49 protein-coding genes are annotated in these 57,671 nt (G+C 42.8%); 19 read left to right on the top strand and 30 right to left on the bottom strand.

The window, feature by feature from the left end:
- Positions 1-13 precede the first annotated feature (13 nt).
- Positions 14-718, top strand: a complete 705-nt coding sequence (locus Q6344_09760; protein WLG12892.1) for a DUF2059 domain-containing protein — start codon at positions 14-16, stop codon at positions 716-718.
- Positions 719-909: 191 nt separating this feature from the next.
- Here Q6344_09760 and dps read toward each other — a convergent pair whose 3' ends face one another.
- Positions 910-1,392 (bottom strand): DNA starvation/stationary phase protection protein Dps, encoded by a 483-nt coding sequence (dps, locus tag Q6344_09755; GenBank protein WLG12891.1) that lies wholly within the window; start codon positions 1,390-1,392, stop codon positions 910-912.
- Positions 1,393-1,756: 364 nt separating this feature from the next.
- On the opposite strand from dps, the gene uvrB reads away from it, so the two are divergent.
- The 4 genes from uvrB to Q6344_09735 all read left to right on the top strand — a co-directional run bounded on the left by uvrB (position 1,757) and on the right by Q6344_09735 (position 7,416).
- Positions 1,757-3,868, top strand: coding sequence for an excinuclease ABC subunit UvrB (gene uvrB / locus Q6344_09750; protein WLG12890.1), 2,112 nt, complete (start codon positions 1,757-1,759; stop codon positions 3,866-3,868).
- Positions 3,869-4,107: 239 nt separating this feature from the next.
- Positions 4,108-5,160: a histidinol-phosphate transaminase gene (locus Q6344_09745; GenBank protein WLG12889.1), complete on the top strand. Its 1,053-nt coding sequence runs from the start codon at positions 4,108-4,110 to the stop codon at positions 5,158-5,160.
- Between the two features lie 547 nt (positions 5,161-5,707).
- Positions 5,708-6,760: a histidinol-phosphate transaminase gene (locus tag Q6344_09740; GenBank protein ID WLG12888.1), complete on the top strand. Its 1,053-nt coding sequence runs from the start codon at positions 5,708-5,710 to the stop codon at positions 6,758-6,760.
- A 278-nt stretch (positions 6,761-7,038) separates the two neighbouring features.
- The gene (locus tag Q6344_09735; protein WLG12887.1) at positions 7,039-7,416 is read left to right on the top strand and encodes a hypothetical protein; all 378 of its coding nucleotides are present in this window, start codon (positions 7,039-7,041) and stop codon (positions 7,414-7,416) included.
- 133 nt (positions 7,417-7,549) lie between these two features.
- Here the strand turns inward: Q6344_09735 and Q6344_09730 are convergent, their stop codons facing one another.
- The 3 genes from Q6344_09730 to Q6344_09720 form a co-directional block, all read right to left on the bottom strand.
- Positions 7,550-9,214, bottom strand: coding sequence for an alkaline phosphatase D family protein (locus tag Q6344_09730; GenBank protein WLG12886.1), 1,665 nt, complete (start codon positions 9,212-9,214; stop codon positions 7,550-7,552).
- Positions 9,215-9,367: 153 nt separating this feature from the next.
- Positions 9,368-9,757: a hypothetical protein gene (locus Q6344_09725; GenBank protein WLG12885.1), complete on the bottom strand. Its 390-nt coding sequence runs from the start codon at positions 9,755-9,757 to the stop codon at positions 9,368-9,370.
- A 196-nt stretch (positions 9,758-9,953) separates the two neighbouring features.
- Complete coding sequence (locus tag Q6344_09720; GenBank protein WLG12884.1) at positions 9,954-10,205, bottom strand: hypothetical protein; 252 nt, start codon at positions 10,203-10,205, stop codon at positions 9,954-9,956.
- A gap of 204 nt (positions 10,206-10,409) precedes the next feature.
- Between Q6344_09720 and Q6344_09715 the strand changes: the two genes are divergently transcribed.
- Positions 10,410-10,724, top strand: coding sequence for a hypothetical protein (locus Q6344_09715; GenBank protein WLG12883.1), 315 nt, complete (start codon positions 10,410-10,412; stop codon positions 10,722-10,724).
- Positions 10,725-10,833: 109 nt separating this feature from the next.
- Here Q6344_09715 and Q6344_09710 read toward each other — a convergent pair whose 3' ends face one another.
- The gene (locus Q6344_09710) at positions 10,834-11,349 is read right to left on the bottom strand and encodes a hypothetical protein (protein ID WLG12882.1); all 516 of its coding nucleotides are present in this window, start codon (positions 11,347-11,349) and stop codon (positions 10,834-10,836) included.
- A gap of 313 nt (positions 11,350-11,662) precedes the next feature.
- Between Q6344_09710 and recJ the strand changes: the two genes are divergently transcribed.
- Positions 11,663-13,492, top strand: coding sequence for a single-stranded-DNA-specific exonuclease RecJ (gene recJ / locus Q6344_09705; GenBank protein ID WLG12881.1), 1,830 nt, complete (start codon positions 11,663-11,665; stop codon positions 13,490-13,492).
- Between the two features lie 73 nt (positions 13,493-13,565).
- Here recJ and Q6344_09700 read toward each other — a convergent pair whose 3' ends face one another.
- From Q6344_09700 to Q6344_09670, 7 genes are all read right to left on the bottom strand, one after another.
- Positions 13,566-14,231: a trimeric intracellular cation channel family protein gene (locus Q6344_09700; protein ID WLG12880.1), complete on the bottom strand. Its 666-nt coding sequence runs from the start codon at positions 14,229-14,231 to the stop codon at positions 13,566-13,568.
- A 101-nt stretch (positions 14,232-14,332) separates the two neighbouring features.
- Positions 14,333-14,968, bottom strand: a complete 636-nt coding sequence (locus Q6344_09695) for a trimeric intracellular cation channel family protein (GenBank protein WLG12879.1) — start codon at positions 14,966-14,968, stop codon at positions 14,333-14,335.
- 126 nt (positions 14,969-15,094) lie between these two features.
- Positions 15,095-16,249, bottom strand: coding sequence for a multidrug resistance efflux transporter family protein (locus Q6344_09690; GenBank protein WLG12878.1), 1,155 nt, complete (start codon positions 16,247-16,249; stop codon positions 15,095-15,097).
- Positions 16,250-16,310: 61 nt separating this feature from the next.
- Positions 16,311-17,042 carry a 7-carboxy-7-deazaguanine synthase QueE gene (gene queE / locus Q6344_09685; protein WLG12877.1) on the bottom strand — a complete coding sequence of 244 codons (732 nt, stop codon included), beginning with the start codon at positions 17,040-17,042 and terminating at the stop codon, positions 16,311-16,313.
- A gap of 241 nt (positions 17,043-17,283) precedes the next feature.
- The gene (dapD, locus tag Q6344_09680) at positions 17,284-18,105 is read right to left on the bottom strand and encodes a 2,3,4,5-tetrahydropyridine-2,6-dicarboxylate N-succinyltransferase (protein ID WLG12876.1); all 822 of its coding nucleotides are present in this window, start codon (positions 18,103-18,105) and stop codon (positions 17,284-17,286) included.
- Between the two features lie 143 nt (positions 18,106-18,248).
- Positions 18,249-19,205: an alpha/beta fold hydrolase gene (locus Q6344_09675; protein WLG12875.1), complete on the bottom strand. Its 957-nt coding sequence runs from the start codon at positions 19,203-19,205 to the stop codon at positions 18,249-18,251.
- A gap of 135 nt (positions 19,206-19,340) precedes the next feature.
- On the bottom strand, positions 19,341-21,080 hold the full coding sequence (locus tag Q6344_09670; GenBank protein ID WLG12874.1) for an amidohydrolase: 1,740 nt from the start codon (positions 21,078-21,080) through the stop codon (positions 19,341-19,343).
- Positions 21,081-21,609: 529 nt separating this feature from the next.
- Here Q6344_09670 and arsS point away from each other — a divergent pair.
- From arsS to Q6344_09650, 4 genes are read left to right on the top strand one after another with little or no spacing between them, the layout of a single operon-like run.
- Complete coding sequence (arsS, locus tag Q6344_09665) at positions 21,610-22,608, top strand: arsenosugar biosynthesis radical SAM protein ArsS (GenBank protein WLG12873.1); 999 nt, start codon at positions 21,610-21,612, stop codon at positions 22,606-22,608.
- A 12-nt stretch (positions 22,609-22,620) separates the two neighbouring features.
- On the top strand, positions 22,621-23,469 hold the full coding sequence (locus Q6344_09660; protein WLG12872.1) for a DUF547 domain-containing protein: 849 nt from the start codon (positions 22,621-22,623) through the stop codon (positions 23,467-23,469).
- 39 nt (positions 23,470-23,508) lie between these two features.
- Positions 23,509-24,234 (top strand): TIGR04283 family arsenosugar biosynthesis glycosyltransferase, encoded by a 726-nt coding sequence (locus Q6344_09655; protein WLG12871.1) that lies wholly within the window; start codon positions 23,509-23,511, stop codon positions 24,232-24,234.
- A gap of 34 nt (positions 24,235-24,268) precedes the next feature.
- A complete protein-coding gene (locus Q6344_09650) occupies positions 24,269-24,907 on the top strand; it encodes a TIGR04282 family arsenosugar biosynthesis glycosyltransferase (GenBank protein WLG12870.1) in 639 nt (212 codons plus the stop codon).
- Between the two features lie 113 nt (positions 24,908-25,020).
- Here the strand turns inward: Q6344_09650 and mtnP are convergent, their stop codons facing one another.
- Entirely contained in the window at positions 25,021-25,920 is a 900-nt protein-coding gene (mtnP, locus tag Q6344_09645) for an S-methyl-5'-thioadenosine phosphorylase (GenBank protein ID WLG12869.1), read from the bottom strand.
- Positions 25,921-26,430: 510 nt separating this feature from the next.
- Here mtnP and Q6344_09640 point away from each other — a divergent pair.
- The 3 genes from Q6344_09640 to Q6344_09630 are packed head-to-tail and all read left to right on the top strand — an operon-like array spanning position 26,431 to position 30,035.
- The gene (locus Q6344_09640) at positions 26,431-27,450 is read left to right on the top strand and encodes a TAXI family TRAP transporter solute-binding subunit (GenBank protein ID WLG12868.1); all 1,020 of its coding nucleotides are present in this window, start codon (positions 26,431-26,433) and stop codon (positions 27,448-27,450) included.
- Positions 27,431-27,973 (top strand): DUF1850 domain-containing protein, encoded by a 543-nt coding sequence (locus Q6344_09635; GenBank protein WLG12867.1) that lies wholly within the window; start codon positions 27,431-27,433, stop codon positions 27,971-27,973. The genes Q6344_09640 and Q6344_09635 overlap by 20 nt, the downstream gene beginning before the upstream one ends.
- On the top strand, positions 27,945-30,035 hold the full coding sequence (locus Q6344_09630; GenBank protein ID WLG12866.1) for a TRAP transporter permease: 2,091 nt from the start codon (positions 27,945-27,947) through the stop codon (positions 30,033-30,035). The genes Q6344_09635 and Q6344_09630 overlap by 29 nt, the downstream gene beginning before the upstream one ends.
- A 127-nt stretch (positions 30,036-30,162) precedes the next feature.
- Here the strand turns inward: Q6344_09630 and lipA are convergent, their stop codons facing one another.
- Positions 30,163-31,206, bottom strand: a complete 1,044-nt coding sequence (gene lipA / locus Q6344_09625) for a lipoyl synthase (GenBank protein WLG12865.1) — start codon at positions 31,204-31,206, stop codon at positions 30,163-30,165.
- Between the two features lie 174 nt (positions 31,207-31,380).
- The gene (locus Q6344_09620) at positions 31,381-31,791 is read right to left on the bottom strand and encodes a carboxymuconolactone decarboxylase family protein (protein ID WLG15192.1); all 411 of its coding nucleotides are present in this window, start codon (positions 31,789-31,791) and stop codon (positions 31,381-31,383) included.
- Positions 31,792-32,276: 485 nt separating this feature from the next.
- On the opposite strand from Q6344_09620, the gene acnB reads away from it, so the two are divergent.
- The 3 genes from acnB to Q6344_09605 all read left to right on the top strand — a co-directional run bounded on the left by acnB (position 32,277) and on the right by Q6344_09605 (position 36,165).
- On the top strand, positions 32,277-34,880 hold the full coding sequence (acnB, locus tag Q6344_09615; protein ID WLG12864.1) for a bifunctional aconitate hydratase 2/2-methylisocitrate dehydratase: 2,604 nt from the start codon (positions 32,277-32,279) through the stop codon (positions 34,878-34,880).
- A 180-nt stretch (positions 34,881-35,060) separates the two neighbouring features.
- Positions 35,061-35,516 (top strand): DUF805 domain-containing protein, encoded by a 456-nt coding sequence (locus Q6344_09610; protein ID WLG12863.1) that lies wholly within the window; start codon positions 35,061-35,063, stop codon positions 35,514-35,516.
- A 205-nt stretch (positions 35,517-35,721) separates the two neighbouring features.
- Positions 35,722-36,165 (top strand): PACE efflux transporter, encoded by a 444-nt coding sequence (locus Q6344_09605; protein ID WLG12862.1) that lies wholly within the window; start codon positions 35,722-35,724, stop codon positions 36,163-36,165.
- A 126-nt stretch (positions 36,166-36,291) separates the two neighbouring features.
- On the opposite strand, the gene Q6344_09600 is transcribed toward Q6344_09605, so the two are convergent.
- The gene (locus Q6344_09600) at positions 36,292-37,089 is read right to left on the bottom strand and encodes an enoyl-CoA hydratase-related protein (GenBank protein WLG12861.1); all 798 of its coding nucleotides are present in this window, start codon (positions 37,087-37,089) and stop codon (positions 36,292-36,294) included.
- A 472-nt stretch (positions 37,090-37,561) separates the two neighbouring features.
- Between Q6344_09600 and Q6344_09595 the strand changes: the two genes are divergently transcribed.
- Entirely contained in the window at positions 37,562-38,374 is an 813-nt protein-coding gene (locus Q6344_09595; protein ID WLG12860.1) for an alpha/beta fold hydrolase, read from the top strand.
- A gap of 165 nt (positions 38,375-38,539) precedes the next feature.
- Here the strand turns inward: Q6344_09595 and Q6344_09590 are convergent, their stop codons facing one another.
- The 7 genes from Q6344_09590 to Q6344_09560 form a co-directional block, all read right to left on the bottom strand.
- Positions 38,540-39,604, bottom strand: a complete 1,065-nt coding sequence (locus tag Q6344_09590; GenBank protein WLG12859.1) for an HpcH/HpaI aldolase/citrate lyase family protein — start codon at positions 39,602-39,604, stop codon at positions 38,540-38,542.
- A gap of 224 nt (positions 39,605-39,828) precedes the next feature.
- Positions 39,829-41,025 (bottom strand): tellurite-like stress resistance cysteine protease StiP, encoded by a 1,197-nt coding sequence (locus Q6344_09585; GenBank protein ID WLG12858.1) that lies wholly within the window; start codon positions 41,023-41,025, stop codon positions 39,829-39,831.
- Between the two features lie 63 nt (positions 41,026-41,088).
- The gene (locus Q6344_09580) at positions 41,089-41,916 is read right to left on the bottom strand and encodes an HAD hydrolase family protein (protein WLG12857.1); all 828 of its coding nucleotides are present in this window, start codon (positions 41,914-41,916) and stop codon (positions 41,089-41,091) included.
- A gap of 82 nt (positions 41,917-41,998) precedes the next feature.
- On the bottom strand, positions 41,999-43,321 hold the full coding sequence (locus Q6344_09575) for a phosphoribosyltransferase domain-containing protein (GenBank protein WLG12856.1): 1,323 nt from the start codon (positions 43,319-43,321) through the stop codon (positions 41,999-42,001).
- A gap of 46 nt (positions 43,322-43,367) precedes the next feature.
- Positions 43,368-44,441 carry a J domain-containing protein gene (locus Q6344_09570; GenBank protein WLG12855.1) on the bottom strand — a complete coding sequence of 358 codons (1,074 nt, stop codon included), beginning with the start codon at positions 44,439-44,441 and terminating at the stop codon, positions 43,368-43,370.
- A 398-nt stretch (positions 44,442-44,839) separates the two neighbouring features.
- Complete coding sequence (locus tag Q6344_09565) at positions 44,840-46,084, bottom strand: trypsin-like peptidase domain-containing protein (GenBank protein ID WLG12854.1); 1,245 nt, start codon at positions 46,082-46,084, stop codon at positions 44,840-44,842.
- A gap of 87 nt (positions 46,085-46,171) precedes the next feature.
- Positions 46,172-47,335, bottom strand: a complete 1,164-nt coding sequence (locus Q6344_09560) for an ATP-grasp domain-containing protein (GenBank protein WLG12853.1) — start codon at positions 47,333-47,335, stop codon at positions 46,172-46,174.
- Positions 47,336-47,640: 305 nt separating this feature from the next.
- Here Q6344_09560 and Q6344_09555 point away from each other — a divergent pair, with 305 nt between their 5' ends.
- Entirely contained in the window at positions 47,641-48,930 is a 1,290-nt protein-coding gene (locus Q6344_09555; GenBank protein ID WLG12852.1) for a TerD family protein, read from the top strand.
- 136 nt (positions 48,931-49,066) lie between these two features.
- On the opposite strand, the gene Q6344_09550 is transcribed toward Q6344_09555, so the two are convergent.
- The 7 genes from Q6344_09550 to Q6344_09520 all read right to left on the bottom strand — a co-directional run bounded on the left by Q6344_09550 (position 49,067) and on the right by Q6344_09520 (position 57,663).
- Positions 49,067-49,675 (bottom strand): TerD family protein, encoded by a 609-nt coding sequence (locus tag Q6344_09550; GenBank protein ID WLG12851.1) that lies wholly within the window; start codon positions 49,673-49,675, stop codon positions 49,067-49,069.
- 109 nt (positions 49,676-49,784) lie between these two features.
- Positions 49,785-50,537 carry a TIGR00266 family protein gene (locus Q6344_09545; protein WLG12850.1) on the bottom strand — a complete coding sequence of 251 codons (753 nt, stop codon included), beginning with the start codon at positions 50,535-50,537 and terminating at the stop codon, positions 49,785-49,787.
- Between the two features lie 171 nt (positions 50,538-50,708).
- Complete coding sequence (locus Q6344_09540) at positions 50,709-51,284, bottom strand: TerD family protein (protein WLG12849.1); 576 nt, start codon at positions 51,282-51,284, stop codon at positions 50,709-50,711.
- A 469-nt stretch (positions 51,285-51,753) separates the two neighbouring features.
- On the bottom strand, positions 51,754-52,818 hold the full coding sequence (locus tag Q6344_09535; protein WLG12848.1) for a DUF475 domain-containing protein: 1,065 nt from the start codon (positions 52,816-52,818) through the stop codon (positions 51,754-51,756).
- Between the two features lie 274 nt (positions 52,819-53,092).
- A complete protein-coding gene (locus Q6344_09530) occupies positions 53,093-53,668 on the bottom strand; it encodes a TerD family protein (GenBank protein ID WLG12847.1) in 576 nt (191 codons plus the stop codon).
- Between the two features lie 275 nt (positions 53,669-53,943).
- A complete protein-coding gene (gene rlmKL, locus Q6344_09525) occupies positions 53,944-56,247 on the bottom strand; it encodes a bifunctional 23S rRNA (guanine(2069)-N(7))-methyltransferase RlmK/23S rRNA (guanine(2445)-N(2))-methyltransferase RlmL (GenBank protein ID WLG12846.1) in 2,304 nt (767 codons plus the stop codon).
- Positions 56,248-56,475: 228 nt separating this feature from the next.
- Positions 56,476-57,663 (bottom strand): mechanosensitive ion channel family protein, encoded by a 1,188-nt coding sequence (locus Q6344_09520; GenBank protein WLG12845.1) that lies wholly within the window; start codon positions 57,661-57,663, stop codon positions 56,476-56,478.
- Between the last annotated feature and the right edge of the window lie 8 nt (positions 57,664-57,671).

Genomic DNA, 57,671 nt, shown 5'->3' with positions numbered 1-57,671 from the left:
AAGAGAAACCAATATGAAACTAAGTCTTCAGTCTGCTATAGAGAGCCCTGTTGGGCGTTCAATCATGGTTCGCTCATTAAGTATGGCCGTTGTCACTATTAGCGCAGTAGCCAGTCTGACTCAAGCACAAGCTGAGCTGGTAATTCATAGTGAGCCTGCTCAACAGCAAAGCGTAAGTATCAATAGAATAAGTGCGAATAGCGCTTCTATTAATAATAATACTTTTATTAATAATATCTCCCCAACAGATACGTCTATTGTGAAGCTGATGGAAGTGATGCATATTGATGAGCAAATAGAATCTATCGTTAACGGGCAACAAGCGGCTATCGATGCTATCAATGTACAAACGCAAAATCGTACTGAGTCAGTAGGTGATGGTAACTTAAATAAACGCCAACAGGCGCTACAAGAGCAGATTCAAAAAGTGCTAGGTCAATATGCCAAGATAATGACCAATGGTATAGGCAATGCTACTGACAAGCAGACGTTGACGCAAGCATATATTAACGCAGCAAAAACTTACTATACGCAAGCGGAAGTTGATGCTCAAATTGATTTTTATGATACGGTAATGGGTCAAAGTATCTTGTCGAAACAGCCACAGATTACAGCGGCATTTCTAAAGCAATCTTTGCCTGAGGATACCAGTGAGACAGAGGCGCAGCTGGGTGAGCTTTTACCGCAGATGCAACAAATAATCCAAGGTGTTTTTTAACTAATAACTGACAATTTAGCTACTTTAAAGCCCGTTTCTGAGCGCGAATCTTAAAGTTATTACACATAAATCATTACACATAAATTAGTACGCACAAAAAAGGTCACTATAAAAGTGACCTTTTTTGCTGATATAGACTGTCTTATTGATATACCTGTTTTATTGGTATAACTGGTTTGAGTACAAAGATATTATTTCTTTGGTGCATTGGCACCGATGAACCATGCATCTTTATCGACAGTACGGCTTATTTCCGTTAATAGGTCAGCGGTGTCTTCGTCACCCGCGTCACCAGCAGTATTAATCCCTTCACGCAATGATGCCGCAATGGTCTTATAACGATTGGTAAGCTCACGAACATGCTGATCGACTTCAGTGATATCAGTAGGGTAAGTCTCTAGGATAGAGTCCTCAACGACGCGTTTAGAGATACCATTGGCTTTACCGCCAAGGATAACAATACGCTCAGCGACCGTATCATAAGCTTCAGTCAAGCGACCATAAGTATCATCTAATAACTGATGAACACCGATAAAGCCAGTACCTTGCAAATTCCAATGACATTGCTTACTGTCCATACTCAAATCAATGAGATTCGCTAGATTAGCGTTCAATAAGTCGATCATTTTCTTTGCGGTTGCATCATCTATTCCACTTGCGTAACGTTCTCTCATGTTCTACTCCGTCATGTGTATTATTTTAATGAAAATCTCATTTGTTGTTATTGGTATCTTACTAATTTGTTGATTCGTTATAAATAATACCAGCTTAAATGAAGATTGAAAGCCTCAAGCGTTAGGCTTTATTAGGTGGTCGTGTAATGAGTTTGTTAATCATGAAAATCTTTGTAAATTTAGTAGTTGCTGTGTGCGTTTTTTATAACGAAGGTACTATTTATTCGTTATAAATAGGGCGTGTGACGTCATATCTAGATGCTAATATTGTAAGAGAAGGTGACAAGATAAAACCCTTAATTACCTTTAAAAAGCCTAGCTTAGACCCCACATTGTTATAAACCTTCAGAAGAAGAAAGCCATTATGCGAATGCCTGAACTGCGCTCGTCGAGTCAGTTAAATCAATTGGCCACTCAGCTACAGGGCGAAGCTGAAATTAGTGGTGTCAATGCGTCTGGGACGCAAATATCAAGTCGTGCTTTTGAGATGGTCACAGAATTTGAGCCAGCAGGCGATCAACCGCAAGCAATTGAAAAGCTCGTCAACGGTATTAATTCTGGCATGGATGAGCAGTTACTGCTGGGTGTAACGGGTTCGGGTAAGACCTATACCATGGCAAAGGTCATCTCTGAGACACAGCGTCCAACCATTATCATGGCACATAACAAAACGCTTGCCGCGCAGTTATATGGTGAGTTTAAGTCGTTTTTTCCAAACAATGCCGTTGAGTACTTTGTCAGCTATTATGACTATTATCAGCCAGAAGCTTACGTTGCTGCCAGCGATACCTTTATTGAAAAAGACAGCGCTATTAATGATCATATCGATCAGATGCGCCTGTCGGCGACGCGAGCACTCCTAGAGCGCCGTGATGCGATTATTATCGCCTCGGTATCGTGCATTTATGGTTTGGGTGATCCAGAAAGTTATTTAAAAATGCTGCTGCACGTCGTTGTTGGGGACAAAATCGATCGCAATGCTACCATTAAGCGTCTCGTTGAAATGCAATATACGCGCAATGAGCTAGACTTTGGCCGCGGTACGTATCGGCTGCGTGGCGAGCTGTTAGATATTTATCCTGCTGAGTCTGAGCAGCTGGCGGTACGTGTGCATTTATTTGACAATGAAGTGGAAAAAATCACTTGGTTCGATCCATTAACGGGTAAGACGGTACGTAGCGTGCCGCGTATAACCATTTATCCAAAATCGCACTATGTGACGCCGCGAAATAAACTAGAAGCTGCCAGTCACACCATTCGCGCGGAGCTAGAGCCGCGTTTAGAATACTTCCGTGATAATAATAAGCTCATAGAAGCGCAACGTCTCAAAGAGCGTACCCAATATGACCTTGAGATGATTCAACAACTCGGCTACTGTAATGGTATTGAAAACTATTCGCAGCATCTCTCCGGTCGTCCATCAGGGGAAGCGCCGCCGACCTTATTTGACTATATTCCAGAAGACGCACTGCTGTTCCTTGATGAGTCACATGTCACTGTTTCGCAAATCGGTGCAATGTATAAAGGCGATAGATCGCGTAAAGAAAATTTGGTCAATTATGGCTTTCGTTTGCCAAGTGCGATGAACAACCGTCCGATGAAGTTTGAAGAGTGGGAGCGTATTAAACCTAAGACTATTTATGTCAGTGCCACGCCTGCATTGTATGAGCTTGAACACAGCGAGCAAGTGGTCGAGCAAGTCGTGCGTCCAACGGGTTTGATTGATCCTGAGATTGAGATTCGTCCTGTATTGACGCAGGTCGATGATGTGTTATCAGAGATTACTAAGCGCCGAGAAAAAGATGAGCGCGTGCTGATTACCACTTTGACCAAGCGTATGTCAGAGGATTTGACCAGTTATCTAAAAGAATACGATGTCAAAGTTGCTTATCTGCATTCGGACATCGATACGGTAGAGCGTATGCAGATTATTCATGAGTTGCGGACTGGCGTGCATGACGTACTGGTCGGTATCAACCTATTGCGTGAAGGTTTAGATATGCCAGAGGTATCATTAGTCGCGATATTTGATGCCGATAAAGAAGGCTTTTTGCGTTCTGAGCGCGCACTTATTCAGACCATTGGTCGTGCTGCGCGTCATATTAATGGTAAAGCCATTCTGTATGCGGATCGTATTACCAACAGTATGCAAAAGGCGATAGACGAGACCGATCGTCGCCGTGAAAAACAAGTGGCATTTAACCTTGAACACAACATCACGCCAAAAGGGGCACGTCGCAGTATCACCGATAAAATCGATACGGGTGACGATCAGAATGCCAATGACAATCAAGTGATTCCAATCAAGAGCAATCTGCCTGATGTTGATATTAGCATCTTACGCAGTCCTGATTTGCTGGCGAAAGAAATCAACCGTCTTGAAAAGCTTATGAAGCAAATGTCACGTGATTTGAAGTTTGAAGATGCGGCGAAAACGCGTGATAAAGTGCTAGAGTTAAAAGCGCATTTGATCTAATAGGTTATTTGAACTGCCGTTAATATCAGTTTGTATCTAACAAAAAGGGTGAGTTGCCAACGGTGCAGCTCACTTTTTTATGGTCTTCTTATGACCAAAATAGCCTCGCTTTTGTTCGAGATTATTAATAACTAATAATTGGTTATATCAAAACTTGTGTTTATACCAAATGCCCCTTAATATGATATCAATGAGCAATATGAACTTATAACAACGGACGTTGAGGCATATAATCCATCATGCAAAATAATAAATTCTTAGAATTAAATGCGAATGAAAACTCACTAGGCATGGCAGATTCTGCTAAACAAGCCATTATAGAGTCTTTAGGTGAGGGCTTTCGTTATCCAGATAATCCACGCGCAGCGCTCATTAGCAAAATTGCCACCATCCATGGTGTGGCAGAAAACCAAATCTCATTAGGCAATGGCTCGACTGAAAATATTCGAGCTACCTTACAAATGTTGCAAAACAAAGCATTAAAAGAGGGCAAGCAGTTTCAAATGGTGATTCCTGTGCCAACGTTTGATTGTGCAGAGATGTATGCAAATTCCATTGGCGTGCCTGTGGTCAAGATACCACTAACCGCTGAAAACTATGATTATGATTTTTATGAACTACAAAAAGTAGCTGACGATTTTGATGGCATCAGCCTGCTCTATATTTGCAATCCAAACAACCCAACTGGTATCATTACATCAACGCAAAAGCTCAAAAATTGGGTAAGTAATGCACCAGATAGCCATTACTTTTTATTAGACCAAGCTTACTTGGAGTACGTGTCAGACCCAAGTTTTGAGAGTGGTATTGAGTGGGTGAAACAAGGGTTATCAGACAACCTTATTGTTATTCATACTTTCTCAAAGTTATGTGCCTTAGCAGGTATGCGAGTGGGATACGCAGTTTCTAATCCGCAAGCAATCGAGGCTGTCGAAGCGTTTATGTCTATGGACAACACCAACTTGTCAGGTGCGGTTGCTGCTATTGCGACGTTAAATGATGCAGAGTTTTTAGCGCTCAGCTTACGCAATACCAATCAGTCGCGCCAGATGATTGAGACAGTATTAGACGATCTTGGATTGCGTTATTTACCCTCACAGACCAATTTTATTTTTCATGAAATAAAGGGTGATTTAAAAACATACATCGATAGAATGCGCGACCATGGCATCAAGGTTGGTCGCGAGTTTCCACCTATTACAGGCTTCAATCGCTTGACGCTTGGCACGCCTGACGAGATGGCAGCATTTATTAAAGTATTAAAGCTGTTCCGTGAAAAAGGCTGGGTCTAAGTAGTGCATTAAAAAATTGCTAATTTGAAATATCGATAAACTAGCAAGACTAAGGCGTGTCCTCAATTCAATCGATTACTTGCTAAATGGGCTAAAAATGGCTAAATTTTGCCAAACATCGTCAAATAGCTTCTTAATATCTCGCTATTATATGCGCTACTTTCCTTGTTTAACAGCAATTTACCTCATGTTTATCACCATTTTTGAAATGAGGACATGCCCTAGTATTAGCAAAAATGCTAAGAGTTTTACAAAGTGAGTTGCCTATAGGGTGGCTCTTTTTTATTTAACGGATACTATCAATAAATGAGCATCATACTCATAACAGCTGCTAACGAGTTTCATCGCTCAGAGCGCTTGTAATCAGGGTAAATGCCACTTACCATAACCATTATTATCCGAATGCATCTCACCATCCATATATAAACCCTACTAAATAATCAGAGTAGCAAAAAAGACGAGCGCAAGTGCTACGTCCGCTGGCTGAGCGAGTTTGACATTGTTCATCGCATATTTGGTATGGGTATCAATTAGGCGTATTACTATTGTGTTTACCAATCCATTAATAGAATTAAACTCTAACGAAAACTCACTGGGTATGGCAAAATCTGCCAAAAAAGCGGTTATCGATGCTTTAGACATCGGCTTTCGTTATCCAGATGACCAGCGTGCAGCCTTAATCAATAAAGTTGCGAAAATTAATGACGTGACTGAAAGTCAAATATCTCTAGGTAGCGGCTCCAGTGAGAATATCCGCACCGTCGTACAAATGCTGCAAAACAAAGCGTTAAGAGAAGGCAGAAACTTCCAAGTAATTGTGCCGCACCCAACCTTTGCTTATGCGGAACTATATGCAACATCTATCAATGTGCCCGTGGTAAAAGTAGCACTGATGCCTGAAAGCTATTCTTTTAATTTACAAAACATGCAAAAAGTGGCTGATGATTTTGATGGTATAAGCTTGTTTTATCTCTGCAATCCTAATAATCCAACAGCGACGATTACTGACACAGATGAGTTAAAAGCGTGGGTAGGAACGGCACCAGACCATCATTATTTCTTGCTAGATGAAGCCTACTCAGAATACGTCACTGACCCAAGTTTTGAGAGTGGGATTGCGTGGATAAGAGAGCAGCGCTCAGACAATATTATCGTGGTTCGGACTTTCTCCAAACTGTGTGCGCTAGCGGGTATGCGTGTCGGCTATGCAGTTGCCAGTCCGCAAATGATCACTGAGCTAGAGGCGTTTATCTCAGTAGATAATACGAATCTGTCTGGTGCTGTCGCAGCGATAGCAACTTTGAATGATGAGGCGTTTTTGGCGTTGAGTTTGCATACTGCCAATCAATCGCGTCAGCTGGTTGAGCAGACATTGGATGAGCTTGGACTACGCTACTTACCATCACAAGCCAGCTTTATATTTCACGAAATCAAAGGCGATGTACAAACCTATATCGATAGAATGTGCGACCATGGCATCGCTGTTGGTCGCGAGTTTGCGCCTATCACTGGCTTTAATCGCTTGACGCTTGGCAGAGCTGATGAGATGGCAGTATTTGTTGAGGTGTTGAAATCGTTTCGTGAGAAAGGCTGGGTGTGATTAAGCCAGATAGAGTAGTTCCATCATTAAAAAATGGGACACGCCCTAGTGCACAGCTTCCCTTTTTTATTGCAATAGGATAAAAGAGCCACAGCTAACATTCTATTTTTACCAACATCAAACGCAGTTTTACATATCCTGTCTTAAAAAATATCACGTCATCTTATAGTATTGATTCATAAAGCACGAATGAACAAGCAGCAGATTACATGCTGGACAGTGGCTGTAAAATCAGGTGTGCTAACGTATATTATAATTTTAAGGTCAGGGATATATCCATGTTTGATATCAAATCATTTTTTAAGAGAGAAGTAGAAAAAAAACTCATCAATGTAGACGATTATATTTTTATGCCTGAGCGAGTAGAGATGGAGCTGGAGGGCGGAGTATTAAATTGTGTACTCAACAGTGATGGACGAGTCGATATTTTTTATAGTAAGCAAGGCGTGACAGAGGTCGGCTCGGCATCACGTAAGCATCCCTTTACGGCATTCGAAACCGAACTATATCATGGTGTTTATGATGACGTTATTAATGATTTGATCAAAGAAGTAGATAAGATTATTGATGGCTCTTCTAAGTATTTTAGCCGCAGTAAAATACTGCCTTTTACAGCAGCTTTGTCACAGAATCCAGTTGACAAAAACAAGTTCTAAGCCAAAATAATAAGATAAGTGGATGGTACGAAGACTTAGCAATAAAAAGGGTGCGTTATTTATAACGCACCCTTTTAGTTTTTATTCTCAATGAACATTACTTTGATGCTTTAAATATCTACTGCAACGATACTTAGATTTTCACCCCGACAGCTTTATTTGCAGCAGCTAATACAGCGACGTTAGTGATAGGGCGAGATTGTTCACCCTCTATTAAATGATTCGCCTGTGCTTGAGTGAGCAAGCTTTTGGCAAATCTAGTACTGTCATCTCGTGTTTTTAAGGTATTAGTATAATACCATTCACACTGAAACGCCTGCTCGGTGATATCTAACAGCATATAGCCGTGCTCAGTTTGGTTATTGAACTTCTGATGTGGATTGGCTTCTGGCCCAGCACCTCTTTCAGGAAACGCGAGCGAGGTTAGAGCAGGGCAGACGAATTCTACAGCCAGTGATCCTGAACCTGTGCTTGGATTATAACTGTCCCCATCAAACGGATTTTTGCAGACATCAAATGCAAATGAAGCGTGATAATCGCCAGTTAGAACGACTGTATTATCGATATTATTGTTTTCAATGAAATTGAGCAGACGATCGCGAGCACTGGCGTAGCCATTCCATATGTCTCCCGAGTTGGTGGCAGATGCACCTCTGAATGGAGCTAAAATGACTTGCTGCCCCAGTATCTGCCATTTGGCATCGCGGCGTTTGCCTGCCAGCATGTTTAGATGAAGCCAGTTCTCTTGTTCGAGTCCTAATAGTTGGCGCTCAGGCTCATTACTGGCAGTAGCATCAAGCTTTTCACGGCCAAATATACGTGTGTCCAGCATATTCAAATCAAACAACTTACCAAACTCGAAGCGTCGATAAATCCGCAGCTGGCTGTCTAGCTCGTTGCTGCTATCATCACGGATAGGCATCCACTCGTGATAAGCTCGAACCGCTGACATCTTACGCTCTATATAGCTGCCTTTGCTTTCAGTATGGAACCCAGCGCCCCCTTTCCATGAGTTATCTGCAACCTCATGATCATCCCAAACGGCGATAAAAGGGTGCTGGCGATGGCATTCTTGTAAATCAATATCAGTGCGATAACAGGCATAGCGACGACGATAATCTTCTAAACTAATAATCTCATTTTTGGGGTCTATCGGACGTTCTTCTATTAAGGATTGATCACGATAAAACCCTTCTTGATATTCGTAGATATAGTCACCCAAATGCAGTACGGCTGATATATCGGCTTGCTTAGCGATATGTGCATAACCATTGAAGTAGCCAAATCCATAGTTCGAGCAAGAAACCACGGCCAAGCGCACACGGTCTACTTGGCTGGCTGGTAAGTTTGATTGCGGGATAGTACGAGTGCGACCAGTGGGCGAGATATAACCCAACGCTTGAAAGGTATAGTAATAGGTCGTATTGGGCTGTAGAGACTTGGGATCGACTTTGATAGTAAAGTCAGATTCAGAGGTGGCTAATGCTCTTCCTTGAGCAACGATTTTTTTCATCTCTGGGTCTGTTGCGATAGTATAGCCAACAGGGATGCTCGTGGCACTGATACTGCCGTCATTGGTAATTCGTGTCCACAGTATTACTCTATCCTGTAGAGGGTCACCACTGGCAATACCATGCTTAAAAGGTGAGGCGCCTTGATAACCCAAGTCATCTAAGACGTCCAATTTATCACTCTGGATATTTTCATCGTCGTCTGATGAACAGGCGCTCAGCTGGGTCAGTAGAGTGCCAGCCACAGTGACTTGACCACCTAATTTTATAAACGCACGTCTTTTCATTTGTCATCCTTGATATCAAGTGAATTCCATTTCATTTACACCTAATTTATACGAATAGGCTGGGTTAAGCAATCGCTAACCCAGCCTGTGTCAATATTAATATCAACGTCAAAAATACATTGTCAAAACTGTGCTTTGCTACTTATTACAAGTTTATTTCATAAAACTGGTATAGCAACTTTGTAGAGATTTTGCGACGACTTTCGTGACCAGCTGTGTGCGATATTGCGAATCTATAGCAGCATTGCCCAATTCAACGAGTGTCACTTGCTGCGGCGCTTGCTCACTGACACAGCCACAAACATTACTTTTTACAGCTTCTTGTTGTGTGTCGGTCATAGCCACGCTAGCCACACGCCAAGCAGTTTGCTTTTCAATCTGACTGCGGCATTGGTTATCAATCGCTGATTTAAAGACATTCATACCAATCTCATTGGCAGTACCGATAGCAGTACCTGCATTATTATTCATACCACCAGTCGTTGTGCATCCAGATAGAGCGAGGGTAGCGAGCATAGCCGTTGATATTAAGATTTTTTTCATGGGTCTGATCCTTTAAGATTTTTATTGGTTTTAAGGTTTATGCTTAATAGAAACTGGCATTTGGTACGAGTTGATGTTTGCTAATTGACATGTATTTTCTCCCAGCAGGTCGTATATTATCAGCAAAATTAGTGCATGACATCATTAACCACTACTAGCACAGAATTAAGCCATTTTTTATAAAGGATTGACATTATCAATCCAGCCACGCATAAGGGTGATAATATGCATAGGCTTTATAACCAATATAGCCGACAATCATCAATAAACCACCGACGATAAATAACCAAGTGGTGAGGTGTTCCCACGAACAAGCATCAAAATTGTCATTAAATGCCGCCGAAATACTGGCGATGAAAAGAATGATGCAACCTAGTAGCAGTGTCAGTGTCAGTGTCAGTGTCAGTGTTAAGGTTAGCTCATAACTATCTACGCTAAAGTGCAGCATACCAGAATCCATGAATAAAATTTATCTTACTTTAACGAGTTCATTAACTGAGAGAGGTGAAATATTCATGAAGTATTGCTATATTTGGGTAGCGTGTTTATTATTTTCCACTGTTAATGCTATGCATCGAGATATCATGAAACATGCATGGACAGGAATATTTATTTCATCAAAATAGGTTTCCTAAATTCAATTAGAGATTCAATGGATAAAAAGCTATCAATACCCTGTCTTTTAATTGCTTTGACACTCAGCCTGTTTTTTATCAGGAGTGTATATGTGATGTCTGATTATCACGTACAGCAGTGTCATTGGAAAGGAGCTGGATCTAAAGTTATGGGAGATGGATTTACTTTCAATGATGATGTTCGGCTTAAAGATGGCGTAATTCTCATAAACAACAAACCAGCGGCAAAAATAATGGTTAGAAAGTATCGTCCTTATGCCGATAACATTATTATAATTAGTGACATAGAGTATTCTGAGTTAGAGATGTATTATGAAAAAGGCTGTTATTAAATTGAAAAATTAAACCCATATATGCGTAGCTAAGCATAAAAAAACCAGCTAAGGCAATGGCTCTTAGCTGGTTTTATTTTATAAAGTTGATGTCAGTTTTTTAACTGTTTTAGACATTTTTACCGTGTTGCTTTTGCTGAATATCTTTTGCAAGCTTGTAACACTCATTGATGTGGTCATTGGCGATTTTTTTGAAAATCATATAGCCCATTGTAGCAGCAACCATTTGACCCCCTAGTGGGATGAATTTCGTTACTTGTTTGGCAGCGATACGACCACCAAAGCCTTGTACGGTCTTTTTAACAATACCACGAGTCGCCATCAACCCTGCAAAATCGACAGTACGATCTTTTAATGCGCCCCAATGAATGGCTCGTGATTCTAAGTCAACTGCCGCCTTACGGTCTTCAAGTAAGCCGAATCGCTCGCTAATGTCAGGTAATAGTTGAGTAAGCATACCTGCGTCTACTGCGACATCAAAAAATGGTACAGGAACGATGGCAACACCAGCAGAATATTTGGCGCGTTTTTTGACCAACTTTTGACATTCCTTTTTTACTTGTTCAAGATCCAAGCTAGGGTCAATGGTATTTGGTAGTTTTTCAGCCAGTGGTGTGGTTTTCATAAAGCATCCTTATAAATGGTTAAAATAAAAAATCAAATCTCAATAGATAGCAAGTATCTCAGTTGCTTACCATTTTATGGGTTTCTGAGCGGCATACAATCATTGCTTTGTAGCAAAATGCAGAAAAATGCAGTCGCTATGCACCGTTTTTGTAAATGAAATATTATGCATATTATATGCACAGCGTATGAATTATTTGCTCTATGCTAGTATTAAAATATGGCTTATCACAATGTACTGCAACAAAAAACGATAAACTAAGCCGCCAAAAATTGTCATTGTGACCCTCTACCAAAGCCAGTAGAATATGCACATGCTAAATTTAACCCCCCGTTATACCAGCACTCGTATCGACGAGTTGCCCGCCGCGCTGCAACCACTTGCCGCCCAATCATTGACGCTTGCCCGCTTATACGCAGGTCGCGGCATTACTCGACCTGATGAGCTAGAGACGCAACTCTCTGCGCTATTGCCAGCCGAAATGCTACATGGTGTCACCGAAGCAGTGCGTCTATTAGACGTCGCCATCGATGACGGTCAGCGCATCCTTATCGTGGGTGATTTTGACTGTGATGGTGCGACCAGTACCGCATTAATGATGCGTGCGCTTACAAAAATGGGCGCAGTCGTTGACTTTTTAGTGCCCGACCGTTTTAAGTACGGCTATGGTTTGACACCAGAAATTGTCGAATTGGGTATTGAGAAGTATCATCCTGAGGTGATAGTGACCGTCGATAACGGTATCTCAAGCCATGAAGGCGTGGCACGTGCGCAAGCCGATGGCATCACTGTGATTATTACTGATCATCATTTGACGACCAAAGAAACACCGCCTGCGGAGGCTGTGGTTAATCCCAATCAGCTCGATTGCCACTTTAGCAGTAAAGCGCTCGTAGGGGTGGGCGTGGCATTTTATGTGCTTGGACGCTTAGCCAAGCTGCGCCGCGAAGCCGGTAAATCTACCGTGCAAGTGAGTCAATATTTGGATTTGGTGGCATTAGGAACGATTGCTGACGTTGGGGTGCTTGATAAAAACAATCGCATTTTAGTGCATCATGGACTGGCGGCTATCCGCCAAGGGCGCTGCTCGCTCGGTATCTTGGCACTCCTTGAACAAGCAGGGCGAGATCCTAAGCAGTTGCAGGCACAGGATTTTGGGTTTGTCTTAGGACCCCGTATCAATGCCGCTGGTCGTATGGACAATATGCGCATCGGTATTGAGTGTTTATTGACGGATGACTGGAGTACGGCGCAGCGCTTGGCGCAAGAGCTTGAGCAGTTAAACCGGACGCGTCGGCAGGTAGAAGGTGAGATGCGCGCGCAAGCGGATAGCATCGTACAGGCATTAGCCGCTGCTGATACAGACATGGACGATGAGGCTACAGCAGATAATCATGACAGCGGCGATGTTATTGTTCAAAATAGATCTGAGAAAAAGACGAATAATAATCATAAACGCAGTATCGTTTTATACCAAGATGATTGGCATCAAGGCGTCATCGGCATCGTCGCTGGACGGTTAAAAGAAAGTCATTATTTGCCAAGTATCGTCTTTGCGCCCGCGGATACAAAGCGTACCAGTGACGATGACCTTATCAAAGGCTCGGCGCGTTCTATCGCTGGCGTGCACATTCGTGATGCGATTGAGCAGGTTGCCGAGCGCCATCCTGATTTAATCAGTCATTTTGGTGGTCATGCGATGGCAGCAGGCTTAACGATCAAACGCCGTAACTTTGATGGGTTTGTTATGGCTTTTAATGACGTCATGGCACAGATGGATAATGAGGTGTTTGCCGAGCAAAAATTCACTGATGGCGCGTTGCAGGCGAGTGACTTTAGCTTGTGGTTTGCTGAACACTTAGCTGATGCCAATATTTGGGGTCATGGCTTTGCACCGCCAATATTTGACGGGGTCTTTGAAGTGTTAAGCTTTAAGATATTAAAAGACAAGCACCTTAAACTGTCGCTGCGTTACCCTGATGTACAATATCCGATTGAAGCAATTTATTTTAACTTTGATAGCGAGATATGGGATTATCGTGCAGAAAAAGTGCATGTATTATTTCAGCTAGACATCAACGAGTGGAACGGCAAACAAAGTCTACAGTTGATGATAAGGGATTTAGCAGTCGTACAGGAATGATGGCATTATCTTATTATAAGATACTCAACCAGTAGCAAATATAGCGTCGACTTTGTTTAAGGTTGACGCTTTTTTAGTATTTCCATTCGATGGTTGGAAACTGCCAGTCATAACGAATGGCGAGCATGCGTAAGGTAAAAATCGTACCCATAGTAGCGATGTCAGCAATCCAAGCTGTCACACCCAGATTGTGTAGTGCAAAATAGAGGATGCCGCCAGCCAAGGCTGCCGAAATATAAATCTCTTGCTGCAACACCAGCGGAATCTCATTGCAGATCATATCGCGGATGATACCGCCGACAATAATGGTGATCACCCCAAGTAATAACGCCACGGGCACATTTGCACCCATACTATCGGCAACCTTGATACCGATTAAGGTAAAAACTGACAGTCCAATAGTATCTGAGAGTTTGAGGAACTTATTAACGCGTTTAGAGTTGGGGTGAAAGAATATTTGCATCACTAATGAAGAGATGGTAATAACAGTCAGGTAGCTCATATCTACCATCCAAAATAGTGGATGGCGATCTAAAATGACATCACGCACAGTGCCGCCACCGATAGCGGTGACAATAGAAACCAGTAAACAACCAAAAACATCGAAATTTTTGTGTTTTGCCAGTATCGTGCCTGAAATACTACAAGCGATAATACCAATCATATCAAAAAGATAAATGAGAGAGCGTGGGTCAAACGTAGTGATTAGTGCTGAAGGGTTCAATGCGATAGCCAGCATGAGCAAGTCTCACTAAGTTTGTATGATTATTTTTAGCTCATTTAAAAAGTAAACGATTGAATTGAGGACACGCCCTAGTGTTTAAACCATATGAATCGGTCTTATTTCACCAAACGTATAGAAGGCAGGTGCCAATCAAAACGCAATGCTAGCATCCGTACAGCAAAGATAACGCCCAGCATAATAAATTCATTCAATCCAGCATCTACACCCAAACGGTCAAGCAGCAGATAAGTGATCGAACCTACAATACTAGCAGAGATATAAATCTCGCGTTGAAGTAACAGTGGTATCTCATTACAGATGATATCGCGTAGCAGACCACCAATAATAGCCGTCCAAACCCCCATCATAATAGCGATAATAGCTGACATATCTTGTGTCAATGCTATCTTAAAACCAATCACGCTAAAAGCCGCCAACCCAATGGCATCAAACAGCTTCAATGCCTTATCAATCTTATGATACAGATGAAAGAATATTTGTAAAATAAGCGATGTCACTGTGATGACGATCACATAATTGAGGTCAGTCATCCAAAAGAGCGGATGACGGTCTAGCGCCATATCACGTAGTGTACCGCCGCCGATAGCATTGACCATCGCAACCAAGATACAGCCTGCAATATCAAAGCCTTTGTGCTGTGCCAGCAATGTACCTGCGATCGCACAAGCAATCACACCAACCATATCTAATAAATATAATAAAATATCAGGAAAAATTAAATCATTAACCATGATTATATTACCAATATAATGGCCATCAAAATAGATTGGCTGTACTGGGCTGGGTTAGATTAGGTTAGTTTTGAAGTTGTTTATATCAATAATTTAAATAGAGTTAACCTAACTTTAGGTAGTAGTTTAGCCGTCTTTTGCAAATAGAATAAGCCCAACAATAATCAGAGCAATACCTATTAAGCCCATCGCTGATGGCAAAGTATTATTGAGCAATAGCATACCGCCAATTAAGGCAAATATCACTTCACTTGCCTGAGTGGCATCAACCCCAGCCACTTCGCTTGAAGTTTCCGCTTTTTCACGGGCATATAAAAAGATACTGGTTGCCGCCACACCTGCCAATAAAGCCACAAGTAAGGTATTGAATACCTGTTTAGTATCAGGCAAATCCGGATGAACGACAAGACCCAAAACCAACCAAAATGGCAGACTGCCCAAGGTCATTAACCATACTTTGTTAAAGGCATTTTGTAGGAGGGTGGTTTTGATAGCAGGTATACGTGCGATTAAAGTTTGCAGCAAAGAGCTCGGCAAGGTTTGAGTAGGGTGGTTAAGGTTTAAGGAATCGACCGCGTCCGCCGTATAACTCATATCGGCTGACAATGCAGGTGCTTCTGTAATAAGTGAGGTGGTTTTTTTACTAATCTCGTTGGCTTGGATATCAATTTTTTGAGTGCTAGTAGGCTCGGTACTACGCTTGCGCGCATTGTAAGATACCTGCCAAACCAACTGGTTACCAATGGGATAGCTAAAGGCGGCTATTAGGGCAGGCACGGCACCATAAAGCAGCATATCTTTCATAGGCACTGCATCAGCATCTAGCAAAGAAGCAGCATGCAGTCCTTCACTGATATTGACCAGTACCACGCCAGCAAATACTAATAACGCATATGCAATGAATTTTTTATCAAAACGTTGTCCGAATGCTAGCAAAACGAGTAGACTTGCAACCACTGTAAACATAAAGGTCGCAGCGACTACCCAGCCTGCGACATGATCAGCCGCGTAGCATATTCCTGTATAAAAAATTCCAAAACCAATACTGCCCGTAATACACCAAAAGCCCCAATGTTGACGGAATATAGTCATCAGCTCTGTAATACGCCCAAAACCATGCTGCATAATTATAATAGCCGTGAGTATTAGCCACATAAATGCATAGCGAAGGCTAGCTGACCAAAACCAATGCCCACCAGCCGCACTCATAACTTCGTTTAACACAAACGTCGAGCTAAAAAATGCCCCCGATAATAAGCCCAATAAAATGAGTTTGACCATACCTATATTCCTATCCTTGGGTCGCTATTTATGTTGAATATCCATTTAGATGATTGGGCTATTATTTGCCTTTAGCATCTGCCCAGATGATTTTATGCAGTTGCAATTGGAAGCGTACGGGCAGCGCGTCAGCCAACATCCATTCTGCAAGTTCGCGCGCCAACACAGGTACATCAGGGCTGACTTCGTCGTCGATATCCTCTGCGACATTAAACATCGGCGAAAACCAAACCGTATCGACCAATTCATTTAATTTATGCTCAGACAGCTTGGTTTTCGCCCAGTCGTAATCTTCACGATTCATAATGACAAATTTAATTTGGTCATGCTGAGTGAGGTGGTCGAGATTTGACCATAGATTCTTATCGACTTCACCTGAGCTTGGCGTTTTGAGATCCATGACTTTACTGACCGCTTTTGGCACGTTTGCTACCGTGAGCGCGCCTGCGGTTTCAAGCGAGATTTCATAACCGTCGCTCAGTAAGCGCTTCATTAGTTCAATGGCGTTCGGCTGAGCTAAAGGCTCGCCGCCAGTCAGACAGATACGCTTGCAAGGATAGCTTTTGATGGTCTCTATAATGGTTTCTAGCGACTGCCGCTCGCCGCCAGTAAAGGCGTATTCAGTATCGCAATAGACACAGCGAAGTGGACAGCCGGTCAAGCGTACAAATATCGTTGGCAAGCCTGAGGTCAGCGCTTCACCTTGCAAAGAATAAAAAATTTCTGTCAAACGTAGACCTGCTTCAGGGTCAGTGACAGGAATGGCGGCGGTGCGTAATAGTGATTCACTCATAATATGTCAAATACAGTTAAAGATTGCTAATGGGATGAGGCATTTATCAATCGTAATAAAAAGGCAGGTTCTGGTATGGGCGTTTTGCGTTTAGATAAAGCCAAACCAAAAAAAGGGATTATAACGCACCACCCTTTATTAAGCTGCAAAAAAGACGCTGAAGTTTTCTTCAGCGTCTTTAATAAAGAGGATCTGTCGCTGTCCGTACGGTTTGGGTACGAGGCTCTAAGTATTAAAAATACTAGGCTAAACGCAATAGCTCATTGACTGATGTTTTAGCGCGGGTTTGTGCATCGACTTTTTTGACGATGATAGCAGCATATAAGCTATGCGTACCATCTTCTGACGGCAAGCTACCCGGTACGACAACAGAGCCTGCTGGTACACGGCCACGATGAATCTCACCCGTTTCGCGATCATAAATGCGCGTTGATTGACCGATAAATACACCCATCGAGATAACAGCACCTTCTTCGACGATTACGCCTTCAACGATTTCAGAACGTGCACCGATGAAGCAGTTATCCTCAATAATTGTTGGATTCGCTTGCAATGGCTCTAATACGCCGCCGATACCAACGCCACCTGATAAATGCACATTTTTACCAATTTGGGCACATGAACCCACGGTCGCCCACGTATCTACCATCGCGCCTTGATCGACATACGCGCCGATGTTGACATACGACGGCATCAATACCGCACCTGCTGCGATGAACGAGCCTTTACGAGCAACAGCGGGTGGTACAACACGTACGCCTGATTCTTTGAACTGTGCTTCGGTCCAGTTTGCAAACTTAGTCGGAACTTTGTCATAGAATTGCACATGTTCGCCCGCTGCCTGAACATAGTTATCGTTTAAGCGAAAAGAGAGCAAAACGGCTTTTTTTGCCCACTGGTTCACGACCCATTCGCCATCCTTTTTTTCTGCAACGCGCAATGTGCCGTTATCTAATTGCTCAAGCACTTGATTAATAGCATCACGCACGTCCTGTGGCATCGTGCTTGGGCTGTATTCGTTGCGTTTTTCAAAGGCTTGTTCGATGGTTTGTTGTAATGACATAAAGGTTCCTAAAGTTAGTGGAAGGTAAAGCATATATTATCGTTAAATAACTCGCATGACTTGGCGTAAAAACTTGCTTGCCGTATTGTCGCTAATTTGGCGACTTTTAGCAAACGAGTTAACCGCCAAGATGAGCGCTGCGGTTAATTGTCTGAGCTATGGCTTTCTATCCATTCTAAGATATCTTCATAAACGGTTTGGTGGTCTTTTTCATGCAAAGGCTCATGACGCATGTTTGGGTAGAGCTGGATATCTACTTGACTGAAATTTTGCTTGTTTAAGCGCGTGACAATTTTGCGGATGCCGTTGCCCATATCTCCAATAGGATCATCTTCGCCGCTGATAAATAGCATCGGGAAGTTTTTTGGAATAGTCATTGCCCAGCCTTTGTTTAAGCCAGTTTCCATCAGAAAGAATAATGTCATAAAGCCATTATTGGTGAAGTCAAAGCCCGTTAAGGGATCTGCTTCATAGGCTTCAATGGCAGCAGGATTTTCAGTTAACCACGCAAATTCTGATGAAGAGATGCGATCTTCAAGCTTACTATTCAAGACTTTATTCATCACCTTGGCAAACATTGCATTTGGTTTTTTAGGGGCTACTTTTGCCAGTACTTTATTGACTGGGAGTAGTACTTTAGTCAAGGGGTTGGCATCTGCTGTACCCATCAAAATAGCACCTGTAAAATTGTGTGCATGGTGCTTTAGGACATTACGCACAATAAACGAGCCCATAGAGTGACCTATTACAAAGTGTGGCACGTCAGGATGGCGGTTTTTTAAGCTATCTGCCATGACAATGACGTCTTTTAGCAGGGACTGTACTGGATGCTCTTCACCAAAAAAACCTAAATCGGCTGATGTTTTGACGGTCTTTCCATGTCCCAAATGGTCATAAGTTGCCACTGCGACACCATGATCCGCTAAAAACTGAGCGAAGTCTGCGTAACGTCCGCTATGCTCTGCCATACCGTGGACAATCAGTAATGTGGCTTTTACCGCTGTGTTTTCATGGCTTGGTTCAAAAAAACTATGATGCAAGTAATGAATATTATCGGAGGAGAGAATGTGGTCGTTACCTGTATCGGTGTTGATACTCATATAGGGTTCCTTAAACAGTTTTAATGAATGTTTTTAATAAATAGCTTTAATGGTTCATCATCTTAATGAATAGTAGGCATGACAATTTGAAATCACCTGCTAAAATTTGGCTTATTATACGGCGCTTACCATGAACTATTGTACTGGACGTTGGTAAATCGTTTGACCTTCTTTAATGGTTGTGATGACTTTGATGTCTTTGAGCTTGCTTGCCTCTATGGTTAATGGGTTGGCATCCAAGATAACCAAATCAGCCAGTTTCCCTGGCGTCAAGGTGCCTTTGCTGTCCTCTTCAAAATACTCATAAGCGGCATTGCTGGTAATGGCTTTTAACGCTTGATACGGCGTCGCTCGCTCATTTTTACCAATGATTTTACCTGAGCGCGAAGTGCGATTGACTGCTGACCAGACTGAAAATAGCGGATCGACAGGTGTCACTGTGTCATCAGAGTGATTGGTATATTTAAGTCCCATTCTATCAGCAGTGGCAATCGGGCTTGAAAAATCGGCACGTTTTTTACCTAAGTTTTTAACGTGTACATCACCCCAAAAGTAAGTATGGTTGGTAAAGAAGGACGGCACCATATTGTATTTTTTGAATGCGGCTAGCTGATCAGTTCGGGCAAATTGAGCATGAATGGGCACAGTACGGCGATCTTTATCAGCTGCTTGACCAGTCTTTTTGACGGCATACTCGTGTGCCTTGATGAGCATATCGGTTGCGCCATCACCATTATTATGGATAAAGAGCTGATTGTCACGAGCATAGGCTTTGACAAACATCTCGTTCAGTTCATCTTGGCTGACACTTGGTAAACCGCGGCAGTCCTTTTCACAATCTGGAACTGGCGTGAGATAAGGTTGGCTAAAATAGGCGGTCTTGCCTTGTGGCGAGCCATCTGCAACGATTTTGGTACCCTGTACTTTAAAACCGTTTTTATAGGTTTTCCATACGAAGTTTTTATCAGCCAAATTCTCATCTAAGTCACTCACTCCTGCTAGTGCGACCAAGTCAATTTTAAGTTTGCCTGCATCGGCTTGTTTTTGAAAAAATTGAATGGTATTACGAGCTGTCGAACCGTTATGCGCCGTCGTTATGCCATTCTTTGCATAATAATCTTGCGTCTGCTCAAAGAATTTGCCTTGATTCGGCGCTAACACTTCTAGCATATTGCGCACGAACGGATACATCGCCGTTTCTTGTACGAGACCGTTTGGTTCATTAGATCCTTTAATTCGAGCAATATTACCGCCCGCTGGATTTTTACTGTCAGCAGTGATGTTCATCATGGCAAGCGCCTTACTGTTTGCGACGCCCATGTGACCACTTGTGTGTTGTAAATACACTGGATTGTTTGGCAGTACTTTATCAATCTCGCTTTTGGTCGGATGACGCCCCTCGGCGAGCTGGGTTTCATCATAACCCCAACCAAATATCCAGTCGCCATCAGCAATGTTATTGTCCACTTTATAATCTTTTAGCGTTTGCATCATTTTGGGAATACTATCGACTTGACCGATGGGCGGCGGGTTGAGATTGACCTGACCCATGGTGTTTGACACCATATCAAAATGACTGTGCGGATCGATAAAGCTGGGTAATAAGGTTTTATCTTGTAGATTAATCTGCGCGGCATTTTTATATTTCGATTGCGCCTCTTGTAAATTGCCCACATAGGCAATCTTGCCCGCTTGGGTGACTAAGGCTTCAGCCATTTGTGGCTGATCGCCCTCCATCGTGATGATGTTGCCATTGTAATAGACAGTTGCTGAGTTGCTCATATCCTTGGGCGCGGTCTGCATGGTAGTGCAACCTATGACACTCATTAATCCAATGCTCAGTACAGTTGGTTTTAGTAATGTGCTCATATTCATTACGTTATCCTTAAAGGTGATTTGATGCTTACATCCGTGTGTCATAAGCATTGGTACGTGGTGGGCTTTCTATATTCTAAAAGTATTCATATTTTATCAGTGCATGTTGTTTTAAAAGATATGAATGTTGCAACCAATTTAGCGATAAAGCCTTGTGCGGTCAATGCTATTTAAGAGTTTTGCACTGACAACTGTGGCATTGCCAATTGGAGGAGAAGGTCGATCTATAAATCTGCTGAATATAATATCTTAAAAGCCAAATTGACAAGTGCTGTATGACATCCTACGAGACGTCATGCTCATTTGGTATAAAAGGTGAAAATTACGATATTAGTTGTCAATATTGTTTCACAATCAGGTATGATTAATTAGATAAATCGTAAAGTGATAAGGCTAAAAATTAGATGGTAATTTTATGAAATAGTAATAAAAAGCAATTGCTTGCGTGTGAATTTGTCTTTTTTTGACCTTTTATTTTTGCGCTATTCTTCTTACTTTAGAGGTGCTACTAACAGGGTTTTATACCATTATGAAATCAACTATCGAATTACTCGAGCACACGGATTTCCCAGCGATCAAACGTCGTGAGTTAACCACGCTACAGGTCAATATGGGTTACTTATGCAATATGTCTTGTGTGCATTGTCATGTGGCTGCCAGTCCTTACCGCACAGAGATGATGTCGCGTGAGTTGGTTGAGTTGATTCTAGAAGTCTTGCAAGCACAAAATATCGAGACGCTTGATTTAACGGGCGGTGCGCCTGAGATGCACGAAGACTTTAAGTATTTGGTTACAACCGCACGTGCCTTGGGTGTAAAAGTAATTGATCGCTGTAATCTGACTATCCTGATGGAAGAAGGCTTTGAGGACATGGCACAGTTTTTGGCAGACAATGCGGTCGAAGTGGTGGCTTCAATGCCCTGTTATTCATTAGAAAATGTCGATAAGCAACGCGGTAAAGGCGCATTTGATGACAGTATATTGGGATTGCATAAGCTCAATGCCTTAGGTTATGGCAAAGTGGGTTCAAACTTAATACTAAACCTCGTTTATAACCCGCAAGGTGCCACGCTACCGCCCAATCAGCAGCAACTAGAAGCAGATTATAAGCACGAGTTAAAAGAACATTTCGATATCGAATTCCATCAGTTATTTGCCTTGACCAATATGCCGATTCAGCGCTTTGGTGCGGTGCTATTGGCCAAAAACCAATTCCACCCCTATATGGATTTGCTCAAAGCCAATTATGTGGCTGCTAATTTGACCGAAGTCATGTGCCGATCGACCATCAGTGTCAATTGGTTAGGGGAATTGTTTGATTGTGACTTTAACCAGCAATTAGAGATTCCGGTGCCCAATAAATCCCGTCGTCATCTAAGCGATTTATTAACTCAAAATCCTGCTGGCGATGATATTGCCATTGCAGATCACTGCTATGGCTGTACGGCGGGACAGGGAAGTAGCTGCGGTGGTGCGCTAGAGGAAGAGATAACAGCGCAGGCGATAGAAGAAATATCCTCGATTTAACCGGAGTCAATCATGTCAGTATTTAATAGCCAAAGATTTAATAGTACAAGACTTTTTTTAAGTAGTGGTTTATTGATCAAAACGGCAGTGACCACTTCTATCCTGTTAACCAGTATGGCAAGTTATGCGGATTTTAATCATAGCACTTGGGATAGCTTACTGAATAAAAACGTTACCATGACTAATAGTGGTAAAGCGTCTGTCGTTAATTATAATGGTATGAAAGCGGATAAGAGCAAGCTTGACAGCTATATGGCGGCGACTAGTAAAGTTAGCCAGTCGGAATTTAACGGCTGGAATAAAGACGAGCAATTGGCATTTTTGATCAACGTCTATAATGCTGGCACCGTAGAGCTCGTGTTGACCAAGTATCCTAACATCAAATCAATTAAAGATATCGGTGGCCTCTTTGGCTCGCCATGGAAACAAGGTTTTGTCACGCTATTAGGCAAAAAGCGCTCGCTTGATGACATCGAGCACAATCTAATCCGTGGCTCCAAACGCTATAACGAACCGCGTATTCATTTTGCCGTGAACTGTGCGAGCATCGGCTGTCCTGCGCTATTAAATGATGCTTTTACAGGCAGTAAATTGGATAAACAGTTGGAGCAAGTGACCAGTAAATTCCTTGCAGATAGTAGTCGCAACCGTCTCAAAGGTAATACGTTAGAGATATCGCCAATTTTTAAATGGTATAAAGAAGACTTTGAAACCAACTGGCACGGTACTAACGATTTAAAAGGGTTTTTGGCTCGTTACAGCTCTTCTTTAAGGCTTAATAAATCGCAAACGGCTGAGCTAAAAGCAGGAAAAATGAAGATTGGTTATACCGATTATAATTGGAGCCTTAATAAGAAATAATGGTAATAACAAGTAAGAGTACTGCTAACTATGACGGCTATGGCAACGGTTTCTATCATTATTCCAGTACTCAATGAGGCAGATAATTTGCCTTTATTGTTTGATAATATCAACAAGCTAAATCCAAACCCGCAGCAAGTGATATTGGTCGATGGTGGTTCAACAGATAATTCTATTGCCATGATCCGAAGTTTTATTAATGAGTTAATGCCTGATAATGATCGTAAAATTGATTGGCAAATGACTGAGTCTAAAGCAGGGCGCGCGCTGCAAATGAATACAGGCGCAGCGTTAGCAACTAGCGATGTATTACTATTTTTGCACGCCGATACGCAATTGCCAATGGATGCTATAGAGAGTGTTTCTGAAGCGATGAAACGGGCAGAGTGGGGACGTTTTGATGTGCAAATAGATAGTCGTCAACCGACACTGCGATTGGTCAGTCAAATGATTAATTGGCGCTCACGGTTGAGCGGAATCGCGACAGGCGACCAAGCTATTTTTATTAGCCAGTTTTTATTTGAGCGAATTGGTAATTATCCTAACCAAGCCTTAATGGAAGATGTTGAGCTTTGCAAACAGCTAAAAGGTAAGCAGTTAAAGGGTATTGCTAAACCTGCTTGTTTAAAAAGTAAAGTCATCACATCAGCAAGACGTTGGCAACAACACGGCACTTGGCGGACGATTATTTTGATGTGGCATCTACGTTTTGATTATTGGCGCGGCGTATCAGCTGATAATATCAAAGCGCGTTATTATAAATAAAAGAATAAGCTCTTACAAAGAACAAACTCTTACCATGAATCAAAACCAACAAACTTGCATTATTCTCTTTGCCAAATTCCCCGCACAGGGCATGGCAAAAACGCGCTTGCAACCGGCGCTTGGTATTGAAGGTGCCGCGCAAATGGCGCATAAACTACTATTGCATAGTGTAGAACAAGCCGTCGCTACTGGCTTCACGGTTGAGCTATGTGTCAGTCCTGCGCCAACGCATCCATGCTGGCAAGCGCTTAATTTGCCTGACTCGCTGCAATGGTCAGCACAAGCAGATGGTGACTTGGGTCTGCGTATGTTAACCGCCAGTCAGCAAGCATTAGCAAGTTTCGAGCACGTTATTTTGATAGGTACGGACTGTCCTAATCTTACAACCATTCGTATTCGACAAGCTGCCCAGCAGTTAGAAACACAAGATAGCGTGATGATTCCCGCTTTTGATGGTGGTTATGTGCTGTTTGGTTTTAAGCAAGTTGCTGCTCGCTTATTTATCAATATCGAATGGAGTACGGCGAGCGTAGCAAAGGTTACTCAACAGCGCTTGGCAGAATTGAGCTGGTCTGTAGCGTTGTTAGCGCCTTTGCCTGATATCGATGAGCCTGAAGATTTGTGTTACTTGCCAAATGGCTGGCTTGATGGTTATAAAGTTATTGAGAATTGAGAACGCCTTATCATTTAGGGTTTTTAGGTATGAAAAAGCCATCGAGCTATTTTGTTGACCTTATTAGGTTGATTATAGTTCGATGGCTTTTCGATAATCACAAATTGGTATCGTTAAGGCAGTAATGCTGAAAGTCTGGTTTTAGTCTCTTCACTCATCGCCTCAACAGGCGTGACTAACGCTTGAGCTAAAGCTGTATGGGCAATAGAGTCAGGCTGTTCTGCTGCTAGTAGGGCGACCGCCTGCTTAATCACTGCTTGAGCGTTTTCAGCATTTTTTATTAGGTTTTTTATGGCATAGTCTGCACTAACGGCTTCTTCGGTAGGATGCCAACTATCAAAATCTGTGACCAATGCTAGCGTTGCGTAAGCCATACTCGCTTCACGAGCAAGCTTAGCCTCTGGCATATTGGTCATACCGATGATGTCCGCTTGCATCTGCCGATACCAGTGTGACTCTGCACGAGTGGAAAACTGTGGCCCTTCGATACAGACATACGTGGCTTTTGCATGACATTGACCTTCGGCTATCTGCGCCTGAACATAAGCACGCGTTAGAATATCCGCAACTTTAGGACATAAAGGATCAGCCATCGCGACGTGTGCCACTGCACCTTCCCCAAAAAAACTGCTGTTTCTATGCTTAGTCATATCGATCATTTGATCGGGAATGACCATATCTAAGGGCTTAAGCGTTTCTCTTAGCGACCCCACTGCCGATACCGAAATGACGTAGCGTACGCCCAAAGTTTTGAGGGCATAAATATTGGCACGATAAGGCACTTCGGAAGGGGTGAATTTGTGACCTTGACCATGACGAGTTAGAAAGGCGACCGTCACGCCATTTAATTCACCTAAGACAATATCGTCAGAAGGCGTACCGTAAGGCGTCGATATGCTGACACTACGTTTATTGGTTAAATCTTGCATCTGATAAAGACCACTACCGCCAATGATGGCGATATCAGCGGATACCGATACTGCCGCTGACTTTTCTACACTAGATATTGTCATAAAGGTTTTCCATATTTTTAGAGTAATAGATAACGTTGCCAAGATATGTGGTGACGAATTTGTAAATTTAGAAGGGATCTACTTTAAGTGAGCTGCCTTACAAGACAACCGCTTAGGGTTTATATATAAAATATAATCAATCCTACAGTATGATGAAAATGCATTAAGAACGACCATTTAGTCATTTTATATCAGTATTTTTTGGTCAAATAACCTCGTTTGTATTTAGATGATTATAAAGGTTTACAATAGACACAGACTTTGGTTAAATGAATTGTATTATGAAACATTGTCCCGCATAGCAAAACTGTGTTTAGCTATTGATTTATTACAAGAACTGTTGCGCCTTTACTTAAATAGCTTCGCATATAAAGTATGAGTGTAGAGAGAATCTGGATGGCAGTTTATTTATAGCAAGAATTGCTATATTATTACAGGTCTGTAACGCATCACTATTGATATATTGATGCCGTTAAGTGTATTAACTCGATTATTTCAAGGATGAATTCAATGCTCAACTCTCTAAAATCCCCGTTACTTTTATCAGCAATGTTAAGCGCCACTTTAGGTCTGACGGCATGCTCATCACCAAGTTCAGAAAGTACTGACAGTACGGCAACAGATAGCGCTGCCACTGACACTGCCGCCGACAAGCTTGACACCAAGTTTCTTACCATCGCTACTGGCGGAGCATCTGGCCCTTATAACATCATCGGTACTTCATTATCAGAAGTCTATGTCAAAACCTTTGGGGTCAACTCAAAAACACAAACCACTGGCGCTTCAGTCGAAAACGTCAATCTATTGACTCAAGGAAAGGTTGATATGGTGTTGGCGCTTAGTGATGTGGTCACCGACGCGATCGAAGGCAAAAACAACTTTGATAAGCCGATAACCAACATACAACAGATTGCGGTCTTGTACCCTAATGTGGTGCAAATTGTCACCACCAAAAAATCTGGCATCAAAAATATTGAAGACCTACGTGGTAAGCGCATCGCTGTGGGCGATCAAGGCTCTGGCACAGAAGTAAATGCTCGGACGCTATTAGAAGGGTTTGGTATCACATATGATGATGTTACCGTTGACTATTTAGGCTTTGCGGAAGCAGCGGACGGTATGAAAGCGGGTAAAATTGAAGCGGCTTTCTTTAGTAGTGGTCTGCCAAACTCTTCATTGATGGAGCTGGAGCAGGGTTTAGATTTACAGTTGATCACTATCAATCAAGACAAGCTAAAAGAAATCATCGCGACTAAGCCTTACTTTAAGACCTTTGAGATTCCTGCTGGCACTTATGGCAATGACGCCGCGATTCCAACCGCAGCAATCATGAATGCTCTATTGGTTAGCTCTGATTTGTCTGAAGCAGATGGTTACAAGCTGACCAAAGCATTATTTGACAATTTAGACGGTCTAAAAACAGCGCACCAAGCGGCCAATGATATTAGCTTAGCAACCGCTCGTGAAGGTATGGTCGCACCTATCCATCCTGGCGCTAAAAAGTACTATGATGAGCAAGCAGCTAAATAAGCGATTAGGGTTATTAATTGGCGTGGCAGGCATGGCCGCGCTGGTTTTTTTTACGCTATGGCATCTCTTTGTCCATCAGCCTGTGGTGGAAGTGCGTGTCGCAGGCGTTGATGGTGCTAATGATAAAGTTTGCTACTTTGTCGAGCCAAATTTTCAACTGCGTTGGATACACTCTGTAGAAAAACAATGGTGGGAGGAGCAGTACCAACGTGAGAGCGATGGCCTGCTGCTTACCACCACCTATTTTGAAGCCTTTGGCGCAGGGACACCCTCAACCGAAGCGCTTGCTCCCATACAAAAACCTGGCTATCTGGGTTACCAAATCAATGAAAAGCTCTCTAACCTAAATTGGATCGTATCTAGACTGACCAAAGGTGAGATTGACTATGGTAACTACCAGATGCTCATTCATCGCTGGGTGCCAGACTATTCTGAAGTAACGATCATGCCGACAACGTATGGTTTCATTGATAGATTTAACAAGGATTTGTGTCATGAACTCCCAAGTGATGGATCACAATAATGTGACAACGATGTCAGATAACCATATCAATAACGACTTGCCTATACATTCCAACACGGATGCTGATACTCAGGTTGACGCTGAACTTGAGGCGCAAGCCCACAATAAAGCCATATTAGAAAAGTATGATAGAGAATCCATCACAAGGCACATCACTCAAGGACCAGTGAAGTATTTTATCGCTGGACTTTGCATTTTATATTCACTGTTTCATTTATATATCACCTTTAATCCCATGCCAGCGCTGCTACAGCGCTCTGTACACGTGGGCATTGGTTTTGCCTTAATTTTCTTAATTTTCCCCGCAAGTAAAAAAAGCAGCCGTCAGCGCGTGGCATGGTATGACTGGATATGGTTTGCCCTGTCATTGTCTGGGATGGCTTATCTGATATATGAATATCAAGATATCGTGACCTCACGTGGCGGTATGGCCAATCAGATGGATGTAATATTTTCGCTGATTACGGTGGTCTGCGTATTAGAAGGCAGTCGTCGTATCACAGGTTGGATTTTACCGATATTGGCAGGGATATTTTTGGCGTATCCGTTTGTCAGCCACTTAGACTTTATGCCCGATAGGCTGCTGACGCGTCCTTATGACATGGGTGATATCTTTGGTCAATTATTCCTAAAAACCGAAGGCTTATACTCTGTTGCGATTGGTGCATCGGTCACTTTTATCTTTTTGTTTATTCTCTTTGGTGCGTTTTTAGCGCGCTCAGGGATGGGACAGCTATTTAATGATTTAGCATTGGCAATTGCGGGTCATAAAAAAGGTGGTCCGGCAAAAGTAGCGGTCATCTCCAGTGGCTTTATGGGTAGTATTAATGGCTCTGCTTTGTCAAACGTGGTCAGTACTGGTGCCTTTACCATTCCACTCATGAAAAAGGTTGGTTACCACGAAGATTTTGCGGGTGCCGTTGAGGCAAGTGCCTCTGTTGGCGGGCAAATATTACCGCCAATTATGGGCGCGAGTGCCTTTATCATGGCGGAGACAACAGGCTTGCCGTATAGCACAATTGCGTTGGCGGCCTTATTGCCAGCGATATTGTATTATCTGGGCGTCATTGCGCAGGTGCATTTTCGCGCTGGTCGTCGCGATCTAAAAGGTATCGCTAAAGAAAGCTTGCCAGCCGTGAAAGAAGTGTTAAAAGCCCGCGGTCATATGCTGCTACCGATTGTATTTTTGATTTTCTTATTAATCAGAAATGTGCCCGTTGGTTATGCAGCGGCTTATACCATTGGTTTTACTGTCGTGGTCAGTATGCTGCGCAAAGAAACTAGAATGGGTTTCTCTGATATTTTGGGGGCATTAGAAGATGGTGCACGCCAGTCGCTAGCAGTAATGGCTGCCTGTGCAGTTGTCGGTATTATCATCGGAGTCGTGAGTCTAACCAGCTTTGGAACGGTGATGACCTCATCAATTGTCACACTTGGTGCAGGGTCATTATTTTTCACGCTCATTTTGACCATGCTTGCCTCGATGGTATTGGGCATGGGACTGCCGTCTATTCCTGCCTATATTATTACGGCAACGATGGCAGCACCAGCATTAGCTGGTTTTGATATTCCAATTTTGTCGGCGCACATGTTTGTTTTCTACTTTGGTATTTTTGCCAATATTACACCGCCCGTGTGTCTAGCCGCCTTTGCTGGTGCGGGTATATCTGGTGGCGATCCGATGAAGACAGGATTTTTATCGCTCAAATTGGCACTCGCCGGATTTATCGTGCCGTTTATGTTTATCTATAGTCCAGCGATGTTAATGATTGATCCTACTGGGCTTGCGGTAACTGCTAAGGACTTCCCGCTACCACCTATTATCGATATTATCACGGTAGTATTGACGTCAATTACAGGTGTTCTCGCACTTAGTGCAGCATTAGAGGGTTATTTTAAAAGCGATATGAGCCCAGTAACACGCGTTGTTTTGGCAATCGGAGCTTTGCTATTAATCTATCCTGGAATAACGACTGGTCTAGTGGGTGGTGTGATCGTTATTGCTATCGCCATCCTTAATACTAGAAACAGTGGCGAGCCAACGCCAACTTTAACCATTTAAGGCGTTGCGGTTGAAGGTTTTAATAATTCATTAGAGTCATAAAAAAGGGTGAATAACATAAACTGTTATTCACCCTTTTTACATGCTCAGCTTAAGTTTGAAGCATTAGCTCATTAAACCCCAACACTTAGCAGCCAAGTTTGCCTTCTGCTGCCAATGCTTTTTTGCTACGAATCGGTGCAGGGCAGTCTTCACCGTAATATTGACGATCGGCAAAGTAGCTTGAGCGTACCATTGGGCCTGCCCAAATGTTAAAGAAGCCGATTTTTTTACCATAATCCATATAACGCTGGAACTCGTCTGGATGGACATAACGATCGACAGGCGCGTGGTTTTTACTAGGTTGCAGATACTGACCAACCGTAATCATATCCACATTGTGCGCTTTTAAATCATCAAGCAATGCATAAATCTCTTCTTCAGTCTCACCAAGGCCAACCATAAAACCGCACTTGGTCGCGATATCAGGGCGACGCTCTTTATAGAGCTTAAGCAAATCTAACGAATGCTGGTAGTCAGAGCCTGGACGGAACGCTTTATACAGGCGCGGCACGGTTTCGATGTTATGGTTAAAGACATCTGGCGGTGTTTCAGTTAACAAGTCTAGCGCGATATCCATACGACCACGGAAATCAGGCACCAATATTTCAATGAGGCAATTCGGGCTAAGTGCGCGAGATTCATTGAGCACTTCAACGAAATGCATCGCGCCGCCATCTTTTAGATCGTCACGATCCACAGAGGTGATTACCGCATACTTAAGCTGCAAACCTAAAATAGTCTCGGCAGTGTGACGCGGCTCATCTGCATCTAGCTCATTAGGACGACCATGACCAACGTCACAGAACGGACAGCGACGGGTACAGATGTCGCCCATAATCATAAAGGTTGCCGTACCATCAGCGAAGCACTGCGGCAGGTTAGGGCAGGCCGCTTCCTCACAGACGGTATAGAGTTTTTGCTCGCGCAAGGTGGCTTTGATACGAGCCACTTCAGCAGGCGAGGACATCTTGACTCGAATCCAATCTGGCTTTTTCTTGGCCTCGATGGTCGGAATCACTTTAATTGGGATACGGGCAACTTTATCATAGCCACGTAGTTTTTCGCCTTGAATGGCTTTTTTAGGTTTGACCTTAGCAGCAGGCACATGTGTTTGTACGGCAGTTGTCATAATAAAGTATCTCTTAACCCTTTATAGTATAAGGGTTTATGGAATTATTAGAATGTGTTGTGAGTGAGGACATTATAGCAGAAACTTAGGGGCTAATTTTCAATGAATAATGTTTAACTGATCATTTTGAGGTGGATCATTAAGGCTACTATGGTTTGTCTCGCAACCATAGTTTTAAATATCTATATCAATATCCAACTCATTCAGGATTTCTATGGCAGCACGAAACGCTTCTTGAGTAGCAGGTGCCCCGCAATAAGGCAAGCTGTGCATTAATACTTCTCGAATCTCAGCGACACTTGCGCCATTATTGATGGCACCTCGAATGTGCCCTTTTAGCTCAGTGGGGCTTTTTTGCGCAATTAAAAAAGCGATGGTGATTAATGAGCGGTATTTGCGTGGCAATACTGAGTCATCTTGCCATGTGCTGCCCCAAGCGTGTTCGATAATCCAGTCTTGTAATGGTTGGGTAAATCCAGTCGTGCTGTCAAGCGAGCGTTTGACATGTGCCTCACCCATTACTTCGGTGCGAACTTTCAGACCGTTTTGATAATTAGCGTTGCTCTTTATATGGCTGTTTTCCATATGGCTGTTTTCTCTATTTTTGTTTTCCATTGCACTACTATCCATATCATCATCCTTAATGTTTATTCGTTTAGTATATGGTTAATAAAAGTTGTTTTTTCAAGCGTTATTTTTCTAAGTGATATTTTCTCTAAGCTATCGTATCAAGATGATATTTTATCAAATAATATCCTACAAAGCGTCTAGCAGTCACAGCGTCTTTATTTAATCATAAATCGAGGGGTGCTTGACTAAAATGACAAGCTGTATATCGATTGTGAAAGGCTGCTCAATCATATTGTTGATGGTACTATTTATATAATAAATGTTCAATATGAGCCCTTTATAACCGCTTTATGAGCCTTTTAAAGGCTGAGCCATTAACATTTAGAGCGTTTTAAGCTATGATTGCACCAATAATTATTCCATCTAGTATATAGACGCAGGCGGTCATGCTGACTACCCACGTAATGTACTAATACTCCCAACTGACGAGGACGACTATTGTGTTAGAAGCTTATCGTAAACATGTCGAAGAACGTGCTGAGCTAGGAACGGTTCCGCTACCACTGAATGAAAAACAAGTAGCAGAGTTGGTTGAACTACTAAAGAATCCACCAGCAGGCGAAGATGCGTTCTTGATGAACCTGCTAGAAAACCGTATTCCTGCTGGCGTTGACCAAGCGGCTTACGTTAAAGCAGCGTTTTTAGCAGCGATCCTTAAGGGTGAAACCTCTTCACCACTTATTAGCAAGCAAAAAGCCGTTCAAATCCTAGGCACGATGCAAGGTGGCTACAACGTTCAACCATTGGTTGCTGCACTGGATGACGCGGAAGTGGCACAAGATGCTGCTGAAGCGTTGAAAAAGACATTACTGGTGTTTGACGCGTTCAATGACGTGACTGAAAAAGCAGAAGCGGGCAATGCTATCGCTAAAGAAGTGGTTCAATCTTGGGCTGACGCTGAATGGTTCTTGAACCGTGATGCTGTGCCAGCAAAGACGACTTACACGACGTTTAAAGTGACTGGCGAAACCAACACTGATGACTTGTCGCCTGCGCAAGATGCGTGGAGCCGTCCTGATATCCCATTGCATTCATTGGCTATGCACAAAAACTCTCGCGACGGCATCACGGCTGACGAAGAGGGCGTTGTCGGTCCAATGAAGCAAATCGAAGCGTTAAAAGAAAAAGGCCATCCACTCGCTTATGTTGGTGACGTGGTAGGTACAGGCTCTAGCCGTAAATCTGCGACCAACTCAGTATTGTGGCTCATGGGCGATGATATCCCTAACGTGCCAAACAAACGTGGCGGCGGTCTAGTACTTGGTAACAATATCGCTCCTATCTTCTTTAACACTATGGAAGATTCTGGCGCATTGCCAATCGAAAAAGTAGCCGTTGATAACCTAAACATGGGTGATGTATTTGACATCTATCCTTATGAAGGCAAAATCACTAAACATGATTCAGATGAAGTGTTGTCTACGTTCAAATTGAACTCACCAACATTGCTTGATGAAGTTCGTGCTGGCGGTCGTATTCCATTGATCGTTGGTCGTGGTTTGACCAATCGTGCTCGCGCATACATGGGTCTTGGACATTCAGATATCTTTGCTAAGCCAGAAGAGCCAGTTGATACGGGTAAAGGTTTTACCCTAGCGCAAAAAATGGTCGGTAAAGCTTGTGGTCTAGAGGGCGTACGTCCTGGTATGTACTGTGAGCCTAAAATGACGACTGTAGGATCGCAGGATACGACTGGTCCGATGACTCGTGATGAGCTAAAAGATTTGGCTTGCCTAGGTTTCCAAGCAGACTTAGTAATGCAGTCATTCTGTCACACTGCCGCTTATCCAAAACCAGTTGACGTTGAGACTCAGCACACACTACCTGACTTTATCATGAACCGTGGCGGCGTAAGCTTACGTCCAGGTGATGGTATCATTCATAGCTGGTTGAACCGTATGCTATTGCCAGATACCGTTGGTACTGGTGGTGACTCGCATACGCGTTTCCCAATGGGTATCTCGTTCCCAGCTGGTTCTGGTCTGGTAGCATTTGCCGCAGCGACTGGTGTTATGCCTCTAGATATGCCTGAATCTGTCCGTGTACGCTTCGTTGGCGAACGTCAGGCTGGTATCACGTTGCGTGACCTAGTACATGCGATTCCTTATCAAGCGATTAAAGAAGGTCTATTGACCGTTGATAAGAAAGGCAAAATCAACGAGTTTAATGGTCGTATCCTTGAGATCGAAGGTCTAGAAGACTTGACCGCTGAGCAAGCATTTGAGCTATCTGATGCCTCAGCTGAGCGTAGTGCTGCTGGTTGTACCATCACCTTGTCTGAAGCGTCAGTGACTGAGTACTTAAACTCAAACATTACCCTTCTAAAATGGATGATCTCAGAAGGCTATGGCGATGCGCGTACGATTAGCCGTCGTATCGAGCAGATGCAAGAATGGCTAGCAAACCCAAGCCTATTGCGTGCTGATGCTGATGCAGAATACGCCATCGATATGACTATCGATATGAGCACTATCAAAGAGCCTATCCTTTGCTGTCCAAACGATCCAGACGATGCAAAAACATTGGCTGATGTCGCTGGCGATACCATTGATGAAGTGTTTATTGGCTCATGTATGACCAACATCGGTCACTTCCGCGCTGCGGGCAAACTGCTACAAGACGTACCAGCAGGAAGCCTAAAGACTCGTCTATGGATTGCGCCACCAACTAAAATGGATGCGCGTCAATTGATGGAAGAAGGTTACTACAACATCTACGCTCAAGCCGGCGCTCGTACTGAGATGCCAGGTTGTTCACTATGTATGGGTAACCAAGCACGTATCGCACCGAAGTCTACGGCGGTATCGACGTCAACTCGTAACTTCCCGAACCGTTTGGGTCAAGGCGCTAACGTATACCTAGCTTCTGCAGAGCTTGCAGCCGTAGCAGCGGTACTTGGTAAGTTGCCAACCAACGAAGAATATCAGCAGTACGCTGGTATGCTTGATAGCATGGGCGAGGAAGTGTATCAGTACATGAACTTCGATCGTATGGATTCTTATACTGAAGAAGCCGACAAAATTAACGTTGCTCAGTTGACCTAATATTTGCTTTAAAGCTAATTAGTAAGATAAAAATAAACCCCGTATCGTGATGATGCGGGGTTTTTCGTTATGTTAAAAGTTCAAAAATATCAATAAGTGTTTGCAAACTTTTATTGGGTAATTATAATGCAAGCTGCTCATTAATTCTTAATCAGCGACTTTCACCTTTAGAGACTAAAAATGACAAATCCGATAGAAAGTAGAAGTATGCTTGATAAAGCGACGCCGCCACCTTTGAACAACTCTGTAATGGCTAATAATCATAGCGCTGAAGCAAACTATGGCATCATCGACTGGTTCAAAAAAGGCCTGAGAAATTATACCAATTTCTCAGGTCGCGCAAGGCGCAAAGAGTATTGGTATTTTTTTCTAGTACAGATGGGAGTGGTCATCATTGCTATGATACTAGATGCCATCATATTCAGCTCAGAGACAGGTTTATTTTATATAGTCGCAGCGCTGGGTTTATTTCTGCCTGGGCTTGCCGTCACTATCCGCCGCTTACATGACACGAGCCGCTCAGGATGGTGGTTTTTGATAGGCGTTGTCCCACTGATAGGCTCCATTATACTACTGGTATTTTTAGCAAGCGATACCAAGCCTGAAATCAATCAATGGGGCCCGCCAGCAAAATAATCCGTTTGAAAACAGGTGCCAATCGTTAATAGAATTGCTTATACCTGTTTACAAATGTGATAACTGATTTTTTAACCTATCTTCTGTATAATATAAGGGCAGGCGGAAACCGTGGCTCTGTACTGAATCTATTTTTTCTATCTCGGGACGGACCGATACTTTGATAGGCACTTTTTGTTTACGCTCAAGTGCTCTGGAGTCTTGGTTGATTACTTTATCCCCACTCAAACGTCGTATCGTCTATGTGACTATCTTCGAGATTATCGCTATCATTTCTTCTACTTTCGTATTGATGAAGCTGAGCGGTAGCGACGCGGCAGAATCCTTACCAGTTGCTGTGATGGTGTCATTAGCAGCGGTGATTTGGAACTTCTTATACAATACAGCTTTTGAAGCGTGGGAACGTCGTAAGCAGGTGGCAAAGCGTACCTTACTCATTCGCAGTGCGCATGCATTAGGATTTGAAGGCGGATTAGTATTGATTTGCTTACCGCTATATATGATTTGGTATGACGTTGGTTTAATCAAAGCCTTTATGATGGAAGCGGCGTTACTGCTATTTTTCTTGGTTTATACCTTTATCTTTACCTTGGGTTTTGACAAGATATTTACCTTACCGCATCACTATAAGACAGCCTCTGATTCTTAAGAGTTAAAAGTGTTACTTAAAGATATGCTTAATACAGAATTTTCTTGATATTGTATGACCCTAAAAAAAAGGCTGCCATTAGGCAGCCTTTTTGATGATAGCGCAAAACAGAGTGTTATAAGGTTATTATTTACCTTGATAAACTGGCTTACGTTTTTCCATAAATGCAGTAATACCTTCTCTAAAATCATCCGTTTTGGCAAGCATGGTCTGTTGATCTACTTCCATATCGAGCGCTTCATTGAGACCCATATAAGCGTGCGTGTTAATCATATGCTTCATTGACGCCAATGCTTTTCCGGGCAGATTGCTCAGGCGCGTTGCTAAGGCTAATACGCTAGCATCCAGCTCGTCGCTACTGACCACATCATTAACCAAGTTTAAGCGTGCCATATCTTCCGCTTTGAGTTTATCGCCAAGCATGACCATCTCAGTGGTTTTAGCCACACCGATCAATTGATTCAGTAAATAAATGCCGCCAGCATCTGGTATTAGACCGATATTGACAAAGGCTTGCACAAATTTGGCATTGTCAGCGGCTATGCGAAAATCACAAGTCAGTGCCAAGTTCATGCCAGCACCTGCCACTGCGCCTTCTAATTTGGCGATAATAGGCTTATGAATATTACGCAACTTTAAGCTAATCTCAGCGACTTCGCCAACCATGAAATTTAGCTTATTCGACAGTGCCTCGCTTTCCATGCCGTTTTCTAACATCTCACCGATATGCCCGCCACTTGAAAAGTTATTGCCTGCGCCTTGCAGGATGATGACTCTGACGTCTTTGTCTTCGTCTGCATTCGTCAGTGCATTCATCATGGCATCTTTTAGCACTGTGCTAAAGGCATTCAGTGTTTTGGGATCGTTCATCGTGATGGTTGCGATATGGTTCTCTATTTGATATTCGACGAGAGGGTGTGACATGGTTGATATCCTTAATTGAGTTTTCTATAAAACGTTTTTGGTAACACTAGCTATTGGCAGTAAATGTGACAAATAATGCAATGCCAAATACTATAGCAGTTTGAGCTTATTATAAAAGCAGGATCTGTGCGCGCTTAAGACATGATTCAGGTATGGTGTTTTTTGCTGCTATCATATTGCTAAAATTATTAAACCTACCATTCAAAAATAAGGCTACTATCTGTAGAAAGGTTGAATTATGCTAAGGCATGTCCTCAATGCAATCGAGCATTCTCTACATGTGCTAAAAATGGCTAAATTTTGCCAAACTGCGTCAAATAGCTGATGAATATCTCGATATTATTTGTGCTATTTTCCTTGTTTGGTGGCAATTTATCTTATTTTTTTTACCATTTTTAAAATGAAGAGACGCCCTAGAAGGCAGGTTTTAAAAGACTGATTTTTTATTTATTAAACCAACAAGGAAGTGGTTATGCCAATTATTAATGTCAATAATGTTGAACTTTATTACGAAGACAGCGCGCCAAACGATAAGCAAAAACCCATCATGGTATTTGCCCACGGTCTACTGTGGAATACGCACCTATTTGACAAGCAAGTCGAGTACTTCAAAGCTGGTTATCGCTGTATTACGTTTGATTTTCGGGGACAAGGTCAGTCTGAAATAACTAAGTCTGGCTATGATATGGAAACCTTAACCGAGGATACATTGGCATTATTAGAGGCACTAGATATTCATAAATGCCATTTGTTAGGGTTATCGATGGGCGGGTTTGTCGCCCAGCGTGTCGCACTCAAACGCCCTGAGCTATTGCTGTCGCTTACCCTGTTAGAGACTTCTGCTGATCCTGAAGATCCCAAAAACGTGCCGCAGTATCGTAAGCTGGTCAAAGCCATTCGTTGGTTGGGTCTCAAACGCGTGAGTAACAAGGTCATGCCTATTATGTTTGGCAATACTTTTTTGACAGATAAGTTGCGTAAGTCTGATCGTAAGCAGTGGTTAACGATGCTACAAGGCAATCGCAAAGGCGGAGTTATTAAGGCAACGATGGGCGTTATTGAGCGGGCAGGCACCTACGATCAGCTAGGGAGTATTACGGTGCCGACATTAATCGTGGTCGGTGATGAGGACACAGCAACCCCTTACTCAAAGGCTGAACGTATGCATTTTGCGATAGCAGGGTCTAAATTGGCAGTGATCAAGGGCGCTGGTCATACCGCCACCGTAGAAGAGCCTGAGCAGGTCAATCGAGTGATTAACACCTTTTTAGCGGACTGCGTCTAATTTTGAGTTGGTCTTGAAATAGCCTTAAATAAGGCATCGTTTTAATAGTAATAGAGTGATGGAACCTTTGTGCTAAAAAAGCCGCTATCTTGAATGTGATAACGGCTTTTTTATTGAGCGCATGTAAGAGATTACATTTGAAGGTAGTAACTTTAAAGTATTTATTTATAACCGCGCCGTATAGTCATTATTACCGTCATCAAGGGTGCCACATGCCTCGGCACGATTGACTATTTCTGTTGCCCACGCGCGATGGGTAGCAGGCTCTAGCATAGTATTGTTATATTTAAACACCGCTTTTGCCTCGCTATGCAAGATTGCTTGCGCCTCATCTAAAATGCTCAATGGTACGCAATAGGCTTGTTGCACCAGCGCAATTTGGCTTGGATGAATGACCGTTTTGCCGACCAATCCTAAGCTAACATCGCGGGTTAGCTCTTGCATAAATAGCGTTGGCTGATCCAAATATTCAAAGACAGGAGCTGTTAAATAAAAGCCATGCGGCACAAAGCAGCCGAGCAGCTGATAGGCAAGGGTGCCGATAGGAGTATCATAAACGATGCTGTTTTTGGGACGGCGCAAACGCAATGCTGCAAATAAATCATTGCCACCGATACGCAAGGCAAATACAGGCTGGCTAAAAGCTTCTTTAAAACCGATGGCCAATTCCTGATTATGATGTGGATTAAATAGGGCTGCGGTTTCAAGCGTCGGCATCAATAGTTGCTCAGTACTCAGATTTTGGCAGGCCATACGCCAATTGGATAGGCTATACATGTCGACTTTCGGCATGACAAAGCCATCAATCAAATCGATATGGGCAAAACCTGAGAGCTGCTCTAACATCGCTGGATGACGCGGGCGTATAAATACCAGCGGGCGTGTTGGTTGTTCAATCTGAATGTCGGCATGTTTTGATGGGTCATTGATGCTATCGACATGCGTCGCCCATGTATGCAGCAACGTTTGCAAGCGCTGAAGTGCCAGCTCAACATCACTATGGCTGACGGCATCTTCTAGGCAGATGATAATACTATTAATCGTTGGTAATTTATCACGCTTAATGACTTGCCAAATATCTTGGCGAGTTGCTGGCATGTATAGGCTAGCCCCCAACTGATACGGGTGATGCGCATGTGGTTTTAGCATCGCATGACGCTCAGTAATAAGGTGAGCGTAAGACTGGGTGTTTTGATAAAGAGTAGACTCGTTGTTTTGCATATCTGACATAATTGGCATCATCAATAGTGATAAGTGAATGGTTATAAAATCTAAGAAGTATCATCAAGTGGTATGGCTTAGCAGCAATGACCGCAAACCCAAAAATACGTTTGGTAATGTCAAATTCGTTTAGCCGACAAGAAGGAGTAGTTTTACCTTTTTCTTTCGCTTTTCTTTCGCTGCTTTGAGTTTGAGACGGGTCTGGTTTATAAAAACCGCGAGTGTAGCAATGATTAGTGGTCTTCGCTACGTTGCTTGATAAGCGTGATGGCTTGATAGGGATGTATTTTATCACCTAATACACTAATAATGATATTTCGCTGGGCACATAAATGTCTTAGCAGTATGGTATCAGGATGATCAGCGCTGGCTAATAATATGCGTTCAGGGTCACGGCGCAATATCGCCCGTGTTGCCTCTGCAATCGTTGGCTTAATGCGGTTACGATTGGTGATATCGTAGTCTGCTGCCAGCTTGTCGATTAAAGCAGCTGTCTGATAGCGCGGCTGCTGAAACGTCGGCAAGCATTGCAAAGGTGGGGCTAATGCACGGCGCGCTGCATCGATATGAGCGATGAAAGCTAAGCTATGGTCGACCTCAATTAAGTTATCATAAAACACGCTGCGGTGTAGTCCTAATGCTGGCTCGGTATATAAGCTACGTGATATAAGCCCCGACACCGTACTATTTAATAGCCCTGAAGGAATCAGCCAGTCATCGATACTAGCTGCAAGCCAAGCAACGCCAGCTGGATCAGCCAGCGTTAATAAGGGAATAACACTTGCGCCTTGATGAAAGATATTGGCAAAGTTTGCATGGCTAGGATCGCTAAATTTTTCTAAACTATGAGCAAGCTCTTGATAAATCGCGCCTTTGCCTGTCCAGCCGTCAACAAATACGATAGGACTGTCTGGATGAGCATTCAATATCATTTGTAACGCAACTGGATCAAGTCCGCGGTCGCGAATGATGCTGATTCCATAATGCACGCTCGGCAAAGCATAGCTGCTATTAACGTCTGCTAATGCACGCTGCAACAAAACGCCAACTGGCAAACCTGCGCGCACCAAACTGACTAAGACTAGCGGGCGCTCATTACTAACGGTATGTTCATTTCGAGATTTTTGAAAAATATGATGTAGCGTATAAGCTAAGTTAGCAATATCAGTGGCAGTCCTCTCAGCTCCTTGCTCTAATGCTTGCGTGTATAGCTGCTCATGCATAGCAGTAGGCGCTTGCTCCAAGGTCAACATATCAGAATAATGACGTTGCCCACTTTGAATAAGTGCTTCTTTTTGACTGACTGGCACATCGGCGACCGCGTTTTTAGCCACTATATCGAGCAGTACGGTCACATCACTGGCAAGATAGCTGCCTGAGCCATATGCTTCTAATTTTTGAACATTAGGGTTTGTTATATGATGGGTCATAAAATAATTTCTACTTCTATAAACGGCGGCGATTATTGTTTTTATTTAGGAGAGATTAAGTATTTAGAATGATTGAGAGCTAAGTCGTTCATGTAACTGACCATGATTGGGCATACCATACCAGTCAAGCAGCTGTAAAAATGGTAAATCTGCCAAACTGTCACCAAAGCCAAAGCTTGGTAGTTGACTGTCTAAATGATTAGCTAACAAGAACTGTACCGCATGGCGCTTATGAACTGCGTGCGGCAATATCGCTAGATTATTCGCATTCACGTGCACATAAAAATCCTGCTCAAAGTCTCGTATTAACGTTGGCAGTTTTGCAGCGAGATCTACTAATGCTTTATGGTCTTTTTGCGCATGTTTGATAGCCAGATAAACAGTTAATTCTTTATTATCAGCGCTATTACTAAAGCTATCGATATGTGGTGTAAAGACCAGCTGGCTATTGTCATTTTTGCTGTGATTCGCGAATAGCTGGCTCAGCTGCTGCAATTTTTCTTGCAATGGCGCAAGCTTATTATACATATGCTGTTGCCACTGAGCTTGTAACGCACCGTCTTTGTCAAGAATAATCGCGCCATGAGTCAAAACTTGCCAGCTATCAAAAGGCAGTTTTACGCGCTGGATTTCACTACGGTCACGTGCCGTCACTACGATTAGATCAGTGCTAGCAAGTAGCCAGTTAAAAAATGTGGCTTGACGCTGACTCATAAAACTTAATGGCTCGCCTTGCTTGTTAACGGTTGCACAAACTAAGTTTTCAGCTTCAGTGGTGGGTAAGTCCCATGCGTCAATTTTACGCTGAGTTTGAAAGAGCGTATCGTCCAAATCCATTAGCGCGTAAGGCTTGAGAATATCAGGATTGGCTTGAAAGAATGGGCTGGTCATAAAGGTGTCCGTAAGGGTTGAATGTGAAAAGCAGAGCGGGATTTAGATGGTGGTTGTAAGAGGACAGTTCTTATAAAATAATTTACAGCGTCGGACTCACCACCAATACATTCTCCAAACCTTTCCACATAGCATCAACGCTATCAGCGGACGTTTCCACACACAAGACAATCAAATCCCAATCGCTAGGTGTAACGTTATATGCAAAGTTGGTCATACCAAGCCCATAACTATCATTAAAACTTAGCATCGAGGTAATTGCACCACCAAGCGCAATCGGTGAACGGGTTAACGCACTAAAATTAACCGTATTCTTACTATTCTCTACATGCGTATTTTGCGCAAGCCATTCCGCCAATAAAAACGGTAACCAAACAAACTCATTACTGCCCAACACTAAGATACGCTGTGGCAACTGTTCTTTATCAAACTGCTCTTTCTCAGGTTGAGCTTGCTTGTTAAAAACGTTAAAGGCAGTTTGAAACCTTAAAAGATAATGATCAAACCCATCGGTGCTATCTAGGGTTGGGAAACGTCCCCAATTGCCAGTATTACCTAGCGCTTGACTGCCTGCTTCAGTTGTATCAACCGATGGCATCGTTATCGGTTCGGGATTGGGTGCATCTGTCCAAGTCCATGCACCGGACAGTAGATGATGACGTTGAAAGTGGATATTGGGCAGGCGTTTTGCGATTTGGTCAGATACAGCCTCATTTACATCGGCTGCATTCTGATTCTGGTTTAAAGACCAATCAACCAAAGTGGTAAGATGTACTTGCTCTAGTTGGTCAAGTCCTGCGTTACGAAGGGCAGTGACGACATTGACGCAAGTATTGCCCGTCGACGCTTCATCATCCACCATAATCAAGGTCTTGCTCGCTAGCAGCTGCGCTTGGGTCACTGTATCTGCACTTTGATAAATGAGATGCTGGCTGGCATGACTGTGGTCTTCGCTGAAAGTGGTTAATAAAGAGTCGCTGCTACTGTCCTTGCTGCTACTGTCCTTATTGTCATCATGTTGCGCATGACGCGTAGAGTTCAATAGTAAGGCATTGGGGTAACGCGTTTGTAGCGCTTGATGTACCCCCGCAGATAAGCCAACCGCCGTCTCTGCCATACCAATGACTAAAATCGGCTCAGGCAAATCGCTAGGAACCAAATTCGCCAAGTCAGTAAAAGCATGACGCATGATGCTAGGAGCCACTGGAATATGACGACCTAATACTTTTGAGACAAACAAAAAGGCACGTTTTGGGTTAATGCGTTGTGCAAATCCAAGTAAGTCTTCTAATTGATAATCATTACTTGGTTCTGCCCCATTTTTCGTAATGGCTGAATTGGTTTGATAGGTTAAATCAAGATTGCCGCGTGGTAGGGTAATGGTGCAGACATAGCTTTTTTTCATGGAAATACTGTTTGTAGTCATATAAAGGTTTCAACGTTATTGAGTGCTAAAATCGTAGTGTTTCTTTTGCAAGGTTTAGTTCTTGAGCTTTTTCTTGAAGTACCAGTTTTACAGATTCAGGTAAGTGAGTGTATTTGTCAGGATGAAAGTCTTTGATCTTTAACCTATAAGCTCTACGCATTTCTTCGATAGTAGCTCCTTCTAACAAACCAAGAATCTTTAATGCTTTTAGATTATCAGAAGCTTCTGTAGGTTTGTCTTGGTTTTTAAGGGTTTCAAAACCAGAGTAAACATCCTCTAATATTTCATTGCTAATGCCCATTAATTTGCTCAGATTTTTAATCTCTGCTAGACCTTTTTCTATATGCAACCATTTTCCTGACTCTAAGTTATTGATTATTATTCGAGCTGATGCATAGAAAATAGTATTCTTATCATTAGTAGTATTTGCTCTATTATTGAAATCCTTAACACATTCTCTCAAATCTATTGAAGTACCTGATAAGATTTTCATTTGATTTTTTAAAAAATCTCGTTCTTCTGGATTGTTTTCTATGTGATTTGAAAAAACATTTTTGATAACTTTAATGTTGTCTTTGGACCAAGATTTTGAATCATTGGAGTCACCTTTTTTTATGGAGTAGTAAGCCAAAATTTTTATTGTAGGAATGAACCATTCCATAAGTAAAAAAGAGCTAGAGCTTATACGAATTTCCTCTTGAGATTTGAGTTTATCGAGAATAACGCCATCCTTTAAAAGCGTAATATTAAAATCTAAGGTGATGTCTTTATTTCTAGGCAAAATTAAAGCATTGATAGGCACACTTATTGAGTAAGGACCATTATTATCGTTATTGCGAGCACCAGTTATAAAGTTGCCTTCTTCATCATTAAAAATATCATAATAACTTTTTACATTTTGTCCCTGATAAGCAAGTTCAAGAATAACAACTTCTGTTCCATAAGGAATAGTATCCATACTTAAGTGTAGATACTTGCCCTCTAGCTTCGTAGTGTAGGAATAGTTTCTAGTGGCAGTATTATCTGAAACACTTTCATCATCATTTGACAAAGCACCTATTATGAAAAAAACAGCAACTAAAATTATTATATAAATCATATCTATTTGCTTACTTTAGTTATTAATTTTTATTGGAATTTTTTCTTACATTTGTACTAAGATTTTTGCTTTGTATATATGGTTTGAAATAAAAAAGGTGCAAGTATTATTACGTGCCATTAGAATTGATGCTCTGCGCTTGCTGTACCTACGCAGATAGAAATTGCTAAAAACTCATTTGAGTAGCAGTGTATGCTTTTAAAAGTTGGGTAACTATAACTTTCTAATTATTTAAGTTGGATTTTATCAAGGTCAAAATCTTAAAAATAGGGTGTAGCTCAACACTTGTTATTTCTAAGCCGGGTTATTATGATAGCGCGTATCGAAATAATCAACTACTAAATAAATCAAGTGTTTAGATGTATTTATTTAAGGTTTGTCGACACTATAGTGAATCATTAACCCTGACAACCTACCAACCACAAAGCACCGCGACTTTGTTTGCTTAATTGAGGCGTGGTCAGCGGCGCAGCTGTCGTGCGTAACATGCCAGATGAGTCAGATAAATTATCTAAACTAATTCCAGCGCTCGCGAGTAGGGCGGATAATAACTGAAATTTCACCGCATAGTTCATATTTTGTGCATGCTCATGGACGAGGCTGGACGTTACCATGCCGATAACTTCGCCAGTCGGCAGTAATAAAGGGCTGCCACTAGAGCCTGGCTGAATAGGCGCAGTAAATTGCAGATAGCGAATATCATCGCCAAACCCTGTCAGTCCTGAGATGCAGCCTTGCGTTACTTGTAATTGGCTACTCAATCCTGATAACGGAAATCCCAAGGTGGTGATGGTTTCACCCAAATTATCAGTACAACGCTGTGCTAAGGGTAAATAACTTGGCAGCGGCTCGCTTACTCTAATAATGGCTGAATCACTACCGATATCGCTGATGACCACTTGCGCTTCACGATCGGGCTGCCCTTGCTGACGCACACCAATCATCGCCGCCGATTCAATGACATGATAACAAGTCAGTAAATGATAGGGATCGATAGCAAACGCTGTCCCTGTCCAAGTTTCACCAGACTGAACTTGTCTGGGCGGACGTGCGTCACTGTTAGGATAACCTTGCTGCTGTGCGCGCTGGGCATCTTGGATGAGGGCATGCGTATCTGGCGGACGCATATCAAGACTCACTTGCACACGATTCTCAAGACTTGCCAGTCCTTGGGTGGAGCTTTCACCAAGGGCGCGGCATTTAAATTGTCCATTGCGTCGGTATATCTCTAATATGATCGCCGCTTTAACATGGCGTTCGCTTGCGGTAAATTCATAACGAATATCGCCTTCATTGAGGGTTAAATTTACTTTGCTTAATTCAACGGCAGGTAAGTTTAGGCTTGGATCATGATAAACATAAGCAATCAGTTGTAAAAAGCTTGCACCTTGTTTATCAAACAATGCAGGCAAATCCAATTTCCATGCATTTGGATCATCTTTGCTATTGAGCTGCGCCCATTCCTTCGGTTCATGAAGATAAGCAGGACTACAAGCGGCTTTGCGATGCTCATCCAAAGGTAGCCATAATAGCCCAAGCTGCTCGCCAAACTTTGACTGATCTGTCGTTGCAAAGGCGACCGAACAATTCGATGTCGCGATGACCGTATTTGCCCCTAACACTAACGTGGTTTGTGCTGTCATCGTTTGCCTCTTATTGAATATATTCGGTTGTCATGGATGTATTATTGTCGATTCATTGCCGTCAGCTTTTTATATTATTATTTTGACTTATTCAGTGATGTCTTCTTCAACTTTTACACCGACCATAATTGAGCGTACTTGGCAGGGGGTAATTTGTTGCGCGATATCAGCCAGTATCGGTTTATCGGTTAAGCCCAGCCAATAGGCAAATCCAACTTTGGTTAAATCCACACCGCTATGGGTGGTGTAGTCGATGCCACCAGAAGGGCGACTATTAATCTCAAGCACACGGTGCTGACCGTCATCATCAGCTTTGGTTTGCACACTGACGATGCCATCGCAGCCAAAGGCTTTTATGAGTGGAATGACGACATCCATGACCGCTTGCTCGTAGCCGATATGCTGAATTTTCCCTGTTTTATAGCGGGTGACAGCAGCCAATACTTCTCCATATTCGCAAACGACATCGATAGAGTACTCTTGCCCTGACAAGTAAGGCATTAGCAGCATGGGAATTGGGCGTTCCTGCACCATGACACTGTTAGCATAGGCATTGATAAATTGCGTGGTATTGATTTTTTTCTCTTCGGTAAAGTATAAATGCTCAAAGCTATCGTACTGTTCCCCATCATTTTTGGCTAAATCTAATCGCCAAAACCCTTGAGCGAAAATACCCGTAACCGGTTTGACGCATAATGGTTGGTGACCGTACGTAGCAAGTAATGCTTCAAGCTCTGCGACATTATCAAAGCGCCACGCCTCGGCAACGGGAATATCATGCTCATGACACTGCTGCATAAAGGCAAACTTATCATCTATCACTTCTAACGCAGCCACACTCGTTGCACCCGTCAATAAACGAATACCCGCTGCGTCAAACGCCTCATGGTGGGCTTCGTAATCAATACCATTGCGCCCAGTGAGCAACACTTTTACGTTGTTTTTCTGCGCTTGTTCTAACACAAACTGCCAACGCGGCATCAATGGCTCAACATATTCCAGCACTGCTTGCTCATCGTTCTCTGCGGTGCTAGTAGAAGGCTCGCGATAAACGCTATCGGCAAATTCAAAAATCTCAGGTCTATTGTGGCGATGTGAAGCGATAATGTTGAACGGAGTATCAGCGTGATTTTTCAGGGTTTGCAGGCTGGCTAACATATCACGCTGGCTTGACTGACCTTCAGCTAACCAAACGGCAGGTGACGCGGCAGTGGATGTTGTATGATCGTTATCGTTAGCAGGGGTTTTCATAATTCTCTCAGCATTATCGTAGGTTTTAGATATAATTGAATAATTCAGTATGGTCATCGCAACACCATCAGGAATATAAGCAAGCCGTAGTATTGCTAATAGTAGGGGCTATTATATACAAATGCTAAGCGTTATAAATGCTGCTGACAAAATAGCATGAAGGATTTGTAAAAATATTTTTTAGGGTCATTGGCACGCTATTGAACGGTCGTACGCTTTAAAAGTCAGCGGCCATCCATGCTACTATATGACAATTATTAGCATAACAAACACACGCACATAATAAATAATTCAAAGGATGTATGATGAGCCAAATCCAACCTCAAAAACTGATTGCTGGTGCCAATGCGCCACTGCCAACAGATCATATTAGCATTCGTATTTTAAGCCAAAGTGCGGTCGATTGCGCGGCATATCGCCTGACCACTGACGGTAAAGTACGCGGCGATGGCGACATGATATTTTATGGGCAGACACGTAGCGATGATGGCAGTGTGAGTTTCCGTGGTCATGATAGCGATGGTTTTTTTGATATTAATTTACCGGCGCAGCCTGCAAATATCGAGAAGATAGCATTAGCGTTTTCTAGCGCGCAGACGCTTGCGCAAGTTGGCGATGTCGATATTCAAGTCTTACAAGGCAGCCAAGTGCTGATGACTTGCCAACTAAGTGCAGCTGGACGTAATGAAAAAGCCATTATTTTAGCGGAATGTTATCGCCGCCAAGGTAGCTGGAAGTTCCGTTTTATCGCCCAAGGTTTTGAAGGTGGTTTAAAACCTTTGTCTGAGCATTTTGGTGTAGAGATTGACGATGAAGCGCCCGCTCAAAGCCCTGTACAAGACCAGTCACAAGGTCAAGCTCAGCCCATCAATACGCAGCGCTCAATCAATACGCAGAAAGCAGGTAGTGCACCTCAAACAAGCACGCCGCCGCCAATTCCTACAGCTTCTCCAAATCCGTCAATTAACTTAAGTAAAATCACTTTAACCAAAAATCAGTCTAGCATCAACCTAAAGAAACGTGATGACTTTGGTAAAATCTCTGTTAACTTAAACTGGAACCAAAATCCGACTGCCAATCAGCAAGCACCCAAAAAAGGCTTGTTAGGCGATCTTTTCAAACAACATAAAGCGGGCGGTATTGACCTTGATGTTGGGGCGATGATTCATCTAAAAAATGGTGAAAAAACCTTGATTCAAGCCTTGGGCAATCGCTTTGGTAGCTTAACATCAGCGCCTTACGTGTGTTTGCGTGCTGATGATAGAACGGGACAGGTAAGCGGCGGTGAGTGGCTAGATATTAACGGTCAGCAGTGGTCGCAGATAGAAGAAGTGTTTATTTTCGCCTTTATCTATGAAGGCGCACCCAATTGGGCGCAAACAGATGGTGTCGTGACCATTCATGTGCCCGACCAACCCCCGATTGAGACACGTTTGACAGAAGGGACAGGTAATTTGCCAATGTGTGCGATTGCGCGTCTGGTCAACCAGCAAGGTAGTATCAACGTTGAACGTATTAACCAATATTTTAAAGGACATCAAGAGATGGATAAAGCCTTTAACTGGGGCTTTAGCTGGAAGCGAGGGAGTAAATAACAGCTTTAAAAATATTCTTTAGCACACGTAAAAAAATAGCCCATCTAATTATAGATGGGCTATTTTTTATCAATAACGTTGCTTTAATAGCTCATTTTAACGGATGAAGGCTAATCCAACTAAAGTTTTGAATCCTTTACGCATGCGGCGTGATAGCAGGCATCAAGTCATGGAAAGTACGACCAGAAACCGTTTCACCAATCGCATGCATTTTCCACTCATTATTATGACGATATACTTTTGCCATAATCATCGCGGTATGCCCACCTTGCGCTGATAAATTGTAGCGCGCGACTTCCTGATTGTTATTGGCATTGACGATGCGGCAAAATGCATTTTCTACCGTTTCAAAGGTTTGACCAGTGAAACTATTGACCGTAAATACTAGAGAGACGACATTGGCAGGGATTTTTGAAAGATCGACATTGATAACTTCGTCGTCACCATCGCCGTCGCCAGTGCGGTTATCACCAGTATGGACGATACTGCCATCTTTTGATTTCAGCTGACTGAACCAAATCGCATCGATGGCTTGTTTATTGGTATCAAACATGATGCACGAGGCATCTAAGTCAATCGAGTCGCCGCCGCTACCACCACCGAATAATTTGCCCAAGAACCCACCTTTTTTATCTTGAGGGTTTTGAGCAACGTCCCAACCTAGACCCAGTTTTACTTGAGTAAGCTCGCCGCCCGCTTCTTTGCTTAGGGAGATTTTCTGACCTTTTTGTAAACTAACTGCCATGTGATATTCCTTATACTACAGTGTTATAGTAATTGTGAGTAGAGGGTTAAATAAAGTCTATGATGACGAGGAGTCGTTGTAACATACAGCTTTAAAAACATAATAATAGCTATAAGATATTGCCAAGTAAGCCGCTATTGCCGCCGCGACCGCCGGAGCTAGTCCCTAAGACGCTTTGTAGCCAGCCTTGGTAACTATCACGATTACGAGAGCAGATAATGACTTTGCCTGAGCCTGAGAAGTTTAAAACCATACCTTCGCCACTGGTGACCGAATTGATAATATTGCCCATGAAGCCTTTTTTCTTACTGGTGGCGACTGACAGTTTGTATTCCAAACGCGAGTCCCAACAGACCACATGACCGTTATCAATGATGACGTCTTTACCAGGTTCGACATCAATCTCAAACAATGAGCCAAAACCCGATACCACTACCTGACCTTGACCTTGCGTCTGCATCACCATAAAGCCGCCAGTATCACCAAAGACGGCGCCACCTAGGTTACGTTGAATCTTAGCCTTCACATCGACACCCGTTTGCGCCGCGACAAATGCGCCATCGCTTAATGTATATTGCTGCGCACCGCAATCAATGATTTGCATATCACCGTCGAGCGTTGGCGCAAGTAAACAATCGCCTTCTCCATTGACTGCTTCGATTTGCTGTTGAAATAGTGACTCGTCGTTGGCAAAACGACGCATAAGTGATTGCATCAGACCGCCTTGTAGCTTGCCTTTTAGCTCAAGGTTTGATTCCATCATCACCATTGCATTGGCTTCACAATAGATAGAGTCACCTTTTTTGAGATTACAATGAAGAAATGGTTCAATGGTACCGATTAAGCTAAACGTGGCGGTCATAGGGTGCGAATCCTTATATCAGTATTCTATATGTTTGTAAGTTATGTCTGTAAGTCGGCTTAACCATAGATTTTCGCTAGCCTATTACTTTTAAAGCCATCAAATGCGATAGTAAGGCACACTTGATGGCTTTTCGAGCTTATATTATTAGCGCTAAATGTTAGTCAGCTCTTAAACATTAACGCCATAAGAAGCCGCTAATGGTCCAAGACCACCGCTGAAGCCTTGACCAACGGCACGGAATTTCCAGTCACCACTATGGCGATATAATTCACCAAAAATCATCGCGGTTTCGGTGCTACCGTCTTCTGATAAGTCATAACGTGCGATTTCAGCATCGCCATTGTCGTTAACGACACGGATGTAAGCGTCACCCACTTGACCAAAGTTTTGATTGCGGCTTTGACCTTCATAAATAATCGCACAGATAGCGACTTTGCTCACGTCAGCTGGAATGCTAGCAAGATTGATTTTGATTTTTTCATCATCGCCGTCGCCTTCACCAGTACGGTTATCGCCAGTGTGCTCAACCGCGCCATTGTCTGATTTTAAGTTGTTAAAAAAGATGAAATCTTGGTCATTACGTACTTTGCCCGCTTCATTGACCAAAAAGCCAATCGCATCTAAGTCAAACTCTTGACCGTCAGTAGCACGTGGATCCCAGCCAAGACCGACTGTAATATTGGTTAAACCCGGCGCTTCTTTTGATAAGTTTACGTTGCCGCCTTTCGTTAAGCTAATAGCCATATAAATATCCTTTTGATTAATAATTGAGTGGATTGAATGATAAAAAAAATGAACTAAAATAGTGCAGTGGTCGATATATAAATGCAAACAATGAATAAATTTACTCGTATGCCACGCCCTGCATATCATTACGATTTACTATACTAAGCGATTGCTTACTAAGCAAGGCGTATTTTGTGTGATTACGATATGATTACTAAGGGACATATCAATGCTGCAAGTCTGATACTTTTTAACCGTCCGAGCAACAGTCGTTAAGGTGTTGTTATCAAAAAGTAAATTAGATCGTCAGGCAGTGCAACATAAAAAAGCACTTATTCAACGGATGTCAAATAAGTGCTTTAAAGCAAAAACGGGTCATACCAACTGCTTTGGTACAACCCGTCTATTTTTAAACTAACTTTATCTATCCACTTTATACTGTTTGATATTAAAAATTTTTGCTTGGGTTTTTAACATCGAACGAGCATCAAGTAATTGATTTGGCTTCTCGCTTACGATAATTGAGTGAAGCAACAAACGCCCAACCAATAAAGGTAATACCAATCAGACCAGTGATAAGCTCTGGTACATGGAATTTCACTGATAGCAGCATGATGATAGCTAAAGCACCGATAGCATAATGCGCGCCATGCTCAAGATAGACATATTCATCAAGGGTGCCTTTGTCGACCAAGAAGATAGTCATCGAACGTACAAACATCGCACCAATAGCCAGACCTAGCATAATAACGATTACGTCATTAGTAATCGCAAATGCGCCAATCACGCCATCGAAACTGAATGAGGCATCAAGGACTTCTAGGTATAAGAAACCGATGATACCACCTTTCATAATCGCGCTAGTTGCAGCACCAGTACTATTACCTTGAGCATCTAGTTCTTCTTCAAGATCACCCTCTAACATACCAGAAACCACTTGTACGCCAAGGTAAACTAAGATGCCCCATACGCCAGCGATTAGAACCGCAGCTGATTGCTCAGGCTTGGCAAATGATACGGCAATCATCAAAACGATAAGCGCGACAAACACGCTCATGGCATCGACTTTGCCTAATTTTGCCAGACGGCTCTCAAGCCAATCGAACCAGTGTACTTCTTTTTCATCAAAGATGAAGTTTAAGAAGACAAGCAACAAGAAAATACCACCAAATGCTGAGATTTCGGCATGATGCGCCAATAGTCTGGCTGAGTATTCTTTAGGGTCGTTCAATGCCAAATCGATTACTTGCATCATACCAAGGTCGGCAGTAACAGCGACGATGACAATAGGGAATACCAAACGCATACCAAAGACGGCGATTAAAATACCCACCGTTAAAAATATCTTTTTCCAAAACTCGTCCCAGCCTTTAAGGACTGAGGCGTTGACCACCGCATTATCAAACGATAATGAAATCTCCATGACGGCCAAAATAGCAGTAATAGATAGGGTGGTTATCATACCGCCCATACCGCCATGTGAATATCCCCACCATGCCGCGACCGCTAGGGCGATGGCGGTGAAAATAAAGTCTAAATAAAAATGTCTCATGACACATCCTGTCTGGTTGCATAAAGCTAAGGTCGGCCTACTATAGGCACAAACCACAAAAAAAGCGGTTATCGCTAACCACTTTTTTTGCATAATTCTAAACGAAACATAAAGCATTACTAGTCATTTAGCTATGAATAATTGTGACTATTTTGCAACCATATTTTACAGCCATTATCATTGCTAATGGTGAGTACAAATAGAGGGCTAATACCTGCTTTATATTTTGAGTTTAATGGTCATATAGTAGTCTAAGCATGAATAAGTTATCACATTAGATAACAACGCCATACTGTTGACACATGGCTTGCAAGCCGCCTGAATAGCCTTGACCAACGGCACGGAATTTCCACTCACCGTTGTGACGATAGACTTCGCCAAATACCATTGCCGTTTCAACAGAGTAATCTTCTGCCAAATCAAAACGTACGACTTCAGTGCCTGTCTCTTCATTCACGACACGAATAAAGGCATTGGCAACTTGACCAAAGTTTTGACTACGAGCCGCCGCATCATGAATAGTAACAGTGACGACAATTTTATCCACATCAGCAGGTACTTGAGTCAGGTTTACTTTGACGACTTCATCATCGCCATCACCTTCGCCAGTGCGGTTATCACCAGTATGCTCAACCGCGCCATTATCAGACTTAAGCTGGTTATAGAAAATGAAGTCATGATCGCCGCGTACTTTACCTGCTGTATTCAGTAAAAACACACTGGCATCAAGATCAAACTCAGCACCAGAAGTTGCGCGTTCATCCCAGCCAAGACCGATAAGTAACTTCGTTAAATTTGGGTCAGTTTTGGTAAGCGATAAGTTACCGCCTTTATTAAGTGATAAAGCCATGGTGTTATCCTTGTTATTAGAGTGATTAAGGGTTTGATAGTTAAGTTATATAAATAAAAACAATCGCAATAGTGGGATTAAAGCGCTCGTAAATATACGCTTCACGGTTGCTTAGCTATTACTTAGCTAGTATTTAGTGACGCTCTATCATAACAACAAAAAATGACCCAATCAAAGCCGATTGGGTCATTGTTATGTGTACGACAAGACTGACTATAAAAGATGGCGTCTAAATGCGGTGGTCAACCTTCATATCCATCCATAAACCTAAATTATCAGCCCTGACGATGACGAATCTCAAAGCTTTGATGAATAGGTTTTTTAATATCAAAATCAAAACCAATGGTTTTTTGCGTGATATCGACAATATCATAACGCTCAGTTAGTTGCTCATCGAGCTCAAAGCGGGTAAAGTTATTTGAAAAATATAAAATCCCGTCAGAGGTCAAGCGGTTCATCGCACGATTAATGAGGGCAGAGTGGTCGCGCTGCACATCAAAGGTACCTTGGAACTTTTTCGAATTCGAAAAGGTCGGTGGATCGATAAAGATAATATCAAATTGTTCAGTATTGTCTTTAATCCACTCAAAGATATCGGCTGCGACGAATTGATATTTATTACGGCTAACGTCCAGACCATTTAATACAAAGTTTTGCTTACCCCAGTCTAGATAGTTCTGTGACAAGTCAACGCTGGTGACTTTTTTCGCGCCAGCAAGCGCTGCATGTACACTTGCCGTACAGGTATAAGCAAATAAGTTCAGTACGGATTTATTACGACTGTTGTCTTTGATACGGGCACGCATATTACGGTGATCAATGAACAAACCCGTATCTAAATAGTCCGTAAAGTTGACGTAAAAATAAGCACCATCTTCACGTGCAACATGAAATTTACCACGCTTTTCTGTGGTGTTCTGTTTGCTATATTGGTCATTACCAGACTGGCGTGCACGGGTCTTGATAAATATTTGTTCACGGTTAATACCAAAAACTTCACGAATACCCATTAATGCCAAGTTGAAGCGTTTTTTAGCAGTCTCAGGTGGAATGGTTTTTGGTGGCGCATATTCTTGTACGTGCACATAGTCGCCATATAAGTCGACGGCGACTTTGAAGTCGGGCAAGTCAGCATTGTAAACGCGCAAATTACTAACCTTGTCTTTTTTAGCCAACTTCTTCAGCTTGGACAGGTTTTTTTGCAAGCGGTTGATAAAGTCTTGTCCCTCTTCCACTTCAATCTCACGTTTTTCGAAGCGACTAACGAGATTGCCCGTTTGTCCCGCAATCAACGTGCCATAGCGGAAATAAACGGTGATAGCACCATTATGACAGCGTAAGGTTTTTGGTTCTTTGATAGGTAAGATATCAACTTGCTCAACATTAGATGCCAATATGCCAAGCATCGGATCAATGCCGCTACCAGCAAAGCTGTCTTGCAAAATAAGCCCAATCGCCTGATATAACGGCTTAATCATCTCTTCGTCACCCAAACGTTCACCATAAGGTGGGTTGGTGATGATTAGAGGATTGCTCAATCGACCGTCATCGACTAGTGGCTTCAGAATAGTGCTCAGCTGGTCAAGCGCACGCGTCTCAAGATCAAGCAGTGGTAGTAAATCTTGCAAACCTGCGGCAATCAGGTTTTTCTCTGTTGCTAAAATCGCGCCGCTATCCGCATCAAACCCCAAAATCAGCGGTAATGTATCTGGTTGCTCATTAGCAATTGCTAAGGCTTCGCGGAAGCGTGTCTGGGCATCATCGATCATCTGTTGCCATAAGGCATCGTCATGATGCTGCCATTGATAAAAACCAAATTGATTGGCGGCTTTATCGATACCCACAGCATAATCGCAATGCATGAGTAGTGCTTCAATAATAAAGGTGCCAGACCCACACATTGGATCAATTAGCGCATTATAAAAAGGTGCATTGCCAGCTTCATTTTTCTTGTGCCAGCCTGCACTATATAGTAGAGCCGCTGCCAAGTTTTCTTTGAGTGGCGCTTCAGTCATCGCCACACGATACCCACGGCGATGCAAACTGGTACCTGATAAATCTAAATACAGCTCAGCTTGCTTATCATTCACGGTTGCAAATATAGAAAAGTCTGGATTTTTACTATCGACGTTAGGACGGCTGTCGTAAACTTCATTGAACGTATCTGCAATCGCATCTTTGATACGTAGCATCGCAAACTGTTGACTGACGGCGACACGCTTGTCGACCGACAGACGAATGGCAAAGGTTTGCTCTAAACTAAACTGCTCAATCCAATTGACCGATTTTGCCAAGCCATAAAGTTGCTCAGCCACATCGTATTCGGCATTGATGTTTTTGCGTTTAATGAGCATTAATACCCGCGAGGCGACACGTGACCACAAACAAATGCTATATAAGTCACGCAAAGTACCAGTAACTGCCAGACGGCCTGTACTTTTGATTTCGCTTGTAATACCAAAACTTGTCAGCTCAGTTTGGAGTGGTGCCTCAAGCCCATCGGCACAGGTGATAATAAGGTCAAGCGACAATTCTGGTGAAGCTGCTGTTAGAGGTGCGGGCGCGGTTGTTTCGGTCATACGGATACCTGTGGGCTAAATTGATAAGTAATGCACATCATAAAATAAGATGTTTAACCGCCAATTTTACCATAATTCAGGGCAGGATGGTTTAAAGTGGTGGTGTTTATCAAAGAGAGATTCAGCAACGCTACCTTTCACAAAATCATGCTTATCATACTGAGGATGAAAACCTTGAGCCTAAAAATCGTGGGGTAAATTGTCCAAAGGATAAATAATATAATGAGCTTATTTATCCGCTTTGATCAGTGGTGGTGTTTCTGATACGACCTGCGTCGTAGTTGCAAAAGGTTTAGTAGCAATAGGATAATCCACATCCTTTGGCATAAGCAGACGCATATGAGGATAAGGAGTAGAAATATTAGCGGCATCAAAGGCACGCTTGATATCTTCTTTTAGACCTTCTTTAATTTTGGGCATGCGCGCGACAGCGGCAGGCTTGACCCAAAAACGCACAATAAAAAACACTCCGTATTCACCAATTTCATCCACGGTGGCCGAGGTTTCAGGACGGCTGAGTACTACATCGGTATCAGTAAGCACCTGCAAAATTTCCTTGCGAGCAGTATCGACATCATCTTCAAAAGCGATACGCACACGAATATCGAAACGTATGAAGTTCTTGGAGGTTAAATTGGTCACCTCAGAGGAGGCAACGTTAGAGTTGGGAATAATGACGGTGATGTTGTCTCGCGTCAAAATATGGGTGGTGCGTAACGCAATGAGTACGACGCGACCCTCGTTGTCATTGATATGAATCCAGTCGCCAACCTGAAAAGATTGTTCGAGTAAAATGGTAATACCTGCAATGAAATTAGCAAGCGTTGACTGGGCAGCAAAACCGACTGCCAAGCCCACAATCCCTAAACCCGCGACCAATGAGACGATATCGAAACCAAATTGCGCCATGACGCTGGCAAGCCCGAGTACCAATAGCAGCACTGACAAGATGTTTTGAAGCAGCTGCTCTATAGAAGCATTGAGACCATAATGCTGTAACACCTTATGGATAATCTGTCCAGATGACGCCCAAAGTACATAATAAATACCCGCCCATGTACTGGCTTTTGCAGTGGCTTTGATAGTCTCTGGTTCAAAATAAATCTGGCTCATAATGGCAATCAGGCTGGCAACTATCCAGATATAACGCAAGACTGAACGAACAATCTTGGTACGGCGCTCATTCAGGCGGATTTTTGTCCTACTTTGCTTAAGGATATAAATGGCAAGCCAATAAAAAAATCCCAACACTGCCAGCAGTATTAGGATTTTGATGGCAGTACTAGCGAGCTCTACCGCTTGAGACGACCAATCAAGCGACTCTTCATCGACAGAGCCGCCAAGCGCAAGGTAGAGGCTAGTATGCAGGTCACGAACAATCTCTTTAAAAAAATCAGTAATACTAGCGATTGCCATTTTTTGGT

Source organism: Psychrobacter cibarius (assembly GCA_030686115.1).
GTDB lineage: Bacteria > Pseudomonadota > Gammaproteobacteria > Pseudomonadales > Moraxellaceae > Psychrobacter > Psychrobacter cibarius_C.
The sequence above is the reverse complement of the archived record's forward strand: the minus strand, read 5'-3'. Positions and strand labels throughout refer to the sequence as shown.

Excerpts from the sequence above, each read along its gene's own strand:
- Q6344_09760 (WLG12892.1), top strand. The coding sequence starts at position 14 with ATGAAACTAAGTCTTCAGTCTGCTATAGAGAGCCCTGTTGGGCGTTCA.
- dps (WLG12891.1), bottom strand. The coding sequence starts at position 1,392 with ATGAGAGAACGTTACGCAAGTGGAATAGATGATGCAACCGCAAAGAAA.
- uvrB (WLG12890.1), top strand. The coding sequence starts at position 1,757 with ATGCGAATGCCTGAACTGCGCTCGTCGAGTCAGTTAAATCAATTGGCC.
- Q6344_09745 (WLG12889.1), top strand. The coding sequence starts at position 4,108 with ATGCAAAATAATAAATTCTTAGAATTAAATGCGAATGAAAACTCACTA.
- Q6344_09735 (WLG12887.1), top strand. The coding sequence starts at position 7,039 with ATGTTTGATATCAAATCATTTTTTAAGAGAGAAGTAGAAAAAAAACTC.
- Q6344_09730 (WLG12886.1), bottom strand. The coding sequence starts at position 9,214 with ATGAAAAGACGTGCGTTTATAAAATTAGGTGGTCAAGTCACTGTGGCT.
- Q6344_09725 (WLG12885.1), bottom strand. The coding sequence starts at position 9,757 with ATGAAAAAAATCTTAATATCAACGGCTATGCTCGCTACCCTCGCTCTA.
- Q6344_09720 (WLG12884.1), bottom strand. The coding sequence starts at position 10,205 with ATGCTGCACTTTAGCGTAGATAGTTATGAGCTAACCTTAACACTGACA.
- Q6344_09715 (WLG12883.1), top strand. The coding sequence starts at position 10,410 with ATGGATAAAAAGCTATCAATACCCTGTCTTTTAATTGCTTTGACACTC.
- Q6344_09710 (WLG12882.1), bottom strand. The coding sequence starts at position 11,349 with ATGAAAACCACACCACTGGCTGAAAAACTACCAAATACCATTGACCCT.
- recJ (WLG12881.1), top strand. The coding sequence starts at position 11,663 with ATGCTAAATTTAACCCCCCGTTATACCAGCACTCGTATCGACGAGTTG.
- Q6344_09700 (WLG12880.1), bottom strand. The coding sequence starts at position 14,231 with ATGCTGGCTATCGCATTGAACCCTTCAGCACTAATCACTACGTTTGAC.
- Q6344_09695 (WLG12879.1), bottom strand. The coding sequence starts at position 14,968 with ATGGTTAATGATTTAATTTTTCCTGATATTTTATTATATTTATTAGAT.
- Q6344_09690 (WLG12878.1), bottom strand. The coding sequence starts at position 16,249 with ATGGTCAAACTCATTTTATTGGGCTTATTATCGGGGGCATTTTTTAGC.
- queE (WLG12877.1), bottom strand. The coding sequence starts at position 17,042 with ATGAGTGAATCACTATTACGCACCGCCGCCATTCCTGTCACTGACCCT.
- dapD (WLG12876.1), bottom strand. The coding sequence starts at position 18,105 with ATGTCATTACAACAAACCATCGAACAAGCCTTTGAAAAACGCAACGAA.
- Q6344_09675 (WLG12875.1), bottom strand. The coding sequence starts at position 19,205 with ATGAGTATCAACACCGATACAGGTAACGACCACATTCTCTCCTCCGAT.
- Q6344_09670 (WLG12874.1), bottom strand. The coding sequence starts at position 21,080 with ATGAATATGAGCACATTACTAAAACCAACTGTACTGAGCATTGGATTA.
- arsS (WLG12873.1), top strand. The coding sequence starts at position 21,610 with ATGAAATCAACTATCGAATTACTCGAGCACACGGATTTCCCAGCGATC.
- Q6344_09660 (WLG12872.1), top strand. The coding sequence starts at position 22,621 with ATGTCAGTATTTAATAGCCAAAGATTTAATAGTACAAGACTTTTTTTA.
- Q6344_09655 (WLG12871.1), top strand. The coding sequence starts at position 23,509 with ATGGCAACGGTTTCTATCATTATTCCAGTACTCAATGAGGCAGATAAT.
- Q6344_09650 (WLG12870.1), top strand. The coding sequence starts at position 24,269 with ATGAATCAAAACCAACAAACTTGCATTATTCTCTTTGCCAAATTCCCC.
- mtnP (WLG12869.1), bottom strand. The coding sequence starts at position 25,920 with ATGACAATATCTAGTGTAGAAAAGTCAGCGGCAGTATCGGTATCCGCT.
- Q6344_09640 (WLG12868.1), top strand. The coding sequence starts at position 26,431 with ATGCTCAACTCTCTAAAATCCCCGTTACTTTTATCAGCAATGTTAAGC.
- Q6344_09635 (WLG12867.1), top strand. The coding sequence starts at position 27,431 with ATGAGCAAGCAGCTAAATAAGCGATTAGGGTTATTAATTGGCGTGGCA.
- Q6344_09630 (WLG12866.1), top strand. The coding sequence starts at position 27,945 with ATGAACTCCCAAGTGATGGATCACAATAATGTGACAACGATGTCAGAT.
- lipA (WLG12865.1), bottom strand. The coding sequence starts at position 31,206 with ATGACAACTGCCGTACAAACACATGTGCCTGCTGCTAAGGTCAAACCT.
- Q6344_09620 (WLG15192.1), bottom strand. The coding sequence starts at position 31,791 with ATGGAAAACAGCCATATAAAGAGCAACGCTAATTATCAAAACGGTCTG.
- Q6344_09610 (WLG12863.1), top strand. The coding sequence starts at position 35,061 with ATGACAAATCCGATAGAAAGTAGAAGTATGCTTGATAAAGCGACGCCG.
- Q6344_09600 (WLG12861.1), bottom strand. The coding sequence starts at position 37,089 with ATGTCACACCCTCTCGTCGAATATCAAATAGAGAACCATATCGCAACC.
- Q6344_09595 (WLG12860.1), top strand. The coding sequence starts at position 37,562 with ATGCCAATTATTAATGTCAATAATGTTGAACTTTATTACGAAGACAGC.
- Q6344_09590 (WLG12859.1), bottom strand. The coding sequence starts at position 39,604 with ATGTCAGATATGCAAAACAACGAGTCTACTCTTTATCAAAACACCCAG.
- Q6344_09585 (WLG12858.1), bottom strand. The coding sequence starts at position 41,025 with ATGACCCATCATATAACAAACCCTAATGTTCAAAAATTAGAAGCATAT.
- Q6344_09580 (WLG12857.1), bottom strand. The coding sequence starts at position 41,916 with ATGACCAGCCCATTCTTTCAAGCCAATCCTGATATTCTCAAGCCTTAC.
- Q6344_09575 (WLG12856.1), bottom strand. The coding sequence starts at position 43,321 with ATGAAAAAAAGCTATGTCTGCACCATTACCCTACCACGCGGCAATCTT.
- Q6344_09570 (WLG12855.1), bottom strand. The coding sequence starts at position 44,441 with ATGATTTATATAATAATTTTAGTTGCTGTTTTTTTCATAATAGGTGCT.
- Q6344_09565 (WLG12854.1), bottom strand. The coding sequence starts at position 46,084 with ATGACAGCACAAACCACGTTAGTGTTAGGGGCAAATACGGTCATCGCG.
- Q6344_09560 (WLG12853.1), bottom strand. The coding sequence starts at position 47,335 with ATGAAAACCCCTGCTAACGATAACGATCATACAACATCCACTGCCGCG.
- Q6344_09555 (WLG12852.1), top strand. The coding sequence starts at position 47,641 with ATGAGCCAAATCCAACCTCAAAAACTGATTGCTGGTGCCAATGCGCCA.
- Q6344_09550 (WLG12851.1), bottom strand. The coding sequence starts at position 49,675 with ATGGCAGTTAGTTTACAAAAAGGTCAGAAAATCTCCCTAAGCAAAGAA.
- Q6344_09545 (WLG12850.1), bottom strand. The coding sequence starts at position 50,537 with ATGACCGCCACGTTTAGCTTAATCGGTACCATTGAACCATTTCTTCAT.
- Q6344_09540 (WLG12849.1), bottom strand. The coding sequence starts at position 51,284 with ATGGCTATTAGCTTAACGAAAGGCGGCAACGTAAACTTATCAAAAGAA.
- Q6344_09535 (WLG12848.1), bottom strand. The coding sequence starts at position 52,818 with ATGAGACATTTTTATTTAGACTTTATTTTCACCGCCATCGCCCTAGCG.
- Q6344_09530 (WLG12847.1), bottom strand. The coding sequence starts at position 53,668 with ATGGCTTTATCACTTAATAAAGGCGGTAACTTATCGCTTACCAAAACT.
- rlmKL (WLG12846.1), bottom strand. The coding sequence starts at position 56,247 with ATGACCGAAACAACCGCGCCCGCACCTCTAACAGCAGCTTCACCAGAA.
- Q6344_09520 (WLG12845.1), bottom strand. The coding sequence starts at position 57,663 with ATGGCAATCGCTAGTATTACTGATTTTTTTAAAGAGATTGTTCGTGAC.